Annotated in this window: 43 protein-coding genes and 1 pseudogene (1 of these 44 only partly in view); 22 read left to right on the top strand and 22 right to left on the bottom strand. The window is 68.2% G+C overall.

The features are described 5' to 3' along the window. On the bottom strand, positions 1-300 hold a 300-nt coding region (locus ACZ4RZ_RS37710; RefSeq protein WP_467751558.1), incomplete at its 3' end, for a transposase. 292 nt (positions 301-592) lie between these two features. Continuing rightward, complete coding sequence (locus ACZ4RZ_RS37705; RefSeq protein ID WP_031080431.1) at positions 593-997, bottom strand: type II toxin-antitoxin system PemK/MazF family toxin; 405 nt, start codon at positions 995-997, stop codon at positions 593-595. A 166-nt stretch (positions 998-1,163) separates the two neighbouring features. Here ACZ4RZ_RS37705 and ACZ4RZ_RS37700 point away from each other — a divergent pair. Further along, a pseudogene (locus tag ACZ4RZ_RS37700) lies at positions 1,164-2,397 on the top strand (IS701 family transposase). Between the two features lie 145 nt (positions 2,398-2,542). Continuing rightward, positions 2,543-2,800 carry a CPCC family cysteine-rich protein gene (locus ACZ4RZ_RS37695; protein ID WP_467751546.1) on the top strand — a complete coding sequence of 86 codons (258 nt, stop codon included), beginning with the start codon at positions 2,543-2,545 and terminating at the stop codon, positions 2,798-2,800. Between the two features lie 466 nt (positions 2,801-3,266). Here ACZ4RZ_RS37695 and ACZ4RZ_RS37690 read toward each other — a convergent pair whose 3' ends face one another. Then, complete coding sequence (locus ACZ4RZ_RS37690) at positions 3,267-4,064, bottom strand: bestrophin-like domain (protein WP_467751545.1); 798 nt, start codon at positions 4,062-4,064, stop codon at positions 3,267-3,269. Positions 4,065-4,966: 902 nt separating this feature from the next. Here ACZ4RZ_RS37690 and ACZ4RZ_RS37685 point away from each other — a divergent pair. The 11 genes from ACZ4RZ_RS37685 to ACZ4RZ_RS37635 all read left to right on the top strand — a co-directional run bounded on the left by ACZ4RZ_RS37685 (position 4,967) and on the right by ACZ4RZ_RS37635 (position 9,966). Further along, positions 4,967-5,272, top strand: a complete 306-nt coding sequence (locus tag ACZ4RZ_RS37685; protein WP_467751543.1) for a hypothetical protein — start codon at positions 4,967-4,969, stop codon at positions 5,270-5,272. Further along, positions 5,269-5,706 carry a hypothetical protein gene (locus ACZ4RZ_RS37680; RefSeq protein ID WP_467751542.1) on the top strand — a complete coding sequence of 146 codons (438 nt, stop codon included), beginning with the start codon at positions 5,269-5,271 and terminating at the stop codon, positions 5,704-5,706. The genes ACZ4RZ_RS37685 and ACZ4RZ_RS37680 overlap by 4 nt, the downstream gene beginning before the upstream one ends. Next, on the top strand, positions 5,703-6,320 hold the full coding sequence (locus ACZ4RZ_RS37675; protein ID WP_467751540.1) for a hypothetical protein: 618 nt from the start codon (positions 5,703-5,705) through the stop codon (positions 6,318-6,320). The genes ACZ4RZ_RS37680 and ACZ4RZ_RS37675 overlap by 4 nt, the downstream gene beginning before the upstream one ends. Positions 6,321-6,514: 194 nt before the next feature. Next, entirely contained in the window at positions 6,515-6,652 is a 138-nt protein-coding gene (locus ACZ4RZ_RS37670) for a type I restriction-modification system subunit M N-terminal domain-containing protein (RefSeq protein ID WP_467751539.1), read from the top strand. Next, positions 6,612-6,971, top strand: coding sequence for a type I restriction-modification system subunit M N-terminal domain-containing protein (locus ACZ4RZ_RS37665; RefSeq protein ID WP_467751556.1), 360 nt, complete (start codon positions 6,612-6,614; stop codon positions 6,969-6,971). The genes ACZ4RZ_RS37670 and ACZ4RZ_RS37665 overlap by 41 nt, the downstream gene beginning before the upstream one ends. 6 nt (positions 6,972-6,977) lie before the next feature. Continuing rightward, positions 6,978-7,469 (top strand): HsdM family class I SAM-dependent methyltransferase, encoded by a 492-nt coding sequence (locus tag ACZ4RZ_RS37660; protein WP_467751555.1) that lies wholly within the window; start codon positions 6,978-6,980, stop codon positions 7,467-7,469. A 290-nt stretch (positions 7,470-7,759) separates the two neighbouring features. Continuing rightward, positions 7,760-7,990, top strand: coding sequence for a hypothetical protein (locus ACZ4RZ_RS37655; protein ID WP_467751537.1), 231 nt, complete (start codon positions 7,760-7,762; stop codon positions 7,988-7,990). Then, positions 7,968-8,480: a DUF6879 family protein gene (locus ACZ4RZ_RS37650; RefSeq protein ID WP_467751535.1), complete on the top strand. Its 513-nt coding sequence runs from the start codon at positions 7,968-7,970 to the stop codon at positions 8,478-8,480. Before ACZ4RZ_RS37655 ends, ACZ4RZ_RS37650 begins: the two co-directional genes overlap by 23 nt. A 27-nt stretch (positions 8,481-8,507) precedes the next feature. Then, on the top strand, positions 8,508-9,353 hold the full coding sequence (locus ACZ4RZ_RS37645) for a helix-turn-helix domain-containing protein (protein ID WP_467751533.1): 846 nt from the start codon (positions 8,508-8,510) through the stop codon (positions 9,351-9,353). A gap of 95 nt (positions 9,354-9,448) precedes the next feature. After that, complete coding sequence (locus ACZ4RZ_RS37640; protein WP_467751531.1) at positions 9,449-9,835, top strand: hypothetical protein; 387 nt, start codon at positions 9,449-9,451, stop codon at positions 9,833-9,835. Then, a complete protein-coding gene (locus ACZ4RZ_RS37635; protein WP_467751529.1) occupies positions 9,832-9,966 on the top strand; it encodes a hypothetical protein in 135 nt (44 codons plus the stop codon). The genes ACZ4RZ_RS37640 and ACZ4RZ_RS37635 overlap by 4 nt, the downstream gene beginning before the upstream one ends. A 220-nt stretch (positions 9,967-10,186) precedes the next feature. On the opposite strand, the gene ACZ4RZ_RS37630 is transcribed toward ACZ4RZ_RS37635, so the two are convergent. Continuing rightward, the gene (locus ACZ4RZ_RS37630) at positions 10,187-10,666 is read right to left on the bottom strand and encodes an SLATT domain-containing protein (RefSeq protein WP_467751527.1); all 480 of its coding nucleotides are present in this window, start codon (positions 10,664-10,666) and stop codon (positions 10,187-10,189) included. Positions 10,667-11,088: 422 nt separating this feature from the next. Between ACZ4RZ_RS37630 and ACZ4RZ_RS37625 the strand changes: the two genes are divergently transcribed. Next, positions 11,089-11,301, top strand: coding sequence for a hypothetical protein (locus ACZ4RZ_RS37625; RefSeq protein ID WP_467751526.1), 213 nt, complete (start codon positions 11,089-11,091; stop codon positions 11,299-11,301). A gap of 138 nt (positions 11,302-11,439) precedes the next feature. Here ACZ4RZ_RS37625 and frc (ACZ4RZ_RS37620) read toward each other — a convergent pair whose 3' ends face one another. Both frc (ACZ4RZ_RS37620) and oxc read right to left on the bottom strand, forming a co-directional pair. Next, on the bottom strand, positions 11,440-12,696 hold the full coding sequence (gene frc, locus ACZ4RZ_RS37620) for a formyl-CoA transferase (RefSeq protein ID WP_467751524.1): 1,257 nt from the start codon (positions 12,694-12,696) through the stop codon (positions 11,440-11,442). Between the two features lie 57 nt (positions 12,697-12,753). Next, on the bottom strand, positions 12,754-14,505 hold the full coding sequence (gene oxc / locus ACZ4RZ_RS37615; protein ID WP_467751522.1) for an oxalyl-CoA decarboxylase: 1,752 nt from the start codon (positions 14,503-14,505) through the stop codon (positions 12,754-12,756). 276 nt (positions 14,506-14,781) lie between these two features. Here oxc and ACZ4RZ_RS37610 point away from each other — a divergent pair, with 276 nt between their 5' ends. Next, positions 14,782-16,377, top strand: a complete 1,596-nt coding sequence (locus ACZ4RZ_RS37610; protein WP_467751520.1) for a FadD7 family fatty acid--CoA ligase — start codon at positions 14,782-14,784, stop codon at positions 16,375-16,377. A gap of 15 nt (positions 16,378-16,392) precedes the next feature. Here ACZ4RZ_RS37610 and ACZ4RZ_RS37605 read toward each other — a convergent pair whose 3' ends face one another. Further along, positions 16,393-17,325: a LysR family transcriptional regulator gene (locus ACZ4RZ_RS37605; RefSeq protein WP_467751518.1), complete on the bottom strand. Its 933-nt coding sequence runs from the start codon at positions 17,323-17,325 to the stop codon at positions 16,393-16,395. 123 nt (positions 17,326-17,448) lie between these two features. After that, a complete protein-coding gene (locus tag ACZ4RZ_RS37600; protein ID WP_467751517.1) occupies positions 17,449-18,450 on the bottom strand; it encodes a 2-dehydropantoate 2-reductase in 1,002 nt (333 codons plus the stop codon). Positions 18,451-18,591: 141 nt separating this feature from the next. Here ACZ4RZ_RS37600 and moaA point away from each other — a divergent pair, with 141 nt between their 5' ends. Further along, positions 18,592-19,581 (top strand): GTP 3',8-cyclase MoaA, encoded by a 990-nt coding sequence (gene moaA, locus ACZ4RZ_RS37595; protein ID WP_467751515.1) that lies wholly within the window; start codon positions 18,592-18,594, stop codon positions 19,579-19,581. A gap of 36 nt (positions 19,582-19,617) precedes the next feature. On the opposite strand, the gene ACZ4RZ_RS37590 is transcribed toward moaA, so the two are convergent. From ACZ4RZ_RS37590 to ACZ4RZ_RS37570, 5 genes are all read right to left on the bottom strand, one after another. Next, positions 19,618-21,033, bottom strand: a complete 1,416-nt coding sequence (locus ACZ4RZ_RS37590) for an OFA family MFS transporter (protein WP_467751514.1) — start codon at positions 21,031-21,033, stop codon at positions 19,618-19,620. A gap of 165 nt (positions 21,034-21,198) precedes the next feature. Continuing rightward, positions 21,199-21,411, bottom strand: coding sequence for a formate dehydrogenase subunit delta (locus tag ACZ4RZ_RS37585; protein WP_467751513.1), 213 nt, complete (start codon positions 21,409-21,411; stop codon positions 21,199-21,201). 1 nt (position 21,412) lies between these two features. Next, a complete protein-coding gene (gene fdhF, locus ACZ4RZ_RS37580; RefSeq protein ID WP_467751511.1) occupies positions 21,413-24,229 on the bottom strand; it encodes a formate dehydrogenase subunit alpha in 2,817 nt (938 codons plus the stop codon). Further along, positions 24,226-25,839, bottom strand: coding sequence for a formate dehydrogenase beta subunit (locus ACZ4RZ_RS37575; protein ID WP_467751510.1), 1,614 nt, complete (start codon positions 25,837-25,839; stop codon positions 24,226-24,228). Before ACZ4RZ_RS37575 ends, fdhF begins: the two co-directional genes overlap by 4 nt. Continuing rightward, on the bottom strand, positions 25,836-26,315 hold the full coding sequence (locus ACZ4RZ_RS37570; RefSeq protein ID WP_467751509.1) for an NAD(P)H-dependent oxidoreductase subunit E: 480 nt from the start codon (positions 26,313-26,315) through the stop codon (positions 25,836-25,838). Before ACZ4RZ_RS37570 ends, ACZ4RZ_RS37575 begins: the two co-directional genes overlap by 4 nt. A 403-nt stretch (positions 26,316-26,718) precedes the next feature. Between ACZ4RZ_RS37570 and ACZ4RZ_RS37565 the strand changes: the two genes are divergently transcribed. Continuing rightward, positions 26,719-27,408, top strand: a complete 690-nt coding sequence (locus tag ACZ4RZ_RS37565) for a GntR family transcriptional regulator (protein ID WP_467751508.1) — start codon at positions 26,719-26,721, stop codon at positions 27,406-27,408. A gap of 27 nt (positions 27,409-27,435) precedes the next feature. On the opposite strand, the gene ACZ4RZ_RS37560 is transcribed toward ACZ4RZ_RS37565, so the two are convergent. Then, entirely contained in the window at positions 27,436-28,230 is a 795-nt protein-coding gene (locus ACZ4RZ_RS37560) for an acyl-CoA dehydrogenase family protein (RefSeq protein WP_467751507.1), read from the bottom strand. 216 nt (positions 28,231-28,446) lie between these two features. On the opposite strand from ACZ4RZ_RS37560, the gene ACZ4RZ_RS37555 reads away from it, so the two are divergent. Then, positions 28,447-29,139 carry a GntR family transcriptional regulator gene (locus ACZ4RZ_RS37555; RefSeq protein WP_467751505.1) on the top strand — a complete coding sequence of 231 codons (693 nt, stop codon included), beginning with the start codon at positions 28,447-28,449 and terminating at the stop codon, positions 29,137-29,139. A gap of 74 nt (positions 29,140-29,213) precedes the next feature. Here ACZ4RZ_RS37555 and ACZ4RZ_RS37550 read toward each other — a convergent pair whose 3' ends face one another. The 4 genes from ACZ4RZ_RS37550 to ACZ4RZ_RS37535 form a co-directional block, all read right to left on the bottom strand. Next, positions 29,214-29,765, bottom strand: a complete 552-nt coding sequence (locus tag ACZ4RZ_RS37550) for a beta-class carbonic anhydrase (RefSeq protein WP_467751504.1) — start codon at positions 29,763-29,765, stop codon at positions 29,214-29,216. 132 nt (positions 29,766-29,897) lie between these two features. Next, on the bottom strand, positions 29,898-32,189 hold the full coding sequence (locus ACZ4RZ_RS37545; protein ID WP_467751502.1) for an FdhF/YdeP family oxidoreductase: 2,292 nt from the start codon (positions 32,187-32,189) through the stop codon (positions 29,898-29,900). A 241-nt stretch (positions 32,190-32,430) separates the two neighbouring features. Then, entirely contained in the window at positions 32,431-33,660 is a 1,230-nt protein-coding gene (gene frc / locus ACZ4RZ_RS37540) for a formyl-CoA transferase (RefSeq protein ID WP_467751501.1), read from the bottom strand. A gap of 135 nt (positions 33,661-33,795) precedes the next feature. After that, positions 33,796-34,632, bottom strand: a complete 837-nt coding sequence (locus ACZ4RZ_RS37535) for a DUF429 domain-containing protein (protein WP_399091614.1) — start codon at positions 34,630-34,632, stop codon at positions 33,796-33,798. Between the two features lie 295 nt (positions 34,633-34,927). Here ACZ4RZ_RS37535 and ACZ4RZ_RS37530 point away from each other — a divergent pair, with 295 nt between their 5' ends. The 4 genes from ACZ4RZ_RS37530 (at position 34,928) to ACZ4RZ_RS37515 (ending at position 38,985) form a co-directional block, all read left to right on the top strand. Then, positions 34,928-35,863, top strand: coding sequence for an ABC transporter ATP-binding protein (locus tag ACZ4RZ_RS37530; protein ID WP_467751499.1), 936 nt, complete (start codon positions 34,928-34,930; stop codon positions 35,861-35,863). Continuing rightward, positions 35,860-36,711: an ABC transporter permease gene (locus tag ACZ4RZ_RS37525; RefSeq protein WP_467751497.1), complete on the top strand. Its 852-nt coding sequence runs from the start codon at positions 35,860-35,862 to the stop codon at positions 36,709-36,711. Before ACZ4RZ_RS37530 ends, ACZ4RZ_RS37525 begins: the two co-directional genes overlap by 4 nt. Before the next feature lie 253 nt (positions 36,712-36,964). Then, a complete protein-coding gene (locus tag ACZ4RZ_RS37520) occupies positions 36,965-38,311 on the top strand; it encodes a sensor histidine kinase (RefSeq protein WP_467751496.1) in 1,347 nt (448 codons plus the stop codon). Then, positions 38,308-38,985 (top strand): response regulator, encoded by a 678-nt coding sequence (locus ACZ4RZ_RS37515; RefSeq protein WP_467751494.1) that lies wholly within the window; start codon positions 38,308-38,310, stop codon positions 38,983-38,985. Before ACZ4RZ_RS37520 ends, ACZ4RZ_RS37515 begins: the two co-directional genes overlap by 4 nt. A gap of 221 nt (positions 38,986-39,206) precedes the next feature. Here the strand turns inward: ACZ4RZ_RS37515 and ACZ4RZ_RS37510 are convergent, their stop codons facing one another. From ACZ4RZ_RS37510 to ACZ4RZ_RS37495, 4 genes are all read right to left on the bottom strand, one after another. Further along, positions 39,207-41,255 carry an Hsp70 family protein gene (locus ACZ4RZ_RS37510; protein WP_467751493.1) on the bottom strand — a complete coding sequence of 683 codons (2,049 nt, stop codon included), beginning with the start codon at positions 41,253-41,255 and terminating at the stop codon, positions 39,207-39,209. Further along, positions 41,252-41,827, bottom strand: coding sequence for a hypothetical protein (locus ACZ4RZ_RS37505; RefSeq protein WP_467751491.1), 576 nt, complete (start codon positions 41,825-41,827; stop codon positions 41,252-41,254). The genes ACZ4RZ_RS37510 and ACZ4RZ_RS37505 overlap by 4 nt, the downstream gene beginning before the upstream one ends. Continuing rightward, positions 41,824-43,263 (bottom strand): hypothetical protein, encoded by a 1,440-nt coding sequence (locus tag ACZ4RZ_RS37500; protein WP_467751490.1) that lies wholly within the window; start codon positions 43,261-43,263, stop codon positions 41,824-41,826. Before ACZ4RZ_RS37500 ends, ACZ4RZ_RS37505 begins: the two co-directional genes overlap by 4 nt. A 340-nt stretch (positions 43,264-43,603) precedes the next feature. After that, positions 43,604-44,318, bottom strand: partial view of a HelD family protein gene (locus ACZ4RZ_RS37495; RefSeq protein WP_467751488.1) — the 3' end only. The gene runs 2,864 nt beyond the window's last position; only the last 715 of its 3,579 coding nucleotides appear in the window; the start codon falls outside the window, past its right edge; it ends in the stop codon at positions 43,604-43,606.

Here is a 44,318-nt window from a genome sequence, read left to right as displayed (position 1 = left end):
CTTGACGAAGCCGGTGTCGTCGAGGATGAGCACCCCGCCGTCCTCGCCGAGTTTCTCTGCGACGTATGTCTGCAGGTCGTCGCGGATGTCGTCGGTGTTCCAAGTTGCCCCGTTCAGCAGTCGCTGGAGGCCGTCGGGGGTGCGATGCCCGGCGTATTCGGCCAGCTGCCAGCCGTTCTTGCGGCCGACCGGGCCGAGCAGGGCGCGGATGTAGTCCCGCATCCGGCGTCGCAGGTCGGCGCGGCCGAAGTGGTGGCCGATGCGGAGGAAGAGGTCGTCGAGTTCACGGTCCCAGGTCACGTCCGCAAGGTCGTCGATCACGCTGGGAGGCTGCCCGGAACGCAGCCCGGCCAGTGCTCGATCCACTCGTTGGAGGGGCGGTCCGGCAAGACCGCCCCTGACGCATCATCAGCCAACTACACTCCGGACGACGCCTCTGACCAGGCCAGATAGCGAAACGCTGCTGGAGTATTAGTACTCCAGCCGTAGATCGTGATCTCGATGGTGAGGGGCGTCGAGGCGGCAGGTGTCCAGCGTGGATCATCTCGCCCGAGATCGCCCATGCCGTCGCGGGCGTCGGCTCCTTCTCCGTCTACCCGAGTTCACCGCGACGGAGGGCGTCCCTTATCTCGCTGAGCTTCGCGGTCGTTGCCGGGGTCCGCTCCTGTGCTTGTTCAGCGAGTCGGAGGGCATCGTCGATCTCGCTGAGCTTCCTGGAGGACAGGACGGCCGCCCGCTCTATCAGGTCGTCCCGGGACACGGTGGTCAGCCACGTGCACGGGGTGAAGCCTGGACGCGGGAACGCGAGCCGCAGCACGCCTTCGAGCGGCAGCCCTTCACCGGCGCCGACCGTCACTTCGATGCCCAGACCGCTGATGTCGAGGCCCGCCGGAGCGACGACCTGCATCACCTGGAACCCGGACGCGTCGTCTCCTGACAGCAGTACGACCAACCTCCGCTCGTCGAACTGGACCCACCAGACTTCGCCACGTTGCACAAGCCCTCCGATACACAGGACGGCAGGCAGACGCTGCGCGACCTGACGCGGTGTGGAGACGGGTGCGGCCACCGTTGATCATCGGTGTGTGAAGACAAACGATCATGCGGTGGCCGCAGGTCACAGCGTAGACCCTGCCTGCTGGCAGGAGGCGTTCGAGGGCCTGATGAGCCGGATAGCGGGACGCTTCACACGGGTCGAATCCCGACGCCGGGCCCGGAAGTTGGTACTCGGCCTGTTGTCGGACCTGCCGCGCAAGAACTGCTGGACCATCGCCGAGTGGGCCGGGGACAGGACCCCGGACGGCATGCAGCACCTGCTCGGGAGGGCGAAGTGGGATGCCGACCAGGTCCGCGACGAGGTGGGTGACTACGTGGTGGAGCATCTGCACGACGACGAGGCGGTGCTGGTGGTCGACGAGACCGGCGATGTGAAGAAAGGCACCGACACCGTTGGAGTCCAGCGGCAGTACACCGGCACCGCGGGCAGGATCGAGAACGCCCAGGTCGCCGTCTACCTGGTCTACGCCGGCCGCCGCGGGCACGCCGCAGTGGACCGGGAACTCTATGTTCCGCGTTCCTGGACCTCCGATCCCGACCGCTGCCGGGCCGCCGGCCTCGGTGACAATACGGAGTTCGACCAAGCCGGAGCTGGCCGCTCGCATGGTCACCCGATTCCTCGACGCCGGCCATCGGGCCGCCTGGGTCGCGGGAGACGAGGTCTACGGCGGCAACCCGAGGCTGCGCACCGCGCTGGAGGAACGCGGCACCGGCTACGTCCTCGCGGTGGCCTGCTCGCACGAAGTCACCACAGGCGCCGGGAGGTTTCGCGCCGACATGTTGGCCAGGAAGGTGCCCAAGAGGGCCTGGCAGAAGCTGTCCGCAGGGGCCGGAGCCAAGGGCCCCCGCTTCTACGACTGGGCCGTCATCGACCTCACCGATCCCCGGCCCGGGAGCCGGCAGCTGCTGATCCGCCGCAACCGCAGCACCGGCGAACGTGCCTACTACCGCTGCTACTCGCCTGCCGCAGTGCCGCTGACCACCCTGGTGCGCGTCGCTGGATCAAGGTGGCGGGTCGAGGAGTTTTTCCAGTCCGGCAAGGGCCTGGCGGCCCTGGACGAGCACCAGGTCCGCCGCTACCCGTCCTGGTCCCGCTGGGTCACCCTGGCCATGCTCGCGCATGCCTTCCTCGCTGTCCTCCGCGCGAACGAACACGAGGGTCATCCCTCGCCCGACGAGCTGATACCGCTCACTTGTGACGAGATCCAACGACTGTTCATCACGCTCGTCAACCGGACCGTCTTTGACCCTGTCCACCGACTTCGCTGGTCCGTCTGGCGACGCCGCCACCAAGCCCGATCCCAGACCAGCCACTACCGGCGTCAAGCCGCTCAAGCATGAAGATCACGATCTACGGCTGTAGTACTAAGCCGCAGGTCGCAGCGGTGATCGATAGCACGGCCGCAGGTCAGAAGTCCGGCCCCTCACTTCTTCGGCTACTGATCCCCGCCGAAGCTGATTGACGCCGACCAGGCATCATGAATAGGTGACCGTTCCATTCATTAACAACCATGGGGTGCTGGAGACCGGCGCCGAGCCTTGCCCGTGTTGTCGCCACATGACGCTCATCCATCGCGGCGGGTTCGAAATGTGCGAGGTATGTGGATGGGAGGACGACGGACAGGACGATCACGATGCGGACGTCATCCGTGGTGGTCCCAACGGTTCGATGAGTCTTACTGAAGCCCGCCGAAGGTTCCAGAGCCGTCGAGCTTGCGATGCTCGGTGCTCACCTTGTCGATGAAGCGACCAAAGTCATACAGCAGCGAAGTACAGCAACCGCGACGACCGTAGCCAGCTGTCATCAGGCTCGGATGACTGGCCGACGTGCCCAGCAGCCTTCAGCGACCGTCGTGCCCGTAGTTCTCATCGAGGGGCGGAGCCGTGCCACTGCCGTGCCACATAGGGCGGTCAGCCACGGTCAGCGACGGCTCGTCGCAGTCGACGTGCGCCGGTGAGCTGGGCTGGCGCTACTGCCGGGGTGACCAGGGCGTCCCCGTCGCAGGTCACAGCCGCCCTTACAAGGCAGGTGTCTTCGCAATGCACGAGCGCCCTCCCGGGCCGTCCTGGGGCCGTGGAAGGGCGCTCAACGATGACCCACGTCGACAACTGCCGACAGCTCGACAGCAGGTCAGGACGCTGATCGTTTAGGCGGCCGCAGGTCACGGCCGCCGATGAGCAGTTGCCGGCGTATTGATCGCGCCCGTCGCCTACGGCCCGCCGTCGAAGAAGCCGGACTTCAGGTCCGCGATGGTGGCGTCGAGTGGATGCCCGCTGACGATGAACGGTCCGCTCCAGGGCGCGCTGAGTGCGAAGAGCAACGCCAGGCTCAGCCCGACCACACTTGCAACACCTACGATCAGCAGTGACGTTCGCAGGCTGCTGCGGAAGACCAGTGCGCCGGAGTTCACGATCAAGGCCAGTCCGCTGACCACAAGCGTGACGACGTAGAGCGCGGGAACGTCGCGCGAGGCGGCCGCAACGCGGGCGCGACGACTACTGGTGACACCGTCCATGGAAACCACCAGCTCCGTGCCTGTCGGGGTTCCCACCTCGGGCCGGGCCGCCTCGGTGCGCACACTCCGCTCCAGCCGTGCGATCGCGCGAGCGGTGGCGGGGTCGTCACCGGACGCCGCTGCTGTAGCCTCCCACTCCCTGGCACGCGTGGTCTGCAAGTAGTCCAGCAGTGCCGCATGGATCGGCTCCGACTGAACTTGCGGACTTGTCGCCGCCCATGCCAGGCGGGAGGCCGCGGCCGCCTCGTCGCTCACCAACCCCTCGGCTGCGCGCAGGTAGCCGGCCTCGCTGGCCAGTGTGAGTGCCGCAAAGATCGCGAAGGCGGCGCCGAGTGTCGGCATCAGGGGCGTGGCGATCTGCGGCACCCGATCCCGTTCCTCGACCGGTACGAGCGCCCGGACGCCGACCCGCGCCACGGCCGCGACCAGTAAGGCAAGTAAGAGCCCGCCCACAACCAGCACCACCGCCGGCAGCGAGGTCAACCAGTTCACCACATCACCTTCAGTGCGCTACCGCGAGCGCCCCGCGGCGGCGGCACATCGGCCCCCGCGACTTGGAGCTCCTCGTCGATCACTTTCAATGAACGCTCCATGATCACAGGTTGAAGACCTTTGACACTCGCGACGCCCGGCACGGCATCTCGTTTCGTTGGCCAAACAGCCGAATACGGCCCAGACGAGGCTGTACTGACAACGGCCGCCGCGCCCGTCTCACTTTCCGTCTCATTCAGCCTCGTTCACCGTCGTTCAGCCGAGACCGGAAGCCGATCCCAATCCGGTGGCGAGCCGCCCATGAACGCAGGTGAACGCCCCCGTGCACACACCCACACCCAACCAGCACAGTTGGAAGGCGTGTTGGGGGCAACCCCTCACGAGTTCGAATCTCGTATCCTCCGCAGCCGCTGACCAGCGGGAACGAGGGCCCCGACCAGATCTGGGTCGGGGCCCTCGTCGTGCTGTGGTCTCAGTTTTGGTCTCAGTTGCCATGATCGGATGGGCGCGGACCTGGGCGAACGGCCTGCATCCGCCGGTGTCTCTGACACGCCCCGGCTGGGCGCCGCCCCGAATGTCCTCCCACAGCTCCCCCGGCAGCCACAGCGGTCGAGTAGCCCTGCTCCGCACGTAGTGCGGCCTCACCGCGCACACCGGTCGCCTACCTCTGCAGGCCCCAAGTGCCCTTCATGCGGGGCTGGCCACCACCGCCCGGGCTGCCACCAAAAACACGGATCGTACTGCTGGGTAGCAGCTTCAGGCGGCATGTCTCTCGAACGGGGAGGGACGCCTGGCCCGACCGCCGGCGTGGCGACTAGGAAAGCAAGGCAGACCCCACTTGCTGGCAGCCAACGTTTCCCAGCGAGGCCCTCCACCCGCGCTCCCCAAGGAGGAGAACGATCATGACCGCCGCAAGCCCCGAGGCATCAACGGCGACGCCGCCCCCAGACGGACAGTGCACCTCCACCGCTCCCACAGCTCTCGCCTCCGGACCCACCCCAGTCTCCTGGCAGCAGCTCCGCGCGATGAACGATTCGTACTGCGGCGTCATGACCCTGTTGGTCGAGGCCGGGATCGGCTTACACAAGCTCCTCAAGCGCGATGGCGGCTCGGACCTCAAGCTCGCTTACATGCTTCTCCAGGAGTTCGTGATCCGGCCCGTGGACGAACGCGCATCGGATGAGGCCGAGAACGAGGCGATCGCGTGACCACCGATATCGACCCCGACACACTTCCTCCGGACACCCTCGTCGCCGAGAACGGCCAGATCACCCCGATCGGGGAGCTGGTCATCGCGAAGATGGCCAAGGAACTGGCCGACGTCTGCCGACAGGCTGACGACCCGCAGGCCGCGCTCCAGGTGGTCCTGGAACTCATTCCCAAGCACATGGCGGAGATCGTCAGTCGGCGCACCAGCGTCGCCCCCAGCCCGCTGCGCACCGCCCTCACCGGCCTTGTCGGGTGCGAGTGTCTGGAGCGACGCCCCGGCCGCGACCCACTGACCGGCGATCGGATGGATGGCCAGCCGGACACCGACGACACCTGGTCCGACCGCCTGCCGTGCACCCAGCAGCATGGCCACACCGGCAACCACCGGGACGCCCTTGGGCGGAACTGGCGACGAGCGGAGATTTCGGCATGACGATCCTCACTCGTGAGTGCCTCTTCACCGTGTCCCTTCACATGCACCAGGGGGATGCCCAGCAGGCGAAGGCCGTCATGCTGCGCCGTGACGGGGACCGCTTCATCGCCGCCTACGACCCCGAGCGGGCCTCTCTCGACACGGCAGCCGTGCTCACCCGCCGCCTCCTCTCCTTCGAGCGCATCACCATCTCCGAGGTAATCCCCGAAGGCCACGACCCGGACGTGACGGCCTTGTACCGTGCTGCCTCGAAGCTGCTCCTAAACGTAGAGATCACCACTGGACCCCGGATCACGGAACCCGCGGTGAGGGTGCTCAGCCAGGACCCGACGCAGGCGACGTACTTCATCCCCGAGGACTGGGACCTGTCCGACGCCCTCGACAGACTGCCCGCCGCGTTCGCCGACGCCCGGCCGGAGGTGGCCCGAAACCTGAAGCGGATCGAGCAGGCAAAGAAGGACTCTGGTGGAAAGATCGACCACGCCCTCGACGTGATTGCCGTGCTAGTTCTGGAGACTGACAATCCGGCCGGCGTCTGGGACGAAGTGCTGCAGCTACTGCACCGGGTCCCCTCTGAACGGACGACGGCCACCGCCCCGGCCACTGCGGCCTGAGCTTCCATGCAGACGGCCCGGACCCGACAATTTCACCACCGGTTCCGGGCCGTAAAGGCCATGCGGCTCATACAGCCGGGCGCACCGAAGAGGCGGTCGGGCCTCTTTCACCAACGGGGCCAATCCGACCGATCGTGTCGGTGGCCTCTGCCATGCTTGGCCCACACCACCGGTAGTGAGAGAGCAGGGCTGAGTTGAGCATCCTGGGTAACTTCGTCTGGTCGATCGCTGATCAACTGCGAGGCGTCTACAGGCCGCACCAGTACGGCGGCATCATCCTCCCATTTCACGATCCTCCGACGCCTGGACTGCCTGCTCGAGCCCACCCGTGACGATGTCCGCGCCCTGTCCGAGAGGTTCGACGGTGGCGCCTTGGACGTCCAGGTCAAGCGCAAGACCGGCCTGACCTTCTACAACACCTCGCAGTACGACTTCGCCCGACTGCTTGAGGACCCCGAGGGCCTGCGCGCCAACCTGATCGACTACATCTCGCACTTCTCCGGCAACATCGACGTCTTCGAGCGCTTCGGCTTTGAGGCCGAGATCAACAGACTCGAAGAGAAGAACCGGCTGTACCTCATCGTCGCGAGGTTCGCAGAGGTCGATCTGCACCCGGACACCGTCCCGAACGCGGCGATGGGTGACCTGTAAGAGCACCTGATCTACAAGTTCGCGGAAGCCTCCAACGAGGAGGCTGGCGAGCACTACACACCACGCGACGCCATCCGTCTCATGGTCGACCTGCTGTTCGCGGAGGAAAACGAGGCCCTGCTGGAGCCCGGCACCATCCGTACGATCTACGACCCCACCGCCGGCACGGGCGGCATGCTCTCAGTGGCCGAAGAGCGCCTACTGGAGCGCAACAAGCAGGCACGCCTGCGCCTGTATGGGCAGGAGATCAACGACCTGTCCTACGCCATCTGCAAGTCCGACATGATCGGCAAGGGGCAGGACGTCGGCACCATCCGGCTCGGAGACACCCTGGCCGACGACAAGTTCTTCGACAAGACCTTCGACTTCTGTATGTCCAACCCGCCCTACGGCGTGGACTGGAAGGCGTCGAAGGACGCGGTCGAAAAGGAACACCGCGAGGGTGGTCCCAATGGCCGCTTCGCCTGGGATAGTGCGGCTGCAGAAGCGCCTCCGTAGGCTTCGGGACAGGTCACTGACGGGCGTTGACCTGGGGGTTCGGAAGGTCGTCCACGTTGACATGCTTGTTCGCAGGGCACCAGTGATTGTGGGATCTTCCCTGTCTGCCTCCGGCGAACTGGTGATCCGTCGACGTGGACCGCATTCACTCGCCCTGCCCCGTCGACCAGGTTTCACCGCTAGGGTCACCGCCCGAAGTCCTGGCAAGTTTCGGCAAGTTCCTGGCTTGAGGGCTCAGTCGCGGGCAAGCTCTGGCACAGAGATCGTTACCGGCATCCGAGGAGGACATCATGGCCCTGCGTAAGCTCGGCAAGGACCCGGAGAGTCCCAGTGGCGGCTCGCCCACCATCTACCTCGACGAGGAGAAGGACAGTTACCTGGTGCAGGGGTGGAAGGTGGAGGACGTCGAGCGCCTCGGCCAGATGGACATCCCTGGCCACGAGTCGGTGGTGGAGATCCCCCGGCGCATGGTGCAGTTCTTCCTGGAGGTGAAGAAGGATGACGAGGACCCCGACGTTTGAGGAGTTGTTCCGCGACTGCCAGGGGACGGCTGTCCATCTGGAGATGCGTGACGCCTACATGAAGTCGGACCCGGCCTTCATCGACTGGAAGGCCGGTGTGACCCTCGATCCCGCCGAGCGCTGGGCCGACTGGCACGCCATCGTCACGGAGGCGGCCTCGCGAGGCGTCGAGGTTCGACGTGCCCGCGTCGTTTCGACACCGGTCAGCGAGTACATCCGCTTCGAGTACGACGTGACGGACGGACTCAACATCGCCGCCGGCGAGAGCGTGCGGTGGCTCTCACGGCGCAACGCCACCGACATCGCGCTGCCGGGCAACGACTTCTGGCTGTTCGACTCCAGCCTCGTCCTCGTCAACCACTTCGACGGCGAGGGCGAGAACATGGAGGTCGAACTCACGGAGGACCCGGAGGTGGCGAAGCTTTGCGAGTCGGCCTTCGAGGCCGTGTGGAAGCGGGCGACGACACACGCAGAGTTCGACCTGGCCTGACAGTTCGAACATCACCCTCGCGCCGACATGACATCACCGTCTTCAAGCGTCCAGGAAGCCCGCAGGGCGCTCGGACAACGCATGGCCGAGATCCGGCGGGCAGCTGGCCTCACCAAGCGAGCGTTGGCCCAAAACCTGGGTTGGCATGAATCGAAGGCTTCGCGCTTCGAGAGCGGCGCCCGTTCGCCCTCGGAGCGCGACCTTCGCGATTGGTGTTCCGCGTGCGGCGCGGAGGGTGAGGCAGAGGATCTCGTCTCGACAGCCCGCGGAATTGAGGGCATGTATGTCGAGTGGCGCAAGATGGAGCGCCACGGACTCAAGTGGGCGCAGGAGTCCGTTGTCCCCCTGTGGGAACGTACTGAGCGTTTTCGTATTTACTCGCCCTGGCTCATTCCCGGGCCTGTGCAGACGGCCTCGTACATCACCGCCCTTCTGACGTCCATTCGTGAGCGCCGAGGACTCATCGACGATGTGCCGGCAGCCGTCAAGGTGCGCGTGGAGAAGCAACAGGTCGTCTACGGGAACCACACCTTCGCCATCCTCCTGGAGGAGAGCGTGCTGCGGTACCGCATCGGTGGCACCGCAGTGATGGCGGGCCAACTCGGCTATCTCCTCAGCGCCATGGCGCTCCCATCGGTGAGCATCGGCATCATTCCCCAGGACGCCGACCGTTCGGGGATCTGGCCCGTCGAGGGATTCTTCCTGTACGACGACGAGTTGGTGAATGTCGAATTGATCTCGGCACACCTCACCGTCGTCCAGAAGCACGAACTTGCCATGTATGCCAAGACGTTCAGCGAGCTGGCCGAACTTGCCGTCTACGGCCCCGCAGCGCGGGAACTCATCACCGCCGCCATCGAATCTCTAGGGTGAATGCCTGGCAAGTTCCGGCACACTCGTGGAGCCTTATCCAACTCCCTTCCTAGCTTTATAGGCACGGCTGACAGCGTGCTCCGGAGGGGCCAGTGATGACTGTGGCAAGTACGGGCAAGATGTTCGAGACGGCCGAGGACACTGAGGGCGACGACACCCCGCTCGACGTAGAGGCGATCTCCTCGCGAACGAACACCGTCCTCGGCCTGCGGATGGACACCACGACCCGCGCAGCGATGGACAGGCGGTTGCCGGCGATCGCTGGGGACCTGAACCGGTTGCTACGCGAGGACCTGGGCGCCGACAGATCCAGCGAGGTGAGAGACCTGCTCCGCAAGGGGACCAAGCTGGTCGACCTCACGAACCGACCGACCGCCGAGACGCCCACCTTCGGGACGTACCTCTACCTCCGCGATGTAGCCCTTCTGACGCGGCGCCTGCTGTGGATCTACGCCGAGCGGAACGGGCTGGATGCCCCGTGAGCGTCAGGGACGACCAGATCATCCGGGAACTCGCCCACTACCTCCACGAGCACCCCGCCGACAGGATGGCGCTGCTGCCGGTCTGCGACGCGGCCCGCGACCACTCGCGAACCGGCAACGACCAACAATGACCACGAGGGCGCGGGAGAGTGCCGCGCCCTCGCGGTGTGCCTTGCTTCGGGGCGAAGAGGTCGTGCCAGACGCGTGCCAGTCGTGCGGGGAACCACGGGGAACACTGGGGAGTGGCAGAGACGGCCAGGCGCCCAGGACACCATGTCCCTGCAGGTGAGCGAGGCAACCAGCCCCAGAACACCTCAGCTTCCCCAGCAGAGATGACCCGGCGCTGTTGGGTCAGGGCAGCGCCGAGCCGTTCGTCGGCGAGCTGGCGGCTGGGCTCGCCCGGTGTCGTTGGTCGGCCCACTGGCGGAGCTCCTCGTCACCGACATTCTCGATTGCCGCCAGCAGATCTTGCCTGGATTCCTCACCACGGTCGGAGGCTGGGAGCAACTGATAGCGGTTGATGGCTTTCCGTAGGCCCTCTCGTGACTGGGCCGCCAATACATAGCGTGGCCCATGGGCAAACACCTGCCGGAAACCGGTGAAGAACAACGCTCCGCCGGCGATCAGAGCTGTCAGCCACGCCGGAGCGTCGAGTCCCGCTGCCACCACGGTGGACGAGGAGGTGGCGAGGGCACCCAGCTCGGTCAGGCGGTGCCACATTCGAGCCGAGTTGCGCACCTGCTCGTAGAAGGCCAGTTCATCCTGGGCCAGCGCAAGCAACGGATCTGGGGCAGTGGCCCAAGGGGCGGCGTCTGGTGTCTGTCGGCGCATGGCCCCATGGTGTCCTCGCGACGCACGACACGGAACAGGTTGCCCGGAACCGGGCCGGCGAGATTCTTGGCCACACCGTGAACTGCCGCCCGCCCGGTGATGTGTGGAAGCCTGCCCGCCTCAGTTTCGGTTTCATTCAGCCGCGTTCACCGGTGTTCAGGCCAGGCCCGCGCCGGTTCTCGTCAGGACAGCTGACCCGGCGTGAACGCAGATGAACGGCCCCGCACGCGACCCAACACCCCACCAACAACTGTCAGGCAATCATCGACAAGTAGATAGGTCGCTGTGGCACCCCATCTTTGAGAGTGACTGAACAGGCCATACCGTGGTCGTGGCAGGACAGGGCCCCATCACAGGGCCGAAGAAGGTGCGGCCAAGTATGTCCGCCGCACGGCGGTGGGCACTCGCGGTGGGAGTGCGAAGTGACGCACACCGGGTCTCCCGACACCAGCAAGAGCAAGTTGATCATCGCGCTGATCTTTGCCATTGGGTTCGCTCTTGGGGCCCTCGTCTTCGCTGGCCTGGTGGCCACGGGGTCAGGTTTGAAAGACAGCCTTGCGACAGGTGCAACCACCTTCGTCGCCAGCACAACCTTGCTCTTGATGGCAGCCAAGGGGGCAAATCTCATCCATTGAGAGGAGGGCCCCAGAGCGATCCGGGGCCCTCCTCATGTAACAGGGCCAGTCACCGACCGGCGGGGTTGCATCTGCCCCCACTCACATGCCGGTGCCCCGCGTACGAGAACCGTACGCGGGGCACCGTGGTGTTCCGGGTCAGGCGACGACCTGGCCCTCGTGCAGCTTGCGGATGTCGTCCGCGTCGTAGCCGAGGTCGGCGAGCACCTCGTCGGTGTGCTCGCCGAGCAGCGGCGCACCCTTGATGTCGGGCTGGAAGCCGGAGAACTTGATCGGGCTGCCCACGGTCAGGTAGGTGCCGCGCTCCTTCTGCTCGACCTCGACGATCGTGCCGCTCTTGCGCATGTCGGGGTCCGCGGCGAGCTCCTTCATGCTGAGCACGGGCGCGCAGGGCACCTCGAACGTGCGCAGGATGTCGACCGCCTCGTACTTGGTCTTGTCGGCGAGCCACTTCTCGATCTCGCCGAAGATGTCCATGATGTGCGGCTGACGGGCAAGCGCGGTGGTGTACTCCGGGTCCGTGGCCCACTCGGGCCTGCCGATGGCCTCGCAGGTGCGCACCCAGTTCTGCTCCTGGATCGTGAAGTAGATGTAGGCGTTGGGGTCGGTCTCCCAGCCCTTGCACTTCAGGATCCAGCCCGGCTGGCCACCGCCGCCCGCGTTGCCGCCACGGGGCACCGCGTCGCCGAACTCCCCGTTCGGGTACTGCGGGTACTCCTCCAGGTAGCCGATCTTCTCCAGACGCTGCTGGTCGCGGAGCTTGACCCGGGTGAGGTTGAGTACGGCGTCCTGCATGGACACCGACACCTTCTGGCCGAGGCCGGTCGCGTTGCGCTGGATGATCGCGGTGAGCAGGCCGATCAGCAGGTGCATACCGCTGTTGCTGTCACCGAGGGCCGAGCCGCTGATGGTGGGCGGGCCGTCCCAGAAACCGGTGGTGGACGCCGCGCCGCCGGCGGCCTGGGCGACGTTCTCGTAGACCTTGAGGTCGTTCCACTTCGAGTCGTCGTTGAAGCCCTTGACCGAACCGAAGATCAGCCGCGGGTTCAGCTCGTGGATGTGGTCCCACCCAAGACCCATGCGGTCCATGGCGCCCGGCGCGAAGTTCTCCACCAGGATGTCCGCCTCGCGGATCAGCTTCTCCATGACCTCCTTGCCCTCGGCGGACTTGGTGTTGATGGCGAGCGAGCGCTTGTTGCTGTTCAGCATGGTGAAGTAGAGGGCGTCGAGGTCGGGGATGTCGCGCAGCTGACGGCGGGTCACGTCTCCGCCGTTGATGCGCTCGACCTTGATGACGTCGGCGCCGAACCAGGCGAGCATCTGGGTGCAAGCGGGACCGGCCTGGACCCCGGTGAAGTCGATCACCTTGATTCCGGCGAGCGGCTTTTCACTCATGTTGGTTTCCTTCTCGTGAATGATCTCGTGCGGGGCGGGACTTCGGGGTGAAGGCGCTCACTTCTTCGCCGGCGTGATGTTGCCGACGGTGATGCCCTTGGGGTTGAGGTGCGAGATGTGGCCGCTCTCGGTGCCGGCCGAGGGGTCGATCACGCAGTCGATGAGCGCCGGGCCGCCCGAGGCCAGCGCCTCGGTGAGAGCGGCGGTGACCTCGGCGGGCGTGGTCGCGCGGTAGCCCTTGCCGCCGAACGCCTCGATCATCAGGTCGTGGCGGGCGGCGAGCATGAGGGTCGTCGGAGACGGGGCGTCGTCGAGCGGATTGACGTCGTCGCCGCGGTAGACACCGCCGTTGTTCATGATGATCGTGACGACGGGCAGTTTGTAGCGGCAGATCGTCTCCAGCTCCATGCCGCTGAACCCGAAGGCGCTGTCGCCCTCCACGGCCACGACCGGTGCGCCGCTCTCGACGGCGGCGGCGATCGCGTAGCCCATGCCGATACCCATGACGCCCCAGGTGCCGCTGTCGAGGCGGTGGCGCGGTACGTGCATGTCGATCACGTTGCGCGCGATGTCCAGCGCGTTGGCGCCCTCGTTGACGAGGTAGGTCTCGGGGCGTGCGTGGATGACATCGCGTACGGCCTTCAGGGCGCCCATGAACTGCATGGGGTGCGGGTCGGCCTTGAGTCGCTCCGCCATCTTGGCCACGTTCTGCGCCGAACGTGCGCCCAGCTCCTCCCGCCAAGCGGCGGGGGCCGCGATCTGGCCGGGCTTGGTGCGTTCGGCGAGCGCATCGAGGACCGACTCGATGTCGCCGACGAGCGGGGCGGCGATGGGCTGGTTGCTGTCCATCTCCTTGGGCTCGATGTCCACCTGGATGAACCGCGCGTCGGGATTCCAGCTCGGTGCCTCGCCGTGGTTGAGCAGCCAGTTGAGGCGGGCGCCGACGAGCATCACGACGTCGGCCTTCTTCAGCGCCATCGAACGGGCGGTGGCCGCCGACTGCGGGTGGTCGTCGGGCAGCAGGCCCTTCGCCATCGACATCGGTACGTACGGGATGCCGGTGGACTCGATGAACTCACGGATCTTGGCATCGGCCTGCGCGTACGCGGCACCCTTGCCGAGCACCACCAACGGCCGCTCGGCGCCTGCCAGGAGCTCGATCGCGCGGTCCACGGCCTCCGGCGCGGGCAGTTGGCGCGGCGCGGGGTCGACGAGACGGCTCAGCGTTTTGGCGCCTGCCTCCGCGTCCATGATGGAGCCGAGCACCGCGGCGGGAATGTCGAGGTAGACGCCGCCGGGGCGCCCGGAGATCGCGGTGCGCAGCGCGCGGGCGATGCCCCGGCCGATGTCCTCCACCCGGCTCACCCGGTACGCGGCCTTGACGAACGGCTGCGCGGCGGCGAGCTGGTCCATCTCCTCGTAGTCGCCCTGCTTGAGGTCGACGAGGTGGCGCTCGCTGGAGCCGGAGATCTGGACCATCGGGAAGCAGTTGGTGGTCGCGTTCGCCAGCGCGACAAGCCCGTTGAGGAAGCCCGGTGCCGACACCGTCAGCGCCACGCCCGGCTTCTTCGTGAGGTAGCCGGCGGCCGCAGCCGCGTGTCCGGCGTTGCTCTCGTGACGGAAGCCGATGTAACGGATGCCCTGTGCCTGCGCGAGGCGGGCCAGGTCGGTGATCGGGATGCCGACCACCCCGTAGATGGTGTCGACGTCGTTCATCTTGAGCGCGTCGACGACCAGGTGGTACCCGTCGGTGAGCTCGGTCGGAACGTCGGCTGATGCCGCGGTCTCCATTGTCGAGGGGGCGGTCATGGTCCGAGGTCCTCCTTGGGCAGGTCATGCCGGTGCGGCTACTTCTCTCACCTTCCGCAGCACGCCCGCCCGCGTCCAAGACCCATCGACGACCAGCTGATAAACAGCATCTATCGATGGCTGGTGGAGGCGTCGCAACTCCATTGATAGACGGCTGCTATCGGCCGTTCGCCAGTACGTATTGGACGCACACCGCGCACCACCGCAGGCTCGCAGAGGACTGCTTCATCGGAGCAGAGGACTGCTTCGTCGGACTTGGCGCGAGGAGGTGGGGTCATGGCCGTTCCGGCCGCGGCATCCGTGCGCGACGCGAACCGGTACCGGCCCCCGGCGATCACGGGTCTCGTCGATCTCCTCGACCGGCAGGTGCGCGAACGTCCGCGCGCCCGGGCCCTCGTGGTCACCGGGGAGCGGGTGCAACTGTCCTACCGGGCCCTCGCGGCCCTGGCGGACGACGTGGCCGCCCGTCTCGGCGGCACGGGGCTGCACCGCGGTGACGCGGTCGGCCTGATCGGCGCCAACACCGCCGAGTTCGTCGTGGCGCTGCTCGGCGCGGCGCGCGCCGGTCTGGTGGTCGCTCCGCTGGACCCCGCACTGCCCGGGTCGCAACTGTCCGCCCGGCTCGAAGCGCTGGGCGCGCAAGCGGTCCTGCTCGGTCCGCCCGCGGCCGACGCCCCGCCCATCGCACCGGTGCGCGTTCCGGCCTGGGCTCTGCGCGTGGACGTCTCCCGTGCCGGGACGGCCGAGGTCGCGCTCGAAACCGGCGCGCGTGCGGTGCGCCATGTCCGGGGCGCGGCAGCCGAGCTCGTACCCGACGACGCCCTCGTCCTGTTCACCGCCGGGACCACGGACCTGGCCAAGATGGTCCCGCTGACCCACGCCAACGTGGCGGCGTCGGTGCGGAACATCTGCGCCACCTACGAGCTGGGTCCCGGCGACGCGACGGTCGCGGTGATGCCGTTCTTCCACGGCCACGGGCTGTTCGCGGCGCTCCTGGCCTCCCTGGCCAGCGGCGGCTGTGTGCTGCTGCCCGAGCGGGGACGGTTCTCGGCAGGTTCGTTCTGGGACGACATGCGCGCCGCGGCCGCCACCTGGTTCACCGCGGTCCCGACCATCCACGAGATCCTCCTGGACCGCGCGGAGGTCGACTACCCCGGCCCGCCGGTGCCGCCCCTGAAGTTCGTACGCAGTTGCAGTGCCCCTCTCAACACGGCCACGCAGCGGGCGCTGGAGCGCACGTTCGGCGCGCCGCTGCTGTCCGCGTACGGGATGACCGAGTCCACGCACCAGGCGACCAGCGAGCCGCTGCCGCAGCGGGGATCCCTGAAGCACGGGTCGGTCGGCCGGGCGACCGGAGTGGACCTTCGCGTCGTGGACCGGAACGGGCGCGTGTGCCCGGTCGGCGTCCAGGGCGAAGTGTGGGTGCACGGTCCCACCGTCGCCCGCGGGTACCTGGCCAATCCGGCCGAGACCGCGCACGGTTTCGCCGACGGGTGGCTGCGCACAGGTGACCTGGGCTCACTGGACAAGGACGGGTACCTGTCCCTCACCGGGCGCATCAAGAACCTCATCAACCGCGGTGGCGAGAAGATCTCGCCCGAGTACATCGAGGACGTCCTCGCCGGCTGCCCCGGAGTCTTCGAGGCGGCCGTGTTCGCCGTTCCCGACGCGACGTACGGGCAACGGGTCGGCGCCGCCGTGGTCGTCCGCGAGGGCGAGAGCATCGGAGCCGAGGAGATCCTGCAGTACTGCCGTGACCGGCTGGCCGTCTTCGAGGTGCCCGACCGGCTCGAACTCGTCGCCGCTCTGCCGCACACGGCCAAGGGAGGGCTGGACCGGCTGGCGGTGGAGGCGCGGTACGGGCAGCGGTGAGCGGGCGGGGCCCGCTCACCTCACGCGATGCTCGGTCGGCAGGGGCTGGCCGAAGAAGTCGTCCAGCGACAGGCCCGTCGCCGCGTTGACGAACGCCCGGGCGGCGACCGAGCCGGGGGTCGCCGCGTGGATCGCCACCGAGACCTGGGCCCCGGCCTCCGGGTCGACCAGAGGCAGCGCTCTCGTCCTGCCGATCACCGGCATCGCGCGCAACCAGGTGTGCGGCACGATGCTGGCCCATTCACCGCCGCCCACGTGCGCGTAGAGGGAGGCGATCGAGTCCGTCTCCACCTGCGGCGTCACCACGAACCCCTTCTCCGCGAACACGGTGTCGACGATCTGGCGGATCCGCATGTCGGGCGTCAGCAGCGCGAGCGGCAGCTGGGCCGCGTCCGCCCACGTCATGGTGGAGGCCTGGGACGTCAGCTGGTCGTCGGACACCAGCAGCATGTACCTCTCCTGGTACAGGGGTACGACCTGCAGGCCCTCCTGGTCGCCCGGGTCGAAGTGGGCGATCGCCACATCCAGCTCGAAGTCGCGCAGCTGGCGGTGGAGTTCCTTCGTCGACAAGCGGGAACGGACCTGCACCTTGGCCAGTGGGTGCGCCGCACAGAACGCGGCCACGGGAAGCGCCAGCGTCGTCGACGCCGTGGGGTCCGTGCCGAGCCGCAGCGTCCCCGTGATGCCCGACTGCACGGCGGCCACCTCGGCCTTGAACGCGTCCTGCTCGGCGAGGATCCGCTTGGCCCACACGACCAGGCGCTCGCCCTCCGGGGTGAGCCCCTGGTAGTTGTGCCCGCGGTTGATCAGCGTGACGTTCAACTCCCGCTCCAGCTTGGCGATCGCCGCCGAGAGCGCGGGCTGGGACACGTAGCAGGACTCCGCCGCCCGGGCGAAGTGCCGCTCTCTGGCCACCGCCACGAAGTATTCCAGCTGCCGGAACAGCATGACCGACTCCTCTCTTCCTGGGGCCGCGCCAGCGCTACGAACGGAAGAGCTGGATGCCGTGTGATCAGCCGAAGCCTACCCAGCGCGGCAACCGGCCCCCTTCTTCGGTAGCAGGTCAGCGCGCTAGGCGGGCACCGGCCCCTGGGCCCGCGTATCCGCCGTGGCGCGTCGCGCCAGGAGGTCGGTGGCGGCATGGACCGCGCGCAGCGTGGGCGCTTCGGCGCCGGAGATGTCGGCCATCTCCACCACCGCGGTCACGATGGCGTCGAGTTCCAGCTGCTTGCCGGCTTCGAGGTCCTGGAGCATCGAGGTCTTGTGGTGTCCCACCCCTTCGGCGCCGCGCAGCCGCTTCTCGATCGAGATGTCCGGGGTGCTGCCGACCCTGGCCGCGATGTCGAGGGTCTCTTCCATGAGCTGGGTGACCAGCCGCCGGGTGGGCGGGTGCCGGCAGATCTCGACCATCGTCGCCCGGGTGAGCGCGCTGATCGGATTGAAGGCGACATTGCCCATCAGCTTGATCCAGATGTCGTCGCGCAGATTCTGCTCCACCGGGCACTTCAGCCCGCCCGCGATCATGGCTTCGCTCAAGTCCGTACACCGTTGGGAGACCCCGCCCGCCGGCTCACCGATGGAGAACCGGGTGCCTTCCAGGTGCCGGATCACGCCCGGGGACTCGATGACCGTGGCGGGGTAGACCACACAGCCGATCGCCCGCTCGGGCGGCAGGACCTTGCTGGTATCGCCGCCCGGGTCGACCGCCTCGATCTGCCGCCCCTCGTAGGGACCGGCCAGTTTGTGGAAGTACCACCACGGAATGCCGTTCTGGCCGGCAACCACCGCGGTCCGGTCCCCCAGCAGCGGGGCGACCAGCGATCCGCTGGAGGGGTAGGCATGTGCCTTGAGCCCCAGGAACACGTAGTCCACGGCACCGATCTCGCTCGGGTCGTCCGTGGCGTGCGGCCGGGCCACGAAGTCCCCGCGCGGACTGTTCACCCGGACGCCGTGAGCACGTATCGCCCGCAGATGCTCACCGCGGGCGATCAGATGGACCTCGGCGCCACCACGGTGCAGTGCCGCTCCTACGTAGGCGCCGATCGCCCCGGCTCCCAGGACTGCGATCTTCATGGCGGCTCCTCTCGAAGGGAAAGTGATGAATACTGTATGCAGTATGCTGGCTGGATGTACAGTCCCTGGCGACGGGAGCCGCGGAGCCTTGTCATGGCGCAGGGCACATGGCGCCCGTCGCTCCGAGCGAAGGGGGTAACCGTGCTGATCGACACCCATGGCCGGATCGCCACCGATCTGCGGGTTTCGCTGACCGACCGGTGCAACTTGCGGTGCACGTACTGCATGCCCGAGGAGGGCCTGCGGTGGCTCGCCAAGCCGGAGTTGCTCACCGACGACGAGATCGTGCGACTGGTCTCCATCGCGGTCTCGGAACTGGGCGTCACCGAGGTCCGCTTCACCGGAGGTGAGCCGTTGCTCCGCCCCGGTCTGGTGAGCATCGTCGAGCGCTGCGCCGCCCTCGCCCCGCGCCCCAAGCTCTCGCTGACCACCAACGGCATCGGTCTCGCCCGTACCGCCGAGGCCCTGCGCACCGCGGGCCTGGACCGGGTCAACGTCTCCCTCGACACGCTGCGTCCCGAGGTCTTCCACACCCTCACCCGCCGCAACCGGCACCACGACGTCGTCGACGGGCTGGGCGCGGCCCGCGAAGCCGGACTCGTCCCGGTCAAGGTCAACTCGGTCCTCATGCGCGGCGTCAACGACGACGAGGCCCCCGACCTGCTCGGCTGGGCCCTTGAGCACGACTACGAGCTGCGCTTCATCGAGCAGATGCCATTGGACGCCCAACACGGCTGGCAGCGCGGCCACATGGTCACCGCCGCCGAGATCCTCGAAAAGCTTCGCGTCCGCTTCACCCTCACTCCCGAGGTCTCCTCGCTGCGTGGCTCGGCGCCCGCCGAGCGCTGGCTGGTCGACGGTGGCCCCGCCCGGGTCGGGGTGATCGCCTCGGTCACCCGGCCGTTCTGCCGTGCCTGCGACCGCACCCGGCTCACCGCCGACGGTCAGGTCCGCGACTGCCTGTTCGCCCGTGAGGAGTCCGACCTGCGCACGGCCCTGCGCTCGGGTGCGCCCGATCAGGACATCGCCGAACGCTGGCGCGCCGCGATGTGGGGCAAGAAGGCCGGCTCCGGCCTCGACGACCCGTCCTTCCTCCAGCCCCGGCGCCCGATGTCCGCCATCGGCGGCTGACCACAAGGCCGGCCCCCCGCCCCGAGGCCGGACCGCTCAACCGGTCGTGTCGACACCGGTCAACTCGGCGCGACCACCGGCCTGTTGCCCGGCGCTCGGCTCGGGGCGCGGCCGTCCCGGCTGTCGCAGGAACAGCGTGATCGCCGCGGAGAGGAAGGCGATGCCTCCGGCCAGGCTGTAGCCGCCCGTGTAGCCCCAGGCACTGATCACCGAGGCGGCCAGACCGCCGCCGCCCACCCCGCCGACCAGCTTGGCGCTGTAGACCAGGCCGTAGTTCTGCGCGTTGTTGTTCTCCCCGAAGTAGTCGGGGACGAGCGCGGCGAACAGCGGGTAGAAAGCGCCGCCGCCGAATCCGTTCAGGAACGCGAAGAACAGGAAGAGGGGTTCATTGTGTGCCTGGCCCGACCAGAGGACGCCGAACTGCGCCACGCCTGCCACCAGCAGCACCAGGGTCAGCGTCTGCCGGCGGCCCAGGGTGTCGGACAGCCGGCCCACGGCAGCCCGGCCGACGCCGTTGACGACGGCGAGCACACCCGCCGAGGACGCGGCCACCAGCGGCCCGAAGCCCAGGCTCTTGGCGAACGGCACCTGGAAGTTGATGCCGAACAGCGACACCCCTCCGATGCACACCAGGGCGAACCACATCAGCGGCAGCTGCCCGGTCCTGATCGCTTCCATCGGCGTGAACTGGCGCGCCGCCGGCGGATTCTTCGCCAGCCGCCGGGCGACCCGGGCGGACCCCTCGGTCGTACGCCGGTTCAGCGGGTCCACGTCGTGCGGCCACCAGCTCTTCGGCGGGTCCTTGAAGAACATGCCGCAGGCGGCCACCGTGACGACCATGAACAGCGCGATCAGGTCGAGCACCAGCTCGAAGTTCCCGGGGTGGAACCAGTAGCTGAAGACGAAGATGAACGGCAGAGTGCCGTACGCGAAGCCACCGTTGACGAAGCCGGTGCGGGCACCCTTGTTGTCGGGATACCACTTGCCGACCATGTTGATGCAGGTCGCGTACACCAGGCCGGCGCCGGTGCCGCCCAGCACCGAGTAGCCGAAGATCACGACGGCGGGGTTCGCGAAATGGGCGAGTGATGCCATGCCCAGGCCGGAGAGAAGCGCGCCGGCGAGCATCGCGGCCCTGGCCGAGACAATCCCCTTCTCTCTCAGCCGCCCGGCGGGAAAAGCCACCCCCGCCTGGAAGACCGCCCAGACACCGGCGATCCAGAACGCCTCCGTGAGCGTCCAGCCGTGGGCGCTCTCCAGCGTCGACTCGGCGGAGCTGTAGCCGTACTCGAAGACGCTGATACCCATCATCGCGAACCACGGGAGCCAGACCATCCAGGCCCGGGGCCTGCCCAGGATCGACCGATCGGTCTCTCCGAGCCGGTACACCCGACCGTTCGCGTCGGTGACCTCCCGGCAGGAGGGGGGAGCCACCCGAGGCGTTGCTGACATGCGCGTCTTCCCTTGCCGTGAAAGAGCTTGCTGTGCGCTGCCTCCTTTCCCACCGGGATTGCATACGGTATGAGCCAGTGAATCCAGATGTCCATAGGTGAGGAATAAGAAATCGGGAGCCCGCGCTGCACGCGGGCCCCCTCCCGAAAGGCTTGCGCAAGCGCGTCAGCGCATCAGCTTCACCGCGGCGACCACCAGGGGGTCGAGGCCGTCCGCTCCGGCGTCGACGAACTCGTACAGGCGAGTGCGCATGCGCGGGTCCCAGAACCTGCCGATGTGGCCCGCGACCGCCTCGGCGGCCTGTTCCCCCGGCAGGTGTCCGAGGTTCGCGGCGATGTCGTTGGCCATCCGGCGTTCCGGAGGCACGGCGGCCGCCATCTCAGTCCACCACCGTGACCAGGTCGTCCGCCGCCGGCTCCGCTTCCCTCTGCTGGAGCGGGCGCGCGAGACCGACCTGCACGGCGGTCACCTTGTACTCCGGGCAGTTGGTCGCCCAGTCGGAGTTCTCCGTGGTCACCACGTTGGCGCCGGTCACGGGGTGGTGGAACGTGGTGTACACGACTCCGGTCGGCATCCGGTCGGAGATCTCCGCGCGCAGCGTCGTCTGCCCGACGCGGCTGGCCAGAGTGACCAGGTCACCGTCGGTGATGCCGCGCACCTCGGCGTCGTGCGGATGCAGCTCCAGGATGTCCTCGGGATGCCATGCGACATTGCCGGTACGGCGGGTCTGCGCGCCGACGTTGTACTGGCTGAGGATCCGCCCCGTGGTCAGGACCAGCGGGAAGCGCCGGGTGCTGCGCTCGTTCGTCGGCACGAAGGAGGTGACCACGAACTTGCCCTTGCCCCGGACGAACTCGTCCACGTGCATGACCGGCGTTCCTTCCGGGGCCGACTCGTTGCACGGCCACTGGACGCTGCCGAGCTTGTCCAGCACCTCGAAGGACACACCGGTGAAGGTGGGTGTGACCGAGGCGATCTCGTCCATGATCCGGCTCGGGTGGTCGTACGACATCGGGTAGCCCATGGCGGTGGCGATCTCACTCACGATCTGCCACTCGTGCTTGCCGGTCTTCGGCTTCATCACCGCGCGCACCCGGTTGATCCTGCGCTCGGCGTTGGTGAATGTGCCGTCCTTTTCCAGGAACGACGCGCCGGGCAGGAAGACGTGCGCGAACTTGGCCGTCTCGTTGAGGAACAGGTCCTGCACGACCACCAGTTCCATGGCTTCGAGCGCGGCGGTGACGTGCTTGAGGTTGGGGTCGGACTGGGCGATGTCCTCGCCGTGCACGAACAGACCGCGGAAGGTTCCGTCGATCGCCGCGTCGAACATGTTGGGGATGCGCAGTCCGGGCTCGGCCAGGATGGTGCCGCCCCAGAGGTTCTCGAACACGTTGCGCACGGCGTCGTCGGAGACGTGCCGGTAGCCGGGCAGTTCGTGCGGGAACGAGCCCATGTCGCAGGAGCCCTGCACGTTGTTCTGACCGCGCAACGGGTTCACCCCGACGCCGTCACGGCCGATGTTGCCGCACGCCATCGCGAGGTTGGCCATGCCCATGACCATGGTCGAGCCCTGGCTGTGCTCGGTGACACCAAGGCCGTAGTAGATGGCGCCGTTGGGTGCCTCCGCGTACAGCCGGGCCGCGGCCCGCAGCTCCTCGGCCGGCACCCCGGTGATCGCTTCGGCGACCTCGGGGCTGTTCTCCGGGCGGGCGATGAACTCCGCCCACTCGTCGAAGCCTTCGCACCGCTGGTCCACGAAGGACCGGTCGACCAGGCCCTCGGTGACCACCACGTGCGCCATGGCATTGACCACGGCGACGTTGGTGCTCGGCCTGAGCTGGAGGTGGTGCTGGGCCTCGATGTGCGGCGAGCGCACCAGGTCGATGCGGCGCGGGTCGACCACGATGAGCTTCGCGCCCTCGCGCAGCCGTCGCTTCATCCGGGAGGCGAACACCGGGTGCCCGTCCGTGGGGTTGGCCCCGATCACCATGATCACGTCGGCCTCGGCCACCGAACGGAAGTCCTGGGTGCCGGCCGACTCGCCGAAGGTCTGCTTGAGCCCGTATCCCGTCGGGGAGTGGCACACGCGGGCGCAGGTGTCGACGTTGTTGTTGCCGAAGGCCGCGCGCACCATCTTCTGGACGACGTAGACCTCTTCGTTCGTGCACCGCGACGAGGTGATGGCGCCGATCGAACTCGATCCGTACCGGTCCTGGATCTCGCGCATCCGCCGGGCGACCGTGCCGATCGCCTCGTCCCACTCGACCTCGCGCCACGGATCGGTGATCGTGTCACGGACCATGGGCTTGAGCACCCGGTCGGGGTGCGTGGCATAGCCGAAGGCGAACCGGCCCTTCACACAGGAGTGGCCCTCGTTCGCTCCACCGTCCTTGTACGGCGCCATCCGGACCAGTTCGTCGCCGCGCAGCTCGGCCTTGAACGAGCAGCCGACACCGCAGTACGCGCAGGTGGTGACCACCGAGCGGGTCGGCATGCCGAGTTCGACGACCGACTTCTCCTGCAGCGTCGAGGTCGGGCAGGCCTGCACGCAGGCCCCGCAGGAGACGCACTCGGAGTCCATGAAGGTCTCGCCGGCGCCGGCCGAGACCTTGGAGTCGAAGCCGCGCCCCTCGATGGTCAGCGCGAACGTGCCCTGCACCTCGCCACAGGCCCGCACACAGCGGGAGCAGGCGATGCACTTGGACGGATCGAAGTCGAAGTAGGGGTTCGACGTGTCCTTCTCGGCATCGAGGTGGTTCTCGCCCTCGTAGCCGTACCGGACCTGCCGCAGCCCGACCACGCCTGCCATGTCCTGCAGTTCGCAGTCGCCGTTGGCCGGACAGGTGAGGCAGTCCAGCGGATGGTCGGAGATGTAGAGCTCCATGACGCCCTGGCGGAGCTTCTCCACCTTCGGCGTCTGGGTGCTCACCTTCATCCCGTCGGCGCACGGTGTCGTGCAGGATGCCGGGGTGCCCCGCCGGCCGTCGATCTCCACCACGCACAGCCGACAGGAGCCGAACGGCTCCAGACTGTCGGTGGCGCACAGTTTGGGTATGTCGACCCCGGCCAGCGCGGCGGCGCGCATCACCGACGTGCCCTCCGGGACGGTCACCGGCAGCCCGTCCACCTCCACCGACACCGTGGCCTCGCCGGGCCGTTCCGGGGTGCCGAAGTCGGGTTCCTTGAGGAGTGTCATGCCGTGCCCTCCGTCCTCACGCCAGTCGCTTGTACGGGTTGGATCTCCAGGCTTCGACGCCCGCCGAGGAAATCGTCGGGGAAATGAGCGAGGGCGCTGCGTACGGGCATCGGTGTCAGCCCGCCCATCGCGCACAGCGAGCCATCGGTCATCAGGTCGCACAGATCCTCGAGCAGCGCCAGGTTCTCGTCCCGGTGCGTGCCGGCCACGATCTTGTCGATCACCTCGACGCCGCGCACCGAGCCGACCCGGCACGGTGTGCACTTGCCGCAGGACTCCTCGGCGCAGAACTCCATCGCGAAACGCGCCTGGGCGGCCATGTCGACGGTGTCGTCGAACACCACGATGCCGCCGTGGCCGACCATCGCTCCGGCCGCGGCGAAGGCCTCGTAGTCCATCGGCAGGTCGAACATCGACGTCGGCAGATAGGCGCCCAGCGGCCCGCCGACCTGCACCGTGCGCACGGGGCGTCCGGAGAAGGTCCCGCCGCCGTAGTCCTCGACCAGTTCACGCAGGGTGACACCGAACGCCGTCTCCACGATGCCGCCGTGCGCGATGTTGCCGCCGAGCTGGAAGACCTGGGTGCCGCGCGAGCGCTCGACGCCGAGTTCCTGGTACGCCTTCGCGCCGTCGGCGAGGACGACGGGCACGGTCGCCAGCGTGAGCACGTTGTTCACCACGGTCGGTTTGCCGAACAGGCCCTCGATCGCCGGGATCGGCGGCTTCGCGCGCACCATGCCGCGCTTGCCCTCCAGGCTCTCCAGCATGGAGGTCTCCTCGCCGCAGATGTACGCGCCGGCGCCGACGCGGATGTGCAGGTCGAAGTCGAGCGTGGAGCCGAGGATGCCCTTGCCGAGCCAGCCGTGCTCGCGGGCGATGTCGATCGCCGCGCGCATCGTGGCCACCGCGTCGGGGTACTCCGAGCGGATGTAGAGGTAGCCCTCGCTCGCCCCGACCGCGTGCGCGGCGATCGTCATGCCCTCGATGAGCAGGAACGGGTCGCCCTCCATGACCATGCGGTCGGCGAAGGTGCCGCTGTCGCCCTCGTCGGCGTTGCAGCAGACGAACTTCAGCTCGTCGGCGCAGTCGAGCACGGTCTTCCATTTGATGCCGGCCGGGAATCCCGCACCACCGCGGCCCCGCAGTCCGGATGCGGTGACCTCAGCGACCACGTCCGCGGGTGCGCGCTCCAGGGCGGCGCGCAGCCCCACCAGCCCGCCGTGCTCCAGATAGTCCCGCGTCGAGAGGGGGTCGGTCACCCCGACTCTGGCGAAGGTGACGCGCGTCTGCCGTGCCAGCCAGGGCAGTTCGTCCACGACGCCGAGCCGCAGCGGATGGTCGGCACCGTCGAGCATCCCGGCGGCCAGGAGTCCCTCCACGTCCGAGGGGGCCACCGGCCCGTAGCCGACGCGGCCCTGCGGCGTGACGACCTCGACCATCGGCTCCAGCCACAGCATGCCGCGCGATCCGTTGCGCACCACGTCGATGGCGAAGTCTCCACGCGTGGCCGCGCGTTGCAGTGCGTTCGCGACCTCGTCCGCGCCGACGGACCGGGCCGCCGAGTCGCGGGGGACGTAGACCGTCGCCGCGGAGTGCGAAGAGTTGTTCATGATGAAACCGTCCCGTTGAGGATCGAGCCCAGCCGGTCCGGGCCCACTCGTCCGTACAGCCGGCCGTTCGCCTCCACGGACGGCCCGAGTGCGCAGTTGCCGAGGCAGAAGACCTGCTCGACGGTCACCGAACCGTCCGCCGTCGTCTCGCCGAGGGTCAGTCCGGCCTCGCGGGCGTAGCCCACCAGGCCGTCGGCCCCGAGCGCCTCGCATGCCTCGGCACGGCAGATGCGCACCGTGGTGCGTCCCGCGGGCTCGCGGCGGAAGTCGTGGTAGAAGGTCACCACTCCGTGGACGTCCGACCGGGAGAGGTTGAACTCGTCGGCGAGCACCGGTATCGCCTCTTGCGGAACATGGCCCAACTCCGCCTGAACGGCGTGCAGTACGGGCAGTAGCGCACCGCGCTGGCCCCGGTGACCGGCCACCACCCTCCGGACCACGTCCTCGACCGTCACGTCACTCCCGCTGGTCGTCATGATCGCTCCGCCTTCCGTCACGCGGGTCCCCGGCGAGGGTTGCAGGAGACTGAGACACTACCCCATACAGGCTTCTGTATACAGAACTCCATCGCAAAGAAGGTCCCCCGATCCCGTGCGGGCACACGCCGAAGCGCGCGGCCCGACCGCGGCGTGCGCGCGCGGAACGCGGCCCGTTCCCGGGGTGTGCGCACGCGCGGAACACGGCCCGCCCCAGCGGTGCGCGCACCGTAGACGGTGCACCCAGGGGAATCCGCCGCCCACCAGGGCGTCACGACCGACCGCCCACGCCATCTTGCATACCAAAACCTGTATGCTGACACCGCCGTCGGCAACCCTCTCGGCGGCCACCACTTGGCAGAGCCGTCGGCCCTCGCGGACCCGGTGGCAGAACGGGGCAACCATGCGCGAGGCACTCACGGCCGCGGCATCCCGGCGCGTCACCCGCCCGGCACCACTGCGCCAGGCCGTGTACGACGCGCTGACCGAGCTGATCGTCAGCGGCTCGCTCAAGCCCGGCCAGCACCTGGTCGAGGCGGAGCTCGCCGAGCACCTCGGCGTCAGCCGCCAGCCGGTGCGCGAGGCCCTGCAGCGGCTGCAGACCGCCGGCTGGGTTGACCTGCGCCCCGCCCAGGGCGCCTTCGTCCACTCCCCCACCGAAGAAGAGGCCGCCCAACTCCTCGGCGTCCGCTCGGTACTGGAAACCTATTCGGCCCAGCTCGCCGCCCAGCACGCGAAGCCCGAAGACATCGAACGCCTCTGGGAGTTGCAGCAGGAAGGCGTCGACGCGCTCGCCGAGGGTGACGTCGAGCGCCTGGTCGGGGCCAACACCGCTCTGCACGCCTTCATCACCTCCGTGGCCGACAACGCCGTACTGGCCGAACTGATCTCACAGGTGGGCCAGAAGGTCCGCTGGTACTACACGCCCATCGCCAAACCCCGCGGCAAGGAAGCCTGGAACGAGCACAGCCAGCTCATCAAGGCCATCGCCAAGGGCGACGCGGACCGCGCGGGCGAGGTCATGCGCAAGCACACCGAGCGCACGACCGACTTCTACCTCAAGCAGATCGCCGCTGAGGCGAGCCGGGGCTGACCGAACGATCCGCCCTGCGGGCCGGGTTCACGACGAGGCGAGGGAATCGGCGGGGCGGCGAGCGGACCCGACGTCGACAGCCGGGGGACGGAGGGCCTCGGCGCCGGCGGCGGCCCGCAGTTCGAGCAGCCACGGCAGGACCGTGCGCTGCACGATGTCGAGTCCGCCACCGTCCCCGCCGAGCATCGCGTCGGCGGGAACCAGCACCGGGTCGGCGAAGACCGTGGATGTCGCACTGCCGTACGGCCCCGCACCGCCGGGCCGTGCCGGGACGAACAGGTCCGGGGCGTGTGCCGGAACCCCCCAGAGCGTCAGGCCGTCCGGTGCGGTGAGCGGCTGGGAGGACCAGACATAACTGTCGGCCTCTCCCGCCGCGACCACTTGGTGTTTGCGGGCGTGCAGGGCGACCACGTCACCGGAGCGGGCGGCAATGGAGCGCGAGACGAGGAGCTGAGCCTCCACCCCCTGCTCACCGGTGACGTCCTCCGCCAGGGCGAGGCTGCCGAGGTGACGTCCGGCGGCGATCTCGCCGCGCAGCCAGGGGCTGCCGTACGACTCGATGACGGCGACGGCCGCGTAGTGGGACTGGAGCACGGCCGCCGTCGCCGGGCAGACGCCCGCGATCCGCGCCACCACCTCGACGGCTTCCGGCAGACCCCTTCCGCCACCGCCGAATTCGGTGGAGACGGTGAGCCCCAGCAGCCCGGCGCGACCGAGGGCCGTCACGGCGCCGCGGGGGAACTTGCCCTTCTTGCCGGTCACTTCGGCCGAGGGCGCGATGACACTGGTCAGGACTTCGGAGAGAGCGGTGCGGTACGACACGGGGTGACCCCCTCGGGAGCGGTTGCTGGTCCGCTGTCAGGCGGCGGGGATGATTGCATACAGTATTCTGCATCCCCTTCATGGCGCCAGAGGTGCGGCAAGGTAATTTCCGCAACTTCGCACGGCAGGTCACCTACCAGAGTGGCTATTGCATACTAAACTCAGTATCCCGAAGCCGATGGTTTGGCGACAGCAGTCAAACGAGGGAGAGGGCCCATGCCCGAGACACCCACCGTGGCAGCCCGCGGCCCGATCATCCGGCCCGCCCCGCTGCGTCAGGCCGTCTACGACGCCCTGACCGAACTGATCATCAACGGTTCCCTCACACCCGGCCAGCACCTCGTCGAGGCCGAGCTCGCCGAAAGACTCGGCGTCAGCCGCCAGCCGATACGCGAAGCGCTCCAGCGGCTGCACACCGCCGGCTGGGTCGACCTGCGCCCCGCCCAGGGCGCCTTCGTCCACTCCCCCACCACGGAGGAATGCGCCCAGCTCCTCAGCGTCCGGGCCGTCCTCGAAACCCACTCCGCACACGGCGCCGCCCAACACGCCACACCCCACGACGTGGCCCGGCTGTGGGAACTGCAGGAGACCGGCCTCACCGCTCTCGCGGCCGGCGACGCCCGGGCCATCGTGGAGGCCAACGCCGCCCTGCACGCCTACATCACCCATCTCTCCCGCAACGCGGTCCTCGCCGAGCTCATCCCCCAGGTGGACCGTCGCGTGCGCTGGTACTACATGCCCATCGCCAAGCCCCGCGGTACCGACGCCTGGAGCGAGCACGCCCGGATCATCGAGGCCATCGCCGACGGCGACCCCGACCGCGCCGAAGAGCTCATGCGCCGGCACACCCGCAACACCACCGACTTCTACTGCAAGCAGATCGCCGCGGTGGCCGGCCGCAGCGCCTGACCACGGGGGCGGAGCTCAGGGGCGCCTGGCCGCAGAGACAGGGGGCTCAGGCGCCCGACGACCGAGGCCGAGGCTCAGGGCCGCGGGTCGATCTCCCGCAGCAGCCCCGACGACACGTCGAAGACGAAGCCGCGCACATCGTCGGTGTGCGGCAGGAACGGCGAGGTGCGCACCCGTTGCATCGACTGCCGTACGTCCTGGTCGACGTCCGCGAAGGCCTCCACCGCCCAGGCGGGCCGCTGGCCGACCTCCATCTCGAGTTCGTGCCGGAAGCCCTCGGTCAGGCTCTGCAGACCGCAGCCGGTGTGGTGGATGAGTATGACGCTGCGGGTGCCGAGCGCACGCTGACTGATCGTCAGGGAGCGGATCGTGTCGTCGGTGACCACACCGCCCGCGTTGCGGACGGTGTGACAGTCGCCCAACTGCAGGCCGAGCGCGGCGTGCAGGTCGATGCGGGCGTCCATACAGGCCACGACGGCCACCCGCTGGACCGGGCGGGCGTCCATGCCCGGGTCGACGAATCCGGCGGCATAGGCGCGGTTGGACTGCACGAGACGGTCGATGACCGTCTCGGTGCCGGGCGCACTGCTGGTGGGCTGGGCGAAACGGGACACTGGTGTCGACATGCTGGGCTACCTCACTCCGGTCGAGTTCGAACCGCCTGCCGGGCATGGGGGATGCATACAGTATGGGGTAGTCAGTATTCTGGATCTCGCTCGACACGTTGTCCAGGGTCCACGCGAGGCTTTCCCCCTGTTTCAGCCCACGGCCAGGGCGAGCTCCAGGCGGACCACGACACCCTTCGACGTGGGCGTGTTGCTGATGTCGGCCACGCTGTCCAACGGCACCAGGACGTTGGTCTCGGGGTAATAGGCCGCGGCGGAACCGGGAGTGGTGGGATAGGCGACCACCCGGAACTTCTCCGCGCGGCGCTCCACGCCGTCACGCCAGACGCTCACCAGGTCCACCTCGCTGCGGTCGGCGAGCCCGAGTGCCTCCAGGTCGACCGGGTTCACGAGCACCACACGGCGGGCGTTGTGGATGCCTCGGTAGCGGTCGTTCATGGCGTACGGAACGGTGTTCCACTGGTCGTGGGAGCGCAGGGTCTGCAAGAGGAGATGGCCCTTGGGGACGTGCAGCATCTCGAAGTCGTTGCGGGTGAAGACGGCCTTGCCGCTCAGGGTCGGGAAGACCCCCTCGTTGACCGGGTTGGGCAGCCGGAAGCCGCCGGGCCGGGCCACCCGGGCGTTGAAGTCCTCGAAGCCCGGCACGACCCGGGAGATACGGTCCCGGATCGTTCCGTAATCCGCCTCGAACTTCTCCCAGGGGATGGACGGGCGGTCGCCCAGGGTTCGCCGGGCCAGCCGCGAGATGATCGCGACTTCGCTGAGCAGGTGCGGGGAGGCCGGATGCAGGCGGCCACGTGAGGCGTGCACCTCGCTCATGGAGTCCTCGACGGTGATGAACTGCTCCCCGCCCGCCTGGATGTCGCGGTCGCTGCGGCCGAGCGTCGGCAGGATCAGCGCGGCCTCGCCGCAGACGGTGTGGGAGCGGTTGAGTTTGGTGGAGATGTGGGCGGTGAGCCGGCACCGCCGCATGGCCCGTTCGGTGACCTCGCTGTCGGGCGTGGCCCGGATGAAGTTCCCCGCGACGCCGACGAAGACCTTGGCGTCGCCGTCACGCATGGCCCGGATGGCATCCACCGAGTCCAGGCCGTGCCGGGTGGGCGGGGTGAAGGCGAACTCGCGCTCGAGGGCATCCAGGAAACTCTGCGGCATCCGTTCCCAGATGCCCATGGTCCGGTCGCCCTGCACATTGCTGTGGCCGCGCACCGGGCACACACCCGCCCCGGGCCTGCCGATGTTGCCGCGCAGCATGAGGAAGTTGACGACCTCACGGATGGTGGGAACGGCGTGCTTGTGCTGCGTCAGCCCCATCGCCCAGCAGACGATGATGTTCTCGCTCCGCAGCACCCGCTCGCCCACCGCCTCGATCTCTTCGCGGGTCAGCCCGGTGGCGTCGAGGATGTCGTCCCAGGAGGCCTTGCGGGCCTGCTCGACGAAGTCCTCGAACCCCGTCGTGTGCGCCTCGATGAACCCGTGGTCCAGCACCGCTCCCGGACTGGCGTCCTCGGCCTCCAGCAGCAGCAGGTTCAGTGCCTGGAAGAGCGCGAGGTCGCCACCGGGGCGGATCTGCAGGAACTGGTCGGCGATGGCGGTGCCGCGACCGACGATTCCGCGGGCCTTCTGCGGGTGCTTGAACCGGATCAGCCCGGCCTCGGGCAGCGGGTTCACGGCGACGATGTGCCCGCCGTTGCGCTTGGTCTCCTCCAGGGCGGAGAGCATCCGCGGATGATTGGTCCCCGGGTTCTGGCCCACCACGAAGATGAGGTCGCAGTGGTGGATGTCGTCCAGGCTCACGCTGCCCTTGCCGATGCCCAGCGTCTCCTGCAGTGCCGAGCCGCTGGACTCGTGGCACATGTTGCTGCAGTCGGGCAGGTTGTTCGTGCCGTAGGCCCGGGCGAACAACTGAAGGAGGAAGGCGGCCTCGTTGTTGAGCCGGCCCGAAGTGTAGAAGAGGGCCTCGTCGGGCGAGTCGAGCCGGCGCAGTTCCTCGGCGAGCAGAGCGAGCGCGTCGTCCCAGCCGATCGGCTCGTAGTGGTCCGCACCGGGCCGCTTGACCATGGGTTCGGTCAGCCGGCCCTGCTGGTTGAGCCAGTAGTCGGACTTCGCCGCGAGCTCCGAGACGGAGTGCTCCCGGAAGAAGTCCGCGGTGACCCGGCGCGAGGTCGCCTCGTCGTTGATGTGCTTGGCGCCGTTCTCGCAGTACTCGTTCTTGGCACGGTGCCCCGGAGCGGGTTCCGGCCAAGCGCAGCCGGGGCAGTCGAAACCCTTGGCCTGGTTGATGTTCAGCAGGGTCAGCGCCGTCCGCCGGACCGACGTCTGGCCGAGCGAGTACTGCATGGCGTGCGTCACCGCGGGCAGTCCGGTCGCCCAGGTCTTGGGCGGGGTGACCTCCAGAAGGTCTTCCGGGTCTTCGATGTTGCTCATGATCTGGCCTGTGCCTTTCTACCGCTCCCGCGCGTATGACGGATCCGGCGCCGCGGCCGCCCGGAGATCAGCTTCGGACAGGCCGCGAAAGGTAGTCAAAGAGAGAACAACTTCCACGTGATAGACGCCGTCTATCAATCGCCGCCCATCGAGCCGGGAGTGGGAAACGCAGGCCGTCCCGGGCGCGGCGGCTGAAGCCGGGCCCGGGACGGAGTGGAGGTGCGGCACGAGCCGCTGTCGGTCAGATCACTCCGTGCGCCTTGAGCAGTGGCAACTCGTCGTGGGACAGGCCGAGTTCGCCGAGGAAGATCTCCTCGTTGTGTTCGCCGAGCAGCGGGGACCGTTCGATCTCGACCGGGGAGTCGGACAGTTTCAGCGGATTGCCGACCGTGATGTACGTGCCGCGCTCGGGGTGCTCGACCTCGACAACGATCTCGTTGGCGACCAGCGACTCGTCCTCGATGATCTCCTTGGTGGACAGGACGGGCCCGCACGGGATGTTGTGGGTGTTGAGCGCCTCCAGCACCTGCCACTTGGGGAGGGTGCTGGTCCACTCCTCGATGAGCTGGAACATCTTGCCGAGCTTGGGCAGTCGGGCCTCGGGGGTGGACCACTCGGGGTCCTCGGCCAGCTCGGGCCTGCCGATGAGTTCACTGATCGGTTCCCAGCCGACGGGCTGCACGATGACGTACACGTAGTCGTTCGGGCCGCCCGGAGCGCACTTGACCGCCCAGCCGGGCTGACCGCCGCCGGAGGCGTTCCCGGACCTGGGAACCTCGTCACCGAAGTCCTCGTTGGGGAACTCCGCGAGCGGCCCGTGCGTGAGCCGCTGCTGATCGCGCAGCTTCACCCGGCAGAGGTTGAGCACGGCGTGCTGCATCGCGACGTTCACGCGCTGGCCGCGGCCGGTACTGGTGCGCTGGAGAAGAGCGGCGAGGATGCCGGCGACGGCATGCATACCCGTGCCCGAGTCACCGATCTGGGCCCCCGTCGCCAGCGGTGGCCCGTCCTCGAAGCCGGTGGTCGACATCGACCCGCCCATGGCCTGTGCGACGACCTCGTACGCCTTGAAGTTGGTGTACGGGCCGTCCCCGAACCCCTTGATGGAGGCATAGACGATACGAGGGTTGATCTCGCGGATCCGGTCCCAGGTGAAGCCCATGCGGTCGACCGCGCCCGGGGCGAAGTTCTCCACCATGACGTCGGAGCGGCGGATCAGCTCGGTGAGGATCTCCTTGCCGCGCCCGGTCTTGGTGTTGAGGGTGACGCTGCGCTTGTTGCTGTTGAGCATCGTGAAGTAGAGGGAGTCGACGTCCGGGATGTCCCGCAGCTGCTTGCGGGTGATGTCACCGCTCGGCGCCTCCACCTTGACCACATCGGCGCCGAGCCACGCGAGGATCTGCGTCGCGGACGGGCCGGACTGTACATGCGTCATATCGAGGACGCGCACGCCCTCAAGAGCCTTCGTCATGATCGCCACCTCACGTATACGTAGCCGTCGTGCCCGACTCCATACTGTAGATTGCATACCGTATGGGGTTGCTCTCATGGTTGCGGCAGACGCAAAGGATGTCCAGGGGGCGCCTGGAAGATTTCGCCTCCCCGCTCAATCAGCCGTACGGTCGCGCCGCTGCTCGGGGCGGGCGGGCGCGATGATGGTCGCGGCGGCTCCCGAAGGTGCGAGGCTCTCCTCGCCCAGGACCTGGCAGCGCGCCAGTCCGTGGCGCGACCACAACGCCGCCGTCCACGCGCACAGCAGCGCGTCGATGAGGTCCTCGCGGTGCTTGTAGTCTCCCGACGCCACAGGCGTGGGTTCGTCCATCAGCCGGCCCGACACCGAGTGGGAGGCGAGCACGAGGGGCGGATCGGCTGTGGCCAGGCCCGCCATGCGCGCGATCAGCCGGTCGCACTCCCCCGCGCGTACCGCTCGCCACTGGGCCTGCGGCACGCGCGCGGGCCGGCGTTTGTATGTGGGGCGCTCCCGGTCATAGCCCAACTCGGCCGCTCCGACCAGGGTTGTGTACGGGTAGCACTCGGACAGGACCAGGCCGCTCGTCGGTGGCCCGGCCCTGCCGTCGTCGTACACCCAGCCCGTTGCCCGCAAGCTTTCACGCAGGAGCACCCCCGCCAGCCGGGGAGAGGTCTGGTTGGTGCTGTTGGCGCTCACCTTCCAGCGTCCGTACCGCCGGCCGACCTCCCGCTCGCACGGCCGCTGACCGGTCGGGTTGTCGACGACCAAGGGCGCGTCGACGAAGCACAGGGACGCTCCGTCCACGGCCACCCCGTCGAGCCAGGACATCGTCTCCTCGAGCCCGCGGGTCCAGCCGCAGTCGATCACCTCACCCGATCCGTCGATGACGGCGACGCCCGTCTCATTGGGTTTGGTTCGGGGTCCACCCGGCGCCCATGCGAGGTCGATACCGATGAACCGGTCAATGGCCATGCGTCGGTAGTACCAGAGAAGTCGGTAGCACCGGAGAAGCGGCCGGCGGCGACGGGGCCGACGGCTCGCACCGCGGATGCGGCGGCGCTCCGGCGGCTCGGTCGCGGGTGCGCCGCCGCCCTGCGGGTCTACGGCGTTCCTCGGAGATCCGGCGCGGCCCGGCCCGAGTCGTACCGGGGTACTACCGGCTTCCGTTCATTGACCCCTTCGGTACCACGAATCGCGGCCCGCGGGCTCTTAGCGTTCCCTGTGAGAAAGCCCGGAGCGGGCGGCACAAGAACGCGAGGGAAGAACGATGATCGAGGCACATCAGCTGACGAAGCGGTACGGCGAGAAGACGGCGGTCGATCAGCTGGACTTCGTCGTCAAGCCCGGCACGGTCACCGGCTTCCTGGGCCCGAACGGCGCGGGCAAGTCCACCACCATGCGGATGATCGTCGGGCTGGACGCACCGTCCAGCGGCAGTGTGTCCGTCAACGGCAGGCGCTATGCCCAGCACAGCGCGCCGCTGCAGGAGGTCGGCGCGCTGTTGGAGGCCAAGTCGATCCACCCGGGCCGGTCCGCGTTCGACCACCTGATGGTGCAGGCCCACACCCACGGCATTCCGCGCCGCCGGGTGGACGAGGTCATCGAGCTCACCGGCCTGCGGTCCGTGGCCAAGAAGCGCGCGGGCGCGTTCTCCCTCGGGATGGGCCAGCGGCTGGGCATCGCCGCCGCACTCCTCGGCGACCCGGCCACCATCATGCTCGACGAGCCGGTCAACGGTCTCGACCCCGAGGGCGTGCTGTGGATCCGCAACCTGCTGACCGGGCTCGCGGCGGACGGCCGTACCGTCTTCGTCTCCTCGCATCTGATGAGTGAGATGGCGCTGGTCGCCGACCACCTGATCATCGTCGGACGCGGCCGCCTGCTGGCCGACACCACCGTGCAGGACCTGATCCGCACGGCCGGCGGAGACACCGTGACCGTGGCGTCCGACCAGCCCGCCCGGCTGCGTGAGGTGCTCGCCGGCCCCGGCGTCGAGATCACCGGCGAGGTCGGCTCCGAGGAGCTGCACGTGACCGGCCTGTCCGCTCGTGCCATCGGTCTCAAGGCCGCCGAGCACGGCATCCCGCTGTTCGAGCTCAGCTCCAGGGCCGTCTCCCTGGAGCAGGCGTTCATGGACCTGACCCGCGACGCCGTCGAGTACCACGCCACCGCCACCGTCGAGACCCCCGGGAGGGCGGCATGACCACCACCATGACCGTGACCAACAGCTCCGCGCCCAGCCCGGTGCAGACGACGCGTCCGCAGTACAAGGTCACCGGACGTCGCGTCCTGCGCTCCGAATGGGCCAAGCTGTGGTCCCTTCGCTCCACCTGGATCACCCTCGGTCTGGGGCTGCTGTTCCTGGTCGCGTTCGGCGTGATCGCTGCCGCGCACTACAAGTCCGAGCTCAACTCCGGTCGTCCCCTGCGACCGGACGACGCCGGCGCCACCGCGCTCAGCCTCTCCCTGTTCGGCACGAACTTCGCGCAACTGGCCCTCGGTGTCCTGGGCGTGCTGGTCACCGCGGGCGAGTACTCCACCGGCATGATCCGCTCCACGCTGGCCGCGGTCCCGCGCCGCCTGCCGGTGCTGTGGTCCAAGTCGGCGGTGTTCGGCCTGGTCGCGCTGGGGGTCTCCCTCATCGGCGTCGTCGTCGTGTTCCCGATCGCGAGCGGCATCGTCTCCGGCACGCCCGCCGCCCTCACGTTCTCCCACTCCGGCGTCGTACGCAGCCTGCTGGGCGCCGGTCTCTACCTCGGCCTGGTCGGTGTGATCGGCACCGCTCTGGGCGCGCTGCTCCGCTCGGTCGCCGGCGGCATCTCGGTCCTGGTCGCCTCGCTGATGCTGGTCCCCGGCCTGATCTCGCTGCTGCCCAGCTCGTGGCAGGACAACATCAGCCCGTACCTGCCCAGCAACGCCGGCGAGTCGATGTTCGCGCTGACCCACGACTCGACGGCCCTGTCGCCCACGACCGGGCTCGTGGTCTTCCTCGGCTGGACCGCGCTGGCGCTGGCGGGCGCGGCCTACCGCCTCGTACGCACGGATGCCTGACGCGTACCGCCTCGCACGCGGGGGCTCCTGACGCCTTCCCGCCTCGCACGCGGGGACGCCTGACGCCTTCCGGCCTCGGGACCCGGTGCGGCGCCCGACCCGGTGATACGGACCGGGTGCCGCGCCGGGTCACCGGGCGAGCGCCGTGCCGGGTCACCGGGTCGGGTGCCGTGCCGGTCGGCCGCTCCGACGCGCCGTGCGGACGGACCCACAATGGACAGGTGACAGCCACGAGCCCGGACCAGTGACAGCCATGAGCATCGACGACAGCGCCCACCCGGGGGTACTTCCCGACCCGCCGTCCGTGGAGGCGGACCTCCCCTGGAACCACCCCCTGGCCAGTGCGCTGACCCGCCTCGGCCGATGGCTCAAGCAGGGCGACCGGAACCACCCGTGGATCCTGGACGCCGGCGTGATCGCTGTCGTGGTGCTGATGTTCTGCGTGCCGGACCTGGTGCACGACGACGAGGGCCGACGACGCGCCTTCGACACCAACTTCACTCATCTGCCCTGGCCGACGACGCTCGCGCTGCAGGCCGGACTGGTACTGCCCCTGCTGTGGCGGCGCAGAAAGCCGTCCCTCGCCTTCGCCGTGATCGCCGCGGTGTTCTTCCTCCAGCTGGCCCTGGGCGTCTGGCTGCGCGCCGACGTCGCCCTGCTGATCGCCCTCTACAGCCTGGTGCTGCACGGACAGCTCCGGCGACTGCCCGTGGCCTGCGCCGTCACCGCAGCCGCCCTGGGCCTGCTCACGCTCCGGCTGCCGCCCGAAGTATCCGTCCTGGACGCACTGTTCTTCCTGTTCAGCACCATCACCGCGGCGGTCGCGCTCGGACTGGCGGTACGGATCCGGCGCGCCCAGCTCGCCGTGCTGCGCGACCGCGCGACCCGCCTGGAGATCGAACGCGACCAGCGCAGCAAACTGGCCGCCGCCGCCGAACGCACCCGGGTGGCCCGAGAGATGCACGACATCGTCGGCCACAACCTCTCCGTCATCATCACGCTCGCCGACGGAGGCGCGTACGCGACCGATCGCGCCCCGGAACGCGGCAAGCAGGCACTGCTCCTCATCGGTGACACCGGGCGTCAGGCGCTGGGTGAGCTGCGCCGCATGCTCGGCGTCCTGCGCGAGCAGACCCAGACCCCCGCCGCCCCCGAGCTCAGCCCCCAGCCCGGCATGGCGGACATCGGCGCCCTGTGCGCCCGAATCCGTGCCGCCGGTCCACAGGTCCTCTACCGCACCGGCGGCGAGCTGGACACCTTGGACCGCGGTGTCCAGCTGACCGTCTACCGCATAGTCCAGGAAGCCCTCACCAACGCCCTCAAACACGCGGGCCACGACTCACGTGTCGACCTGGCGGTGCGCGTCGAGGGCACGCGGCTGCACATCGACGTCCACGACACCGGCCCGGGTGGCGCAACCGTCCGGCCCGGACCAACCCACGACGAAGGACACGGACTCGCCGGCATGAGAGAACGCGCAGCCCTCTACAACGGGACCGTCACCGCAGGACCCGCCCCCGGCGGCGGCTGGACGGTGCGGGCCACCCTCGACCTCACCCCGCTGCCCACCGCAGGAGCCGACACGGGCGGTGCGGCGTGACCACCGTGCTCATCGTGGACGACCAGCCACTGCAACGCCTCGGCTTCCGCATGCTTCTGGAGAGCACCCCCGACACCGCCGTCGTCGGCGAAGCGGCGCACGGCGGCGACGCCGTCCGCAAGGCCGCCGAGCTGCGCCCGGACGTCATCCTCATGGACGTACGGATGCCCGGCATGGATGGCATCGAGGCCACCCGCCGCATCGTCGCCTCCGGTGACCGCTCCCGCGTCCTCATCCTGACCACCTTCGACCTGGACGAGTACGCCCACGCGGCGCTGCGCGCGGGAGCCAGCGGCTTCCTCCTCAAGGACGCCCACCCCGAGGAACTCCTGGCCGGGATCCGCGCGGTCGCGGGCGGCGACGCCGTCATCGCCCCCACCCTGACCCGCCGCCTCCTGGACGCCTACGCCCGCCACCTCCCCCACGAGTCGTCGAGCCGAAGGGCCGCCGACGACCCCAGGGTGCGCGCCCTGACGGAACGCGAGTACGAGATCCTGGTGGCCATCGGCCAGGGCTGGAGCAACCGCGAGATCGCCGAGCGCCTGGTCGTCGCGGAATCCACGGTGAAGACCCATGTGGGCCGGGTGCTGGCGAAGGTGGGAGCACGCGACCGCATCCAGGCCGTGATCCTGGCGTATGACCTGGGGCTGGCACGGCCTAACGCATTTGAGTAGCGCGGACGAGCGTCCCCGTCGCTGCCCGACCACGTTGACCGGTTCGCGTGCGTACGGATTCAGCCAGCCGGAGCCTCGGGTGGCGTTCGCCGCGCCCTTGCCGGGGCGCGACGCGGGAGGGGCGCATGATGTTGGGCGAGATCATGATCTGGACCCATATCTGGCTACACGTCGTCAGAAAACCGTCGCTGTAGGCCGGGAGTCCATCAAATCCTCTGCTCTCAGCCTCTTCCGCGCGGGGCAACGCAGGTACGCGGAGTAAATATCCACACACCCTTGGTATAGGTGGAGCCGAGAACCCGTCCAGGCTCCCTCAACCACGCATAACGGCTTTGCAGCTCGGCATAGTTGTCATTCGTGACGATCACCGCATCCGATTCTTCCGCAATGGCCACCACAAGGGCATCCCCCTTTCCCTCGGTTCCAGCGGGCGGTTGAATGATGTCCCCCTTGCTGAGTGCGGCAATGACCTCGTCCCGCTCCTCTTCCGAAACCTTGTGCCTGAAACTGGCGTCTACCACCAGGTGGACTTCGGCGCCGGGATACTTCTTCGCAAGTGCCTCACGTGCTCCTACGAGCTGCGCAAAACTCGGGCGGTCATCCGCCTCGTACACGCCGGGTCGGGCAGGTGAGCGGCCGATCCAGGCCAGATTGGATCCGTCGACGACCAGGGTGTGCACGTCATCACTCTGCTCGGAAGTGCCCACTCTCGATCGTGGGGCGTCTGCCTGTGTCCGGTCTCCCGCTCCGTTGACCAATAGCAGAGGAGATGGCGCGGGGTTCGCCATCAGAAGGTCGTCGAGTTCCTTACGTACCTCGGGCGTCGGGCCACCGGAACCGAAGCTCTTCACTTCCTCGTCGACGACGACCTCGCCGGTGTGCTCCAGCGTGGCCTTCACGTGAAGCAAGCCATCGGAGTCATAGGTGTACTCCAGGTCGAACCGGGACTCCTCGCGCACACGACGCGTCGGGTACTGCAGCGTCAACTCCGTGAGCTGGACATTGTCGGAGTCGGACAACTCCTTGTCCGGGTCTCCTTCCCAGATCTCCACCGTGAGCTTCCGCTCGTGGTCGCGGGTAGGTGTGTAGCTCTTGCGTTCGCTCCACGGCAAGGGCGAGTTCCGGGGGATGATTTCGCTGAACCGCCTGCGCCCGTCGGCCCCTTTGACCACCGTCCCGAGTGCGTGACTGTTGGCCACCTGGATGACGCCGGAGGCCTCCTTTGCCAGGACGGCGGCGGCGATGGCGGCCCCCCGGCCCACTGCGGTCATCGGATCGCACAGCTGGGTGGGCACGGGCTCCATCTGCAGGGCCTCCGCCACCGCGGCTCGTACGCTCGGAATTTGGCTGGTGCCTCCGATCATGAGGACATCGTCCACGTCGAGTGGGGCCATGTGCAGGTCCCTGAGGCACTCCTCAACCGGAGCCAGGGCGCGGTCGACGAGGTCGGTGATGGCTTCCTCCAGTTCCTCCTGGAAGATCTCCACTTCCCTTCCGTCGGGAGTCGTGATCTTCACGGAGGGCTGGGAGGACAGCAGGATCTTGTTGCGCTCGACATCGAGACGGAACTGGCGCTGCTGCGCCGGAGTCCACTCACGCCGTGCCGGCGCCCTGTCCAGGACCAGTTTGCGAAGTCGTCGGTCGATCTCGAGCCCGCCGAGCTCCGTCACACCGCGCGACGCGCGCTCTTCGAAGAACCCGTCCTCGTAGTCGAGCACCGTGACATCGATGGTTCCGCCACCCCAGTCGAAGACGAGGATCTGCGCGTCCTCCCGCATGTCGTGCACATACGAGATGGCGGCAGCTGTCGGCTCGTTGAGCAGAGCCTGAACCTCGATACCGGCAAATCGAGCGGCCGCGCGCGTCCGGTAACGCGCAGCACCGGTGGCGTTCGCAGGGACGGTGATGACAGCACGGTCGATTTCGGTGAGGTTGTGCCGAGCGCCTTCCTTCATGGCGGTGAAGACACCGGACGCAACGGTTGTCGCTGCGAAGCGGCGGCCTTGCACGTTCACGTACTCGTCGCTCTTGAGGAGACGCTTGCAGGCCTCGGCGGCCTCCTCCGAACGGAGCTTCGCCTCCCAGCCGAAGAGCGGCCCGCGGCGCAGCGAGCTCATACCGACGACGGAGGGAAAGAGCAGATCGAATCCGGGGCGGCGCCAGTCGGCGTCGAGATGGTGCGCGTCGAGTGGCAGGACCTCGACATCGTCACCCTGCCACTGAGCGACGACGGAGTTGGTGGTACCGAAATCTATTCCCGTCGCGGTCACGCCTTGTCCTCCCCCTCGGACACCTGCTCGGCATCGGAGTCCCCCTGCTTCGCCTTGGTGGGCACCCGACGCAACTGTCCGGACAGGATCAGTTTGCCCGTGGCCTGGTCCACATACGCGGGACGCAGGACTTCGAAGCCGTCGCCTTCGCCCTCGACGACGACGAAGAATTCCTGCTCGTCCGTCGCCTCGACGATGCGAACACCCAGCCCGAGCAACGCCTTTCTCACGGATACCTGCCATTTCAGCGTGCTCATCCTGTTACCCGAGCCCCGCGCCTCGAGATCGCTCTCCACCATCCGGGCCAGGTGCTCTTCGCGAGTTCGGAACGCCTCGAGCACGCCTTGCCGTAGGGCAGCGAGAACTTCGCCCCGCTTGGGACGGTCTTGATCGGGAATCTCCTCGATCAGCCGCTGAGCGCTTTCGGAGAAGCGCTTCAGCAGGTCCGCCGGATTCAAGAGCTCGTCAGGCCGGTACATCACGAGTTCAGCGTCGATGGTTCTGCCTCTCGCCCCACGTCGGCGAAGGCTCTGCGAATCGGCCCCACTGGTCCAGTGCCTGGGCTTGCTCATGCTTTCATCCTGTGCTGATGGTCCGGGCGCCGAGGCGCGTTGAGAAGGGCGGGAAGCAGGTCGGCAACCGCTCGGCGGCGTACGACCTCAAGATCGGCGGGATCCTCATGGACAGTCTGCCGGGGCATGGCCTCGACCGGCGGCACCAGAGTGACGGGCGGCACGCGGGGCAGTTCGAAGACATCCTCGTTCAGCGGCAGGATGAAGAAGGAAGACCAGTCCTCGGCCTGCTCAGCTTGCTGGATACGGCGCATGGCCCGGTTGAGACGGGCGGCCTCCTCACGGTCGTCGACGTACTCGCGCCGGAGATCGCGGTACCGCTGCCTCCAGACTCCCGAACCGTTGGGGAGGCCGAGTTCGAGGTAAGGGTTGGAGGGGTGCGGCCGGTCGTTGCGCGGGATGCCACGTCGTCGTTTGACCAGGTCCAGGTTGGCTTCGGCCCTCGGATGACGGTCGGCGATGCTTGTGAGCGCGATCAGTGCGCTGTCCAGGTCTTCGTCGAGGACCGCCAAGTAGGCGCGCATGTTCCAGGCCTCGGCACGCTGGCGCAGATCGCCGTCTTCGTAGGCCACGAGCTTGTCTATCTGGGCCCGGGCCTTCTTGAAGTCGCCCGTGCAGATGACGTCATAGGCATGGCGCAGCGCCGCCAGCGCGTGGAAAGGACTACGTCCAGGGCTCACTGCAGCTTTGGGTTCCCAGAGTGCCGACATCAAGCGCCAGAGGCCGCGGTCGGCAAGGATGTCCGTGTCCCAGTTCCCCGTGAGAGCTCCGTCCTGAATGCGACGCAGTCTCAGGACGAGGGGGCGCGGCAGGTGGTATTCGAGTTCTTTGAGCACGCTCGTATCCCCGTCAGCGGCACACTGGAGGAGGTCGTATCTGCTGCCTTCATCCCACGCAACGTCCTCGCCGTCGAGGAATTGCCGTCGTTGGACTGTGTCTGTCCAGCCAAGGGTGACAGCGGTGCGCGGGTCGGCCCGCTCGGGTGACAGCCGGGCCAGCAGGTAGTGCCGGTCGTGCTCAGCGGTGCGCAGTTGCCAGGGTTCGGAATCGCCCGTCACGATGCTCGCGTCGATCAGGTCGTCGATGGTCCCCAGGGGTATCCACGGCAGGGTCCGAGCGCACAGGGCGGGTGAAAGCCCGTCGAGTTCCCCGTTGCGTATCGCGTACTGCAACGTGAAGCCGCCGGAGACATCCTCGCTCGCGGAGGGGCGGGCATCTTGTTCGAGGATCATCGTGCCTGAGGCCATCAGGTGCTCGAGCCACCGCTGGCCCGATGGTGTGAGCCACGGCAATCCTGCGTCGTGGATCACGAACATCGCCTCCACCGTGTGGTGTGGTTCCATGCCTTCCAGCACCGCACGCACGGCGGAGGGCAGCTGTGGGCCCGGGTCGCCGTCGCGGCATTGCCGCAGCGTCCCGAGCGCCCAGTCCGGCACGGACGGCTCCCCGGAGTTGGCGTTGAGAAGGTCGTTCAACAGACACTCCACGCGTCGCACCGCGTCCGTGCCGAACACACCAGCCCGGCGCCACCTGCGCAGTGCGAATCCGTCGGGGCCGGCGTTGCCCGCCACGGGCGCAGACGGCTCACTGCGACGTGCACGACGCTGCTCGCGCCATGACTCAACCATCTCCGTCCGCGACATCGCGGCATCCAGCCCCTGGCCCCGGCTCTGAGCTTCGTCGTTCGTCATCGGTCCTCGCACCGTTCGCCCGTCGCGCGTTCCACGGGGCAGCCCATCCATCCGCGTTCCCCGGCCACGCATGAACCCGCCGGGCTCATCGTGCACTGTCCTCGTCGGACGCGACATTGATGCGCCGTGCGCCGGGTCCGGCCCATCCCTCGCCGTCCCACCATGCGAGTTGCACGCTGAAGGCCCGGTCGGCGACCTCGGCGGCCCATGGCTCGGCCGGTGGCTCCCGCAGGACGATGACGAGGTATTCCGCCTGCCCCCCGGGGTGCAGGCAGGCAGCCTCCATCAGGTGGAGCGCTGCCTCCCGAATCTGTGCATACGTGTGAGAAGCCTCGCCCAAGACCTCGAAGAGCGTCATGCCGCCGGTGCCCAGACTCCATGCGTCCACGTGATCGCTGTCCCCGGCCTCCGAGAACCGCTCGTACAGGTCGGCCAGCAGCCGGTGACGCAGGCTTTCGTGGAGTCGACTCACACGTGCCGCACGTTCACGTTCCGCCACCGCGTCAGCCAGACCCGAGCCGCTCCCGGCCTCATCGGTCCAGGCCTCGTCCTCGGCAATGGTTGCCGGCATGTCGTTCCCTTCGGCCTGGGGTTCGTCCGCGTCCTGGACGTCAAAACCCTGGTAGATCTCGGATCCTGCCTTGCGGACCGAGATCAGGACCCGGCCGTCGGACCGGATCGTCCACTGACAGCGCGTGCCGTCGACGAAGACGCGCTGCCCCACCCACTCGATCCGCCCGTCAGCCAAGTCGGCTGACAGCTCGTCGTGGAGCAGCCGCACGAATTCCTGGTCCGACAGG

The sequence above is a fragment of the Streptomyces sp. NPDC027189 genome (assembly GCF_055566975.1).
This window is presented reverse-complemented; position numbering and strand designations above follow the sequence as displayed.

Bases quoted from the DNA above. Each gene is read 5' to 3' on its own strand.
- ACZ4RZ_RS37685 (WP_467751543.1), top strand. From the start codon at position 4,967: ATGACCGCCGCAAGCCCCGAGGCATCAACGGCGACGCCGCCCCCAGAC.
- ACZ4RZ_RS37675 (WP_467751540.1), top strand. From the start codon at position 5,703: ATGACGATCCTCACTCGTGAGTGCCTCTTCACCGTGTCCCTTCACATG.
- ACZ4RZ_RS37655 (WP_467751537.1), top strand. From the start codon at position 7,760: ATGGCCCTGCGTAAGCTCGGCAAGGACCCGGAGAGTCCCAGTGGCGGC.
- ACZ4RZ_RS37650 (WP_467751535.1), top strand. From the start codon at position 7,968: ATGACGAGGACCCCGACGTTTGAGGAGTTGTTCCGCGACTGCCAGGGG.
- ACZ4RZ_RS37645 (WP_467751533.1), top strand. From the start codon at position 8,508: ATGACATCACCGTCTTCAAGCGTCCAGGAAGCCCGCAGGGCGCTCGGA.
- ACZ4RZ_RS37640 (WP_467751531.1), top strand. From the start codon at position 9,449: ATGACTGTGGCAAGTACGGGCAAGATGTTCGAGACGGCCGAGGACACT.
- ACZ4RZ_RS37630 (WP_467751527.1), bottom strand. From the start codon at position 10,666: ATGCGCCGACAGACACCAGACGCCGCCCCTTGGGCCACTGCCCCAGAT.
- frc (WP_467751524.1), bottom strand. From the start codon at position 12,696: ATGAGTGAAAAGCCGCTCGCCGGAATCAAGGTGATCGACTTCACCGGG.
- oxc (WP_467751522.1), bottom strand. From the start codon at position 14,505: ATGACCGCCCCCTCGACAATGGAGACCGCGGCATCAGCCGACGTTCCG.
- ACZ4RZ_RS37610 (WP_467751520.1), top strand. From the start codon at position 14,782: ATGGCCGTTCCGGCCGCGGCATCCGTGCGCGACGCGAACCGGTACCGG.
- ACZ4RZ_RS37605 (WP_467751518.1), bottom strand. From the start codon at position 17,325: ATGCTGTTCCGGCAGCTGGAATACTTCGTGGCGGTGGCCAGAGAGCGG.
- ACZ4RZ_RS37600 (WP_467751517.1), bottom strand. From the start codon at position 18,450: ATGAAGATCGCAGTCCTGGGAGCCGGGGCGATCGGCGCCTACGTAGGA.
- ACZ4RZ_RS37590 (WP_467751514.1), bottom strand. From the start codon at position 21,033: ATGTCAGCAACGCCTCGGGTGGCTCCCCCCTCCTGCCGGGAGGTCACC.
- ACZ4RZ_RS37585 (WP_467751513.1), bottom strand. From the start codon at position 21,411: ATGGCGGCCGCCGTGCCTCCGGAACGCCGGATGGCCAACGACATCGCC.
- fdhF (WP_467751511.1), bottom strand. From the start codon at position 24,229: ATGACACTCCTCAAGGAACCCGACTTCGGCACCCCGGAACGGCCCGGC.
- ACZ4RZ_RS37575 (WP_467751510.1), bottom strand. From the start codon at position 25,839: ATGAACAACTCTTCGCACTCCGCGGCGACGGTCTACGTCCCCCGCGAC.
- ACZ4RZ_RS37570 (WP_467751509.1), bottom strand. From the start codon at position 26,315: ATGACGACCAGCGGGAGTGACGTGACGGTCGAGGACGTGGTCCGGAGG.
- ACZ4RZ_RS37565 (WP_467751508.1), top strand. From the start codon at position 26,719: ATGCGCGAGGCACTCACGGCCGCGGCATCCCGGCGCGTCACCCGCCCG.
- ACZ4RZ_RS37555 (WP_467751505.1), top strand. From the start codon at position 28,447: ATGCCCGAGACACCCACCGTGGCAGCCCGCGGCCCGATCATCCGGCCC.
- ACZ4RZ_RS37550 (WP_467751504.1), bottom strand. From the start codon at position 29,765: ATGTCGACACCAGTGTCCCGTTTCGCCCAGCCCACCAGCAGTGCGCCC.
- ACZ4RZ_RS37545 (WP_467751502.1), bottom strand. From the start codon at position 32,189: ATGAGCAACATCGAAGACCCGGAAGACCTTCTGGAGGTCACCCCGCCC.
- frc (WP_467751501.1), bottom strand. From the start codon at position 33,660: ATGACGAAGGCTCTTGAGGGCGTGCGCGTCCTCGATATGACGCATGTA.
- ACZ4RZ_RS37535 (WP_399091614.1), bottom strand. From the start codon at position 34,632: ATGGCCATTGACCGGTTCATCGGTATCGACCTCGCATGGGCGCCGGGT.
- ACZ4RZ_RS37530 (WP_467751499.1), top strand. From the start codon at position 34,928: ATGATCGAGGCACATCAGCTGACGAAGCGGTACGGCGAGAAGACGGCG.
- ACZ4RZ_RS37525 (WP_467751497.1), top strand. From the start codon at position 35,860: ATGACCACCACCATGACCGTGACCAACAGCTCCGCGCCCAGCCCGGTG.
- ACZ4RZ_RS37520 (WP_467751496.1), top strand. From the start codon at position 36,965: ATGAGCATCGACGACAGCGCCCACCCGGGGGTACTTCCCGACCCGCCG.
- ACZ4RZ_RS37505 (WP_467751491.1), bottom strand. From the start codon at position 41,827: ATGAGCAAGCCCAGGCACTGGACCAGTGGGGCCGATTCGCAGAGCCTT.